At 55.2% G+C, this 56,210-nt stretch carries 55 protein-coding genes, 3 tRNA genes, 1 pseudogene and 1 other annotated feature (2 of these 60 only partly in view); of the genes and pseudogenes, 21 read left to right on the top strand and 38 right to left on the bottom strand.

The features are described 5' to 3' along the window. The 4 genes from nhaR to dnaK all read right to left on the bottom strand — a co-directional run. A protein-coding gene (gene nhaR / locus L2Y28_RS03340; RefSeq protein ID WP_003856462.1) for a transcriptional activator NhaR crosses the window boundary here: on the bottom strand, positions 1-32 show its beginning. Its footprint begins 868 nt before the window's first position; 32 of the gene's 900 nt are visible here — the first part of the coding sequence; its start codon is at positions 30-32; the stop codon falls past the left edge of the window. Between the two features lie 58 nt (positions 33-90). Then, positions 91-1,266, bottom strand: a complete 1,176-nt coding sequence (gene nhaA, locus L2Y28_RS03335; protein ID WP_022647005.1) for a Na+/H+ antiporter NhaA — start codon at positions 1,264-1,266, stop codon at positions 91-93. A gap of 173 nt (positions 1,267-1,439) precedes the next feature. Continuing rightward, the gene (dnaJ, locus tag L2Y28_RS03330; protein ID WP_008502040.1) at positions 1,440-2,585 is read right to left on the bottom strand and encodes a molecular chaperone DnaJ; all 1,146 of its coding nucleotides are present in this window, start codon (positions 2,583-2,585) and stop codon (positions 1,440-1,442) included. Between the two features lie 87 nt (positions 2,586-2,672). Further along, positions 2,673-4,586, bottom strand: a complete 1,914-nt coding sequence (dnaK, locus tag L2Y28_RS03325; protein WP_006810169.1) for a molecular chaperone DnaK — start codon at positions 4,584-4,586, stop codon at positions 2,673-2,675. A 296-nt stretch (positions 4,587-4,882) separates the two neighbouring features. On the opposite strand from dnaK, the gene satP reads away from it, so the two are divergent. Next, positions 4,883-5,449: an acetate uptake transporter gene (gene satP / locus L2Y28_RS03320; RefSeq protein ID WP_022647004.1), complete on the top strand. Its 567-nt coding sequence runs from the start codon at positions 4,883-4,885 to the stop codon at positions 5,447-5,449. Here satP and L2Y28_RS03315 read toward each other — a convergent pair. The 3 genes from L2Y28_RS03315 to tal all read right to left on the bottom strand — a co-directional run bounded on the left by L2Y28_RS03315 (position 5,426) and on the right by tal (position 8,509). Next, complete coding sequence (locus tag L2Y28_RS03315) at positions 5,426-6,748, bottom strand: MFS transporter (protein WP_022647003.1); 1,323 nt, start codon at positions 6,746-6,748, stop codon at positions 5,426-5,428. The genes satP and L2Y28_RS03315 overlap by 24 nt on opposite strands. 122 nt (positions 6,749-6,870) lie before the next feature. Next, positions 6,871-7,458: a molybdopterin adenylyltransferase gene (gene mog, locus L2Y28_RS03310; protein WP_022647002.1), complete on the bottom strand. Its 588-nt coding sequence runs from the start codon at positions 7,456-7,458 to the stop codon at positions 6,871-6,873. 97 nt (positions 7,459-7,555) lie between these two features. Continuing rightward, on the bottom strand, positions 7,556-8,509 hold the full coding sequence (gene tal / locus L2Y28_RS03305) for a transaldolase (RefSeq protein WP_003856481.1): 954 nt from the start codon (positions 8,507-8,509) through the stop codon (positions 7,556-7,558). 262 nt (positions 8,510-8,771) lie between these two features. Between tal and L2Y28_RS03300 the strand changes: the two genes are divergently transcribed. Together L2Y28_RS03300 and yaaA are read left to right on the top strand one after the other, a co-directional pair. Then, positions 8,772-10,205, top strand: coding sequence for a sodium:alanine symporter family protein (locus L2Y28_RS03300; protein WP_236919573.1), 1,434 nt, complete (start codon positions 8,772-8,774; stop codon positions 10,203-10,205). 66 nt (positions 10,206-10,271) lie between these two features. Continuing rightward, positions 10,272-11,045 carry a peroxide stress protein YaaA gene (gene yaaA / locus L2Y28_RS03295; RefSeq protein WP_022647000.1) on the top strand — a complete coding sequence of 258 codons (774 nt, stop codon included), beginning with the start codon at positions 10,272-10,274 and terminating at the stop codon, positions 11,043-11,045. Positions 11,046-11,076: 31 nt separating this feature from the next. Here the strand turns inward: yaaA and L2Y28_RS03290 are convergent, their stop codons facing one another. The 7 genes from L2Y28_RS03290 to yjjY form a co-directional block, all read right to left on the bottom strand. Beyond that, on the bottom strand, positions 11,077-11,364 hold the full coding sequence (locus tag L2Y28_RS03290; RefSeq protein WP_022646999.1) for a DUF2502 domain-containing protein: 288 nt from the start codon (positions 11,362-11,364) through the stop codon (positions 11,077-11,079). A gap of 248 nt (positions 11,365-11,612) precedes the next feature. Beyond that, on the bottom strand, positions 11,613-12,899 hold the full coding sequence (gene thrC / locus L2Y28_RS03285; RefSeq protein ID WP_003856490.1) for a threonine synthase: 1,287 nt from the start codon (positions 12,897-12,899) through the stop codon (positions 11,613-11,615). Positions 12,900-12,902: 3 nt separating this feature from the next. Then, entirely contained in the window at positions 12,903-13,832 is a 930-nt protein-coding gene (thrB, locus tag L2Y28_RS03280) for a homoserine kinase (protein WP_023299286.1), read from the bottom strand. 1 nt (position 13,833) lies between these two features. Further along, entirely contained in the window at positions 13,834-16,296 is a 2,463-nt protein-coding gene (gene thrA, locus L2Y28_RS03275) for a bifunctional aspartate kinase/homoserine dehydrogenase I (RefSeq protein ID WP_022646997.1), read from the bottom strand. A 24-nt stretch (positions 16,297-16,320) separates the two neighbouring features. Then, positions 16,321-16,438, bottom strand: a sequence feature (Thr leader region). Beyond that, entirely contained in the window at positions 16,377-16,445 is a 69-nt protein-coding gene (gene thrL / locus L2Y28_RS03270; protein ID WP_015572623.1) for a thr operon leader peptide, read from the bottom strand. (Overlaps the previous feature by 62 nt.) A gap of 211 nt (positions 16,446-16,656) precedes the next feature. After that, on the bottom strand, positions 16,657-17,343 hold the full coding sequence (locus L2Y28_RS03265; protein WP_022646996.1) for a tRNA/rRNA methyltransferase: 687 nt from the start codon (positions 17,341-17,343) through the stop codon (positions 16,657-16,659). Positions 17,344-17,742: 399 nt separating this feature from the next. Continuing rightward, positions 17,743-17,883: a protein YjjY gene (gene yjjY / locus L2Y28_RS03260; protein WP_001541509.1), complete on the bottom strand. Its 141-nt coding sequence runs from the start codon at positions 17,881-17,883 to the stop codon at positions 17,743-17,745. A 95-nt stretch (positions 17,884-17,978) separates the two neighbouring features. Here yjjY and arcA point away from each other — a divergent pair, with 95 nt between their 5' ends. Further along, on the top strand, positions 17,979-18,695 hold the full coding sequence (gene arcA / locus L2Y28_RS03255) for a two-component system response regulator ArcA (protein ID WP_003856501.1): 717 nt from the start codon (positions 17,979-17,981) through the stop codon (positions 18,693-18,695). A 48-nt stretch (positions 18,696-18,743) separates the two neighbouring features. Here arcA and creA read toward each other — a convergent pair whose 3' ends face one another. Beyond that, positions 18,744-19,214 carry a protein CreA gene (gene creA, locus L2Y28_RS03250; RefSeq protein ID WP_003856503.1) on the bottom strand — a complete coding sequence of 157 codons (471 nt, stop codon included), beginning with the start codon at positions 19,212-19,214 and terminating at the stop codon, positions 18,744-18,746. Positions 19,215-19,428: 214 nt separating this feature from the next. Between creA and robA the strand changes: the two genes are divergently transcribed. Further along, positions 19,429-20,298, top strand: a complete 870-nt coding sequence (gene robA, locus L2Y28_RS03245; protein WP_022646995.1) for an MDR efflux pump AcrAB transcriptional activator RobA — start codon at positions 19,429-19,431, stop codon at positions 20,296-20,298. On the opposite strand, the gene gpmB is transcribed toward robA, so the two are convergent. After that, entirely contained in the window at positions 20,295-20,942 is a 648-nt protein-coding gene (gpmB, locus tag L2Y28_RS03240) for a 2,3-diphosphoglycerate-dependent phosphoglycerate mutase GpmB (RefSeq protein WP_006810187.1), read from the bottom strand. The two genes, robA and gpmB, sit on opposite strands and share 4 nt — an antisense overlap. A 48-nt stretch (positions 20,943-20,990) precedes the next feature. Here gpmB and yjjX point away from each other — a divergent pair, with 48 nt between their 5' ends. After that, the gene (gene yjjX / locus L2Y28_RS03235) at positions 20,991-21,506 is read left to right on the top strand and encodes an inosine/xanthosine triphosphatase (protein ID WP_022646994.1); all 516 of its coding nucleotides are present in this window, start codon (positions 20,991-20,993) and stop codon (positions 21,504-21,506) included. A 27-nt stretch (positions 21,507-21,533) separates the two neighbouring features. Here the strand turns inward: yjjX and trpR are convergent, their stop codons facing one another. Further along, complete coding sequence (trpR, locus tag L2Y28_RS03230) at positions 21,534-21,863, bottom strand: trp operon repressor (protein ID WP_003856511.1); 330 nt, start codon at positions 21,861-21,863, stop codon at positions 21,534-21,536. A gap of 55 nt (positions 21,864-21,918) precedes the next feature. Then, complete coding sequence (sltY, locus tag L2Y28_RS03225) at positions 21,919-23,856, bottom strand: murein transglycosylase (protein WP_022646993.1); 1,938 nt, start codon at positions 23,854-23,856, stop codon at positions 21,919-21,921. A gap of 226 nt (positions 23,857-24,082) precedes the next feature. Between sltY and ettA the strand changes: the two genes are divergently transcribed. Then, the gene (gene ettA, locus L2Y28_RS03220) at positions 24,083-25,750 is read left to right on the top strand and encodes an energy-dependent translational throttle protein EttA (RefSeq protein ID WP_014882470.1); all 1,668 of its coding nucleotides are present in this window, start codon (positions 24,083-24,085) and stop codon (positions 25,748-25,750) included. Positions 25,751-25,876: 126 nt separating this feature from the next. Here ettA and L2Y28_RS03215 read toward each other — a convergent pair whose 3' ends face one another. Next, complete coding sequence (locus L2Y28_RS03215; protein WP_022646992.1) at positions 25,877-26,776, bottom strand: LysR family transcriptional regulator; 900 nt, start codon at positions 26,774-26,776, stop codon at positions 25,877-25,879. Between the two features lie 107 nt (positions 26,777-26,883). Here L2Y28_RS03215 and L2Y28_RS03210 point away from each other — a divergent pair, with 107 nt between their 5' ends. Then, entirely contained in the window at positions 26,884-27,885 is a 1,002-nt protein-coding gene (locus L2Y28_RS03210; protein WP_022646991.1) for a zinc-binding alcohol dehydrogenase family protein, read from the top strand. Positions 27,886-27,996: 111 nt separating this feature from the next. Here L2Y28_RS03210 and nadR read toward each other — a convergent pair whose 3' ends face one another. From nadR to serB, 3 genes are all read right to left on the bottom strand, one after another. Further along, positions 27,997-29,229 carry a multifunctional transcriptional regulator/nicotinamide-nucleotide adenylyltransferase/ribosylnicotinamide kinase NadR gene (gene nadR / locus L2Y28_RS03205; RefSeq protein ID WP_015572616.1) on the bottom strand — a complete coding sequence of 411 codons (1,233 nt, stop codon included), beginning with the start codon at positions 29,227-29,229 and terminating at the stop codon, positions 27,997-27,999. Between the two features lie 35 nt (positions 29,230-29,264). After that, the gene (gene radA, locus L2Y28_RS03200; protein ID WP_003856523.1) at positions 29,265-30,650 is read right to left on the bottom strand and encodes a DNA repair protein RadA; all 1,386 of its coding nucleotides are present in this window, start codon (positions 30,648-30,650) and stop codon (positions 29,265-29,267) included. A 75-nt stretch (positions 30,651-30,725) separates the two neighbouring features. Beyond that, positions 30,726-31,694, bottom strand: a complete 969-nt coding sequence (serB, locus tag L2Y28_RS03195; protein ID WP_003856524.1) for a phosphoserine phosphatase — start codon at positions 31,692-31,694, stop codon at positions 30,726-30,728. A gap of 117 nt (positions 31,695-31,811) precedes the next feature. On the opposite strand from serB, the gene L2Y28_RS03190 reads away from it, so the two are divergent. Together L2Y28_RS03190 and lplA are read left to right on the top strand one after the other, a co-directional pair. Then, positions 31,812-32,456: a YtjB family periplasmic protein gene (locus L2Y28_RS03190; protein ID WP_015572615.1), complete on the top strand. Its 645-nt coding sequence runs from the start codon at positions 31,812-31,814 to the stop codon at positions 32,454-32,456. A 39-nt stretch (positions 32,457-32,495) separates the two neighbouring features. After that, positions 32,496-33,512 (top strand): lipoate--protein ligase LplA, encoded by a 1,017-nt coding sequence (gene lplA / locus L2Y28_RS03185; RefSeq protein ID WP_022646990.1) that lies wholly within the window; start codon positions 32,496-32,498, stop codon positions 33,510-33,512. An 85-nt stretch (positions 33,513-33,597) separates the two neighbouring features. Here lplA and deoD read toward each other — a convergent pair whose 3' ends face one another. From deoD to deoC, 4 genes are all read right to left on the bottom strand, one after another. Further along, positions 33,598-34,317 carry a purine-nucleoside phosphorylase gene (gene deoD / locus L2Y28_RS03180; RefSeq protein ID WP_003856538.1) on the bottom strand — a complete coding sequence of 240 codons (720 nt, stop codon included), beginning with the start codon at positions 34,315-34,317 and terminating at the stop codon, positions 33,598-33,600. 125 nt (positions 34,318-34,442) lie between these two features. Continuing rightward, on the bottom strand, positions 34,443-35,666 hold the full coding sequence (deoB, locus tag L2Y28_RS03175) for a phosphopentomutase (RefSeq protein ID WP_022646989.1): 1,224 nt from the start codon (positions 35,664-35,666) through the stop codon (positions 34,443-34,445). A 53-nt stretch (positions 35,667-35,719) separates the two neighbouring features. Beyond that, positions 35,720-37,042, bottom strand: coding sequence for a thymidine phosphorylase (deoA, locus tag L2Y28_RS03170; RefSeq protein ID WP_022646988.1), 1,323 nt, complete (start codon positions 37,040-37,042; stop codon positions 35,720-35,722). A gap of 100 nt (positions 37,043-37,142) precedes the next feature. Beyond that, on the bottom strand, positions 37,143-37,922 hold the full coding sequence (gene deoC / locus L2Y28_RS03165) for a deoxyribose-phosphate aldolase (protein ID WP_022646987.1): 780 nt from the start codon (positions 37,920-37,922) through the stop codon (positions 37,143-37,145). A 263-nt stretch (positions 37,923-38,185) separates the two neighbouring features. On the opposite strand from deoC, the gene L2Y28_RS03160 reads away from it, so the two are divergent. Both L2Y28_RS03160 and L2Y28_RS03155 read left to right on the top strand, forming a co-directional pair. Further along, complete coding sequence (locus tag L2Y28_RS03160) at positions 38,186-39,721, top strand: YjjI family glycine radical enzyme (protein ID WP_022646986.1); 1,536 nt, start codon at positions 38,186-38,188, stop codon at positions 39,719-39,721. Continuing rightward, complete coding sequence (locus L2Y28_RS03155) at positions 39,696-40,556, top strand: YjjW family glycine radical enzyme activase (protein ID WP_022646985.1); 861 nt, start codon at positions 39,696-39,698, stop codon at positions 40,554-40,556. Before L2Y28_RS03160 ends, L2Y28_RS03155 begins: the two co-directional genes overlap by 26 nt. Here L2Y28_RS03155 and L2Y28_RS03150 read toward each other — a convergent pair. The 8 genes from L2Y28_RS03150 to L2Y28_RS03115 form a co-directional block, all read right to left on the bottom strand. Continuing rightward, complete coding sequence (locus L2Y28_RS03150) at positions 40,551-41,333, bottom strand: TatD family hydrolase (RefSeq protein ID WP_022646984.1); 783 nt, start codon at positions 41,331-41,333, stop codon at positions 40,551-40,553. The genes L2Y28_RS03155 and L2Y28_RS03150 overlap by 6 nt on opposite strands. Beyond that, a complete protein-coding gene (locus L2Y28_RS03145; protein ID WP_022646983.1) occupies positions 41,330-42,382 on the bottom strand; it encodes a patatin family protein in 1,053 nt (350 codons plus the stop codon). The genes L2Y28_RS03150 and L2Y28_RS03145 overlap by 4 nt, the downstream gene beginning before the upstream one ends. A gap of 122 nt (positions 42,383-42,504) precedes the next feature. Continuing rightward, a complete protein-coding gene (locus L2Y28_RS03140; RefSeq protein WP_003856556.1) occupies positions 42,505-42,666 on the bottom strand; it encodes a DUF1328 domain-containing protein in 162 nt (53 codons plus the stop codon). Positions 42,667-42,791: 125 nt separating this feature from the next. Continuing rightward, entirely contained in the window at positions 42,792-43,409 is a 618-nt protein-coding gene (gene osmY / locus L2Y28_RS03135; protein ID WP_022646982.1) for a molecular chaperone OsmY, read from the bottom strand. Between the two features lie 304 nt (positions 43,410-43,713). After that, on the bottom strand, positions 43,714-45,303 hold the full coding sequence (gene prfC, locus L2Y28_RS03130; protein WP_022646981.1) for a peptide chain release factor 3: 1,590 nt from the start codon (positions 45,301-45,303) through the stop codon (positions 43,714-43,716). Between the two features lie 92 nt (positions 45,304-45,395). Then, positions 45,396-46,073, bottom strand: coding sequence for a pyrimidine 5'-nucleotidase (yjjG, locus tag L2Y28_RS03125; protein WP_022646980.1), 678 nt, complete (start codon positions 46,071-46,073; stop codon positions 45,396-45,398). Between the two features lie 19 nt (positions 46,074-46,092). Then, positions 46,093-46,536 carry a ribosomal protein S18-alanine N-acetyltransferase gene (rimI, locus tag L2Y28_RS03120; protein ID WP_022646979.1) on the bottom strand — a complete coding sequence of 148 codons (444 nt, stop codon included), beginning with the start codon at positions 46,534-46,536 and terminating at the stop codon, positions 46,093-46,095. Next, positions 46,505-46,918 (bottom strand): DNA polymerase III subunit psi, encoded by a 414-nt coding sequence (locus tag L2Y28_RS03115; RefSeq protein WP_022646978.1) that lies wholly within the window; start codon positions 46,916-46,918, stop codon positions 46,505-46,507. The genes rimI and L2Y28_RS03115 overlap by 32 nt, the downstream gene beginning before the upstream one ends. Positions 46,919-47,020: 102 nt before the next feature. On the opposite strand from L2Y28_RS03115, the gene rsmC reads away from it, so the two are divergent. The 4 genes from rsmC (at position 47,021) to L2Y28_RS03095 (ending at position 48,513) form a co-directional block, all read left to right on the top strand. After that, a complete protein-coding gene (gene rsmC, locus L2Y28_RS03110; protein ID WP_022646977.1) occupies positions 47,021-48,049 on the top strand; it encodes a 16S rRNA (guanine(1207)-N(2))-methyltransferase RsmC in 1,029 nt (342 codons plus the stop codon). Between the two features lie 144 nt (positions 48,050-48,193). Next, positions 48,194-48,280 (top strand) — tRNA-Leu (locus tag L2Y28_RS03105). A gap of 28 nt (positions 48,281-48,308) precedes the next feature. Beyond that, a tRNA-Leu gene (locus tag L2Y28_RS03100) sits at positions 48,309-48,394 on the top strand. A 32-nt stretch (positions 48,395-48,426) separates the two neighbouring features. Beyond that, positions 48,427-48,513 (top strand) — tRNA-Leu (locus tag L2Y28_RS03095). A 41-nt stretch (positions 48,514-48,554) separates the two neighbouring features. Here the strand turns inward: L2Y28_RS03095 and L2Y28_RS03090 are convergent. Continuing rightward, the gene (locus L2Y28_RS03090; RefSeq protein WP_026080652.1) at positions 48,555-48,824 is read right to left on the bottom strand and encodes a DUF1435 domain-containing protein; all 270 of its coding nucleotides are present in this window, start codon (positions 48,822-48,824) and stop codon (positions 48,555-48,557) included. A 216-nt stretch (positions 48,825-49,040) separates the two neighbouring features. On the opposite strand from L2Y28_RS03090, the gene L2Y28_RS03085 reads away from it, so the two are divergent. Further along, positions 49,041-50,105: a GGDEF domain-containing protein gene (locus L2Y28_RS03085; protein ID WP_022646975.1), complete on the top strand. Its 1,065-nt coding sequence runs from the start codon at positions 49,041-49,043 to the stop codon at positions 50,103-50,105. 95 nt (positions 50,106-50,200) lie between these two features. Further along, positions 50,201-50,989, top strand: a complete 789-nt coding sequence (gene fhuF, locus L2Y28_RS03080) for a siderophore-iron reductase FhuF (protein ID WP_022646974.1) — start codon at positions 50,201-50,203, stop codon at positions 50,987-50,989. A 77-nt stretch (positions 50,990-51,066) separates the two neighbouring features. On the opposite strand, the pseudogene L2Y28_RS03075 reads toward fhuF, so the two are convergent. Beyond that, positions 51,067-52,412, bottom strand: a pseudogene (locus L2Y28_RS03075) (PTS sugar transporter subunit IIC). Between the two features lie 328 nt (positions 52,413-52,740). Between L2Y28_RS03075 and L2Y28_RS03070 the strand changes: the two are divergent. Beyond that, the gene (locus L2Y28_RS03070; RefSeq protein ID WP_022646971.1) at positions 52,741-53,199 is read left to right on the top strand and encodes a YbaK/EbsC family protein; all 459 of its coding nucleotides are present in this window, start codon (positions 52,741-52,743) and stop codon (positions 53,197-53,199) included. Positions 53,200-53,236: 37 nt separating this feature from the next. Here the strand turns inward: L2Y28_RS03070 and bglJ are convergent, their stop codons facing one another. Further along, positions 53,237-53,872, bottom strand: a complete 636-nt coding sequence (gene bglJ / locus L2Y28_RS03065; RefSeq protein WP_032623373.1) for a DNA-binding transcriptional activator BglJ — start codon at positions 53,870-53,872, stop codon at positions 53,237-53,239. Continuing rightward, entirely contained in the window at positions 53,869-54,606 is a 738-nt protein-coding gene (locus tag L2Y28_RS03060; RefSeq protein WP_022646969.1) for a response regulator transcription factor, read from the bottom strand. Before L2Y28_RS03060 ends, bglJ begins: the two co-directional genes overlap by 4 nt. A gap of 389 nt (positions 54,607-54,995) precedes the next feature. Between L2Y28_RS03060 and L2Y28_RS03055 the strand changes: the two genes are divergently transcribed. After that, positions 54,996-55,772, top strand: a complete 777-nt coding sequence (locus L2Y28_RS03055) for a threonine/serine exporter ThrE family protein (protein WP_022646968.1) — start codon at positions 54,996-54,998, stop codon at positions 55,770-55,772. Continuing rightward, positions 55,763-56,210 carry the 5' portion of a threonine/serine exporter gene (locus tag L2Y28_RS03050; protein WP_032621429.1) on the top strand. 26 nt of this gene lie beyond the right edge of the window, so 448 of the gene's 474 nt are visible here — the first part of the coding sequence; the start codon lies at positions 55,763-55,765; the stop codon falls past the right edge of the window. Before L2Y28_RS03055 ends, L2Y28_RS03050 begins: the two co-directional genes overlap by 10 nt.

Here is a 56,210-nt window from a genome sequence, read left to right as displayed (position 1 = left end):
TAATAGAGATGGTTATAGTTCAAATGAGACATCACGTTTTCACTCCCTGATAGTTTATCGGGAGAAGGCTTCCCTTCTCCCGGTTTCCTGTTATGCCTGGACAGCCTGTCCGGACAACTTCACCTTCAACAAGGTATAACCAATAACCGCGGCCAGTAACGACCCGATAAGAATGCCGAGTTTCGCCCAGACGATAAGCTCAGGCGCGCTGGTGCCAAACGCCAGCGTCGAGATAAAGATCGACATGGTGAATCCAATACCGCACAGCACGCCGATGGCCATAATCTGACTAAAGGTGGTTCCGTTTGGCAATGACGCTAGCTTCAGCTTCAGCGCCAGCCAGCAGAACAGGCTGATACCCAGCGGCTTACCGATAAACAAACCAGCGATGATACCCAGCGGCAGCACAGAGGTGAGTCCGTCCAGGGTAACACCGGCCAGGGAAACACCCGCGTTGGCAAATGCAAACAGCGGCAGGATCATAAAGCCCACCCACGGATGAAGCACATGCTCCAGCTGTCTGGCAGGCGATTTGCCGTCCTGCTCCTTCAGCGGAATAAAGAAGCCAACGATGACGCCCGCCAGCGTGGCATGCACGCCAGACTTCAGCACCGCCGTCCACAGCACCATCCCCACCAGAATATAAATACCCGTGCGTCGGACGTTGAAGACGTTCAGCAACGCCAGCACCGCAATAGCCACGGCCGCCACGCTCAGCGACAGAACCGACAGATCGCTGGTGTAGAACAGCGCGATAATCACGATAGCGCCCAGGTCATCGATAATCGCCAGCGCCATCAGGAAAATTTTCAGTGCTACCGGGACGCGGCTACCGAGCAAGGCTAAGACCCCGAGCGCAAACGCGATATCCGTTGCGGCCGGGATCGCCCAGCCGTCACGCGCAATCGGATCCTGCCACGCAAACGCGAGAAAGAGCAACGCGGGAACGATCATCCCGCCAATCGCCGCGATCACCGGAAACGCCGCGCGCTGACGGCTGGCAAGAGAACCGATCACCAGCTCACGTTTGACCTCCAGGCCTACCAGCAGGAAGAACACCGCCATCAGCGCATCGTTGATCCACAGCAGCATGTTCTTGTTAATTTCCAGCGCCCCGACCTTCAGCTCGACGGGGGTTTCCAGAAATGCGTGATAGAGATCGCGCGTCATGCCCATATTGGCGAGCAGCATGGCGGCTGCAGCAGCAATAATCAGGATGACGCCGCCGGATGCCTCACTGCTAAAGAAACGGTGTAGTAATTTCACGTTTAAACTCTCTTTTACAACAATACCTCGGTAAAACCATAATATCAGCGCAAACAGATCGGTAAAAACAGATTAATATTGGTTATAGATTCAGTTTAACCGAGGAATAACGCTATAAAGCAAAAAGCCCGGAATCGCTTCCGGGCTTTAAAGGATAGTAACCAGCTGGCAGGTTAGCGGGTTAAATCGTCGAAGAATTTTTTGACGCCATCGAAGAAGCTTTTGGAGCGCGGGCTGTTTTTCTCACCCGTCGGGCCACCAAAACTCTCCTGAAGCTCTTTCAGCAGCTGTTTCTGCTTGTCGTTCAGGCCGACCGGCGTTTCAACGACCACGCGGCATAACAGGTCACCCTGCGCGCCACCGCGAACGGATTTAACGCCTTTGCCGCGCATGCGGAACAGCTTCCCGGTCTGGGTTTCGCCAGGGATTTTCAGGTTAACGCGACCGTCCAGCGTCGGCACTTCGATTTCGCCGCCCAGCGCCGCCATCGCAAAGTTGATCGGCACTTCACAGTACAGGTTGTTACCTTCACGCTCGAAGATGGCGTGCTGTTTAACCTGAACCTGAACGTACAGATCCCCTGCCGGTGCGCCGTGCTCGCCAGCTTCACCCTCACCTGCCAGACGGATGCGGTCGCCCGTATCCACGCCTGCCGGGATCTTAACGGACAGCGTTTTGGTTTTCTCCACACGACCGTGACCGTGGCATTTGGTGCACGGATCTTTAATCAGCGTACCGCGACCATGACAATGCGGACAGGCCTGCTGCACCGCGAAGAAGCCCTGGCGCATCTGCACCTGACCGGAACCGTGACAGGTTGGACAGGTCTGTGGCTGAGTCCCCGCTTTCGCGCCGCTGCCGTGGCAAACGTCACACTCTTCCAGCGTCGGGATACGGATCTCTTTGGTTACGCCACGAACCGCTTCTTCCAGCGTCAGGTCCATGTTATAGCGCAGATCTGCGCCGCGCGCCGCGCGCTGACGACCACGACCGCCGCCGAAGATATCGCCAAATACATCGCCAAAGATGTCGCTGAAATCAGCGCCGCCGCCGAAGCCGCCACCACCAAATCCACCGCCGCCCATGCCGCCCTGTTCAAAGGCCGCGTGACCATACTGGTCATAAGCCGCACGTTTTTGTGCATCGGTCAGGACTTCATAGGCTTCTTTAATCTCTTTAAATTTGGCTTCAGCCTCTTTGTCACCCTGATTACGGTCAGGGTGGAATTTCATGGCCAGGCGCTTATATGCCTTTTTGATTTCACGCTCTTCCGCAGTTTTCGGAACGCCTAAAATCTCGTAATAGTCTTGCTTTGCCATTGGTTTTTTTAAGCCCCTTAACATGCGAGCACGGGCGTGGAGAATACTCCTACGCCCGTGCCGATTAATTACCCTGCATCAGGGCGATTATTTTTTATCTTTCACTTCTTCGAACTCAGCGTCGACAACATCGTCGTCTTTCGCGTTGTTCTGGGAAGCATCAGCGCCCGCCTGCTGCTGTGCGTGCTGCTGCTGAGCGATTTCCATCAGCTTCTGAGAAACCTGTGCCAGCTCCTGCATCTTCGCTTCAATGTCCGCTTTGTCTTCGCCTTTCAGAGACGTTTCCAGCGCGCTCAGTGCAGTTTCGATCGCAGTTTTGTCTTCCGCTGGCAGTTTATCGCCCGCTTCTTCAACCTGCTTACGGGTGCTGTGCAGCAGATGGTCACCCTGGTTACGGGTCTGAACCAGCTCTTCGAACTTACGGTCGGATTCCGCGTTAGCTTCGGCATCACGAACCATTTTTTCGATTTCCGCTTCGTTCAAGCCAGAAGATGCCTTGATGGTGATCTTCTGCTCTTTACCGCTGTTTTTGTCTTTCGCAGACACGTGCAGGATACCGTCAGCATCGATGTCGAAGGTGACTTCGATCTGTGGCATGCCGCGTGGTGCCGGGTTAATACCGTCCAGGTTGAACTGACCCAGAGATTTGTTATCCGCCGCACGCTTACGCTCACCCTGAATCACATGGATGGTTACCGCAGACTGGTTGTCTTCAGCGGTGGAGAACACCTGGCTGTGTTTCGTCGGGATAGTAGTGTTTTTGTTGATGAGCGGAGTCATCACGCCACCCATGGTTTCGATACCCAGTGACAGCGGAGTAACGTCCAGCAGCAGTACGTCTTTCACTTCACCCGTCAGAACACCACCCTGAACCGCAGCACCGATAGCAACCGCTTCGTCCGGGTTCACGTCTTTACGTGGCTCTTTACCAAAGAATTCAGCAACTTTCTTCTGAACCATTGGCATACGGGTCTGACCACCTACCAGGATAACGTCCTGAATATCAGACACGGACAGGCCAGCGTCCTGCAATGCAACTTTCAGTGGCTCGATAGAACGGTTCACCAGGTCTTCTACCAGGCTTTCCAGTTTCGCACGGGTCACTTTGATGTTCATGTGTTTTGGACCGGTCGCGTCTGCGGTGATGTACGGCAGGTTCACGTCGGTCTGCTGAGCGGAAGACAGTTCGATCTTCGCTTTCTCAGCGGCTTCTTTCAGGCGCTGCATGGCCAGCGGGTCGTTACGCAGGTCAATGCCCTGATCTTTCTTAAACTCGTCAACGAGGTAGTTGATCAGACGGGTATCGAAGTCTTCACCACCCAGGTGGGTATCACCATTGGTTGCCAGAACTTCGAAGGTTTTTTCGCCGTCAACGTCGTCGATTTCGATAATAGAGATATCGAAGGTACCACCACCCAGGTCGTAAACCGCGATAGTACGGTTGCCAACTTCTTTATCCAGACCGTAAGCCAGTGCTGCTGCGGTTGGTTCGTTGATGATACGTTTTACTTCCAGACCTGCGATACGGCCAGCATCTTTGGTTGCCTGACGCTGAGCATCGTTGAAGTAAGCAGGTACGGTGATAACAGCTTCAGTTACCGGTTCACCCAGGTAATCTTCCGCGGTTTTCTTCATTTTCTTCAGCACTTCAGCAGAGATCTGCGGAGGTGCAGTTTTGGTGCCTTTCACATCAAGCCATGCATCGCCGTTATCGGCTGCGATGATTTTGTAAGGCATGATGGAAACGTCACGCTGAACTTCTTCGTCCTGGAAGCGGCGGCCAATCAGGCGTTTGATCGCAAACAGGGTGTTTTGCGGGTTTGTCACTGCCTGACGTTTAGCCGGCTGACCAACCAGAGTTTCACCATCCTGGGTATAAGCAATGATAGAAGGCGTGGTGCGATCGCCCTCGGCGTTCTCCAGCACACGTGCAGTAGTGCCATCCATAATCGCTACACAAGAGTTGGTAGTACCCAGGTCGATACCAATAATTTTACCCATCTAAACGTCTCCACTAAAAATTCAGTCAACATGTGGTTGTGTACCTGTAATAAGGGCAGAACGTGCTTTTTCAACTGCCCAGATTTGATTTTTTTCAGGTCCACACACTGCGGTTGCTTACAAGATGGGGTCACAACGGCATCCATCAAGGGGGAAGGATAAAAAATTTTTTAATTTCACCCCGATGAGATCATAGACGGCGCCGATGCCGCCCATTATGATGCCGCGCCCCGTCAGGGAGAACTGGCGCGGGTTTAACCATTTCACCATATTAATGATGATTTTTTTGAGGACTTATGGGCAACACTAAGTTGGCTAATCCGGCTCCGCTGGGCCTGATGGGTTTTGGCATGACCACCATTCTGCTGAACCTGCACAACATCGGGATGTTCCCGATGGACGGCGTAATCCTGGCGATGGGCATTTTTTACGGCGGTATCGCGCAAATTTTCGCGGGCCTGCTGGAATATAAGAAAGGCAATACCTTCGGCTTAACCGCCTTTACCTCTTACGGTTCGTTCTGGCTGACGTTGGTCGCCATTCTGCTGATGCCTAAAATGGGCCTGGCAGATGCTTCAAACGCCCATTTCCTGGGCGTATACCTGGGACTGTGGGGCGTGTTCACCCTGTTCATGTTCTTCGGCACCCTGAAGGCGAACCGCGCGCTGCAATTCGTCTTCCTGAGCCTGACCGTGCTGTTCGCTCTGCTTGCCGCGGGTCACCTGGCGGATAACGAAGGCATCGTTCACGTTGCCGGCTGGGTCGGTCTGGTGTGCGGCGCAAGCGCTATCTACCTGGCAATGGGTGAAGTGCTGAACGAGCAGTTCGGCCGCACCGTATTACCGATTGGTGAAAAACACTGATCCCTCTGTCGTGCCCGCGTCGCGGGCACGACATCCCTCTGACTGGCGAAGCCACATCCCCAATACCAGCCCCATCAGCGATAACGCCAGCACGTACCATGCAGGTGCAAGGGGTGACAGCCCCATCAACACCGTGACCACAATCGGGGTCAGCCCACCGAAAATGGCATACGAGACGTTATAAGAGAAAGAGATGCCGGTGAAGCGTACCTCCGGCGGGAAGGCGCGGACCATCACGTACGGTACGGCGCCAACGACGCCCACACACAGCCCGACGACACCGTACAGCAGGAACAGCTGTTCAGGATGGGTGCCCGCAAGATGATAGAATGCCCAGCTCGACGCGGCCAGCAGCAGGCTGCCGACAATAAAGGTCACGCTGGCGCCGAAACGATCCGCCGCCAGCCCGGCGGCCAGACAGCCAAAGCAGAGCATAATTGTCGCGATACTGTTCGCCTGTAACGTCACGGCAGGCGCAAAACCGTACTGTTTTTGCAGCCAGACCGGCGACATCAAAATGACCACCACGATACCCGCAGACAGCAGCCAGGTCAGAAGCATCGACACGACTACCGCTTTTTTATGCCGCACTACTACGGTTTTCACCGGCAGTTCTTGCGCCAGCGCCTTCCGCTGCTGCATTTCCAGAAATATTGGCGTCTCCTGCAACCAGCGTCGCAGGTACATTGCCACCAGCCCAAACGCTCCGCCCAGCAGGAACGGGATACGCCAGCCCCAGTCGTGAACGGCCTGTTGCGTCATGCTGGTATTGATGATGGTTGCAACCACGGAGCCAAGCAGGATCCCAATCGTCAGTCCTGCGGTCAGCGTTCCGCACGCAATGCCGATGCGGCGCACCGGGACGTGCTCAGCGACAAACACCCACGCGCCAGGCACTTCCCCGCCGATGGCCGCGCCCTGGAGAATACGCATCAGCAGCAGCAATAACGGGGCGATAATGCCCATCGACTCATAGGTAGGCAAAAGGCCAATCGCCAGCGTCGGCACGGCCATAAGCAGGATGCTGAGGGTAAACATCTTCTTGCGCCCAACCAGATCGCCAAAGTGCGCCATGACAATGCCGCCCAGCGGACGCGCCAGATAGCCGGCAGCGAAAATGCCGAAGGTTTGTACCTGACGCAGCCATTCAGGAATATCCGCCGGGAAAAACAGCGCCCCCACAACGGCGGCGAAGAAGACAAAGATGATGAAATCGTAAAACTCCAGCGCGCCGCCCAGGGCAGCGAGCGTGAGGGTTTTGTAGTCCTGTCGATTCAGAGGTCGGGTATTATGTGACATAGCGAACCATTGTGCATGTGTTGTTGATTATTTTTTACAGCAATCGTAAAGAAAAAATTACTATATCGTAAATCCATTTACACGCTACTGCGGCTGGCGCTAATGTCACATTTAAAGCATTTTCAGGAGATTGTTTCGCGGCGAGCGCTTTTAGGGCGAAATGCTGCTACCACATTGCCGTCAGTTTCCACGTACGGACCGTCAAGCAGTTGTATACAATACGGTACACTTGCAAAGATACCGTGGACGATAACGCTCCCGTCTTCGGCTTTTACTCCTTCCAGCGTTTCTTTTATCGACTTCGGCTGCCCCGGCAGGTTCAGGATCAGCGCCTGTTTGCGGATCACCCCGACCTGACGGGAAAGAATGGCCGTCGGGACAAAGTGTAGACTGATCTGGCGCATCTGTTCACCGAAGCCCGGCATTTCACGATCGGCGATAGCCAGCGTCGCGTCCGGCGTTACATCGCGGCGCGCCGGGCCGGTTCCGCCCGTCGTCAGCACAAGATGGCAGCTCATCTCATCCACCAGTTCACACAGGGTTTGCTCGATGATCGGCTGCTCGTCCGGGATCAGGCGAGTCTGGATCTCAAACGGGGTAGTGAGCGCGCTGCCCAGCCACGCTTCCAGAGCAGGGATGCCTTTATCCTGATAAACACCGCTGGAGGCGCGGTCAGAAATCGACACTAAGCCGATGCGTAAGGTAGTCATATCCATTCCATTCAAAAAGTACTGATTAAAGGGAATGATACACGCAGAGAGAAAATTCAGACAGAGGCGTGACCGGGAACCCGGTCACGCAGAATGATTACAGCAGGTCGCCGATCATTTTTTCCAGTTTTTCCTGGTCGATAGCAAACTTACGGATACCGTCCGCCAGTTTATCTACAGCCATTGGATCCTGGTTGTGCTGCCACAGGAACTCGGACTCGGTGATGCGCTCTGGGCGCGCTTTCACTTCGCCGGTGTAGGACAGTTTACGCTCGATAGCACCTTCGCTTTCTGCCAGCTCTTTCAGCAGCGCAGGGGCGATGGTCAGGCGGTCACAGCCAGCCAGCTCAATGATTTCACCGACGTTACGGAAGCTTGCGCCCATAACAACGGTCTCATAGCCGTGCTGTTTGTAGTATTCGTAGATTTCCGTCACGGAAATCACGCCTGGATCTTCAGACGCCGCATACTCTTTCTTGTCGGTGTTGGCTTTGTACCAGTCCAGAATACGGCCCACAAACGGAGAAATCAGGTATACGCCAGCTTCGGCACATGCACGCGCCTGTGCGAAGGAGAACAGCAGAGTCAGGTTACAGTTGATCCCTTCTTTTTCCAGCTGTTCAGCGGCGCGAATGCCCTGCCAGGTAGAGGCCAGTTTGATCAGGATACGGTCGTTGCTGATGCCCGCATCGTTGTACAGTTTGATCAGGCGTTTTGCTTTGGCAATAGACGCTTCGGTGTCGTAGGACAGGCGAGCATCAACTTCAGTAGAGATACGGCCAGGAACGAGCTTCAGGATTTCCAGACCGATGTTTACTGCCAGTTTGTCAGTCGCATCCACAACCTGCTGCGCGCGGTCATTGCTCTGTGCTTTTGCCCAAGTCACCGCCTCGTCGATCAGTTTGCGATACTCAGGGATCTGCGCGGCGTTAAGGATCAGAGAAGGGTTGGTTGTAGCATCCTGCGGCTGGTACAGCTTCATTGCCGCAATATCTCCGGTGTCAGCGACGACAGTGGTGAACTGACGAAGGGAGGTCAATTTATCCGTCATGATAGTGTTTCTCTTTTAACGTTCCCTGGATAATTCACACTACCGACAGCCTGCCAGCAGCGGAAAAATGACAGGTTTACTTGTTAGGGGGATGTAACCGGTCTGCCCTGATGATAACACGAGTGAGAGGCAGCGCAACCGCAGACAGTGCGCTTAGGCAGAGTATGATAAACTCAGAATATTAACAGGCTGCTAAGTAACAGCATGCACAATCAGTGGTAGCGCTTACATATTCACGTTGGCATCAACAAGAGGGACGTTAGTGCCTGATTTCTTTTTCTTTATTAACGAAGTTCTCTGGGGTTCAATCATGATATACCTGCTTTCAGGGGCAGGTATCTGGTTTACGTGGCGCAGCGGACTGATTCAGTTTCGCTATATTCGCAAATTTGGCAGAAGTCTGAAAAACAGCGTCACACCACAGCCGGGCGGCCTGACCTCATTTCAGGCGCTCTGTACCAGCCTGGCCGCGCGCGTCGGCAGCGGTAACCTGGCCGGTGTCGCGCTGGCAATCGGCGCGGGCGGTCCGGGCGCGGTATTCTGGATGTGGGTGACGGCGATTATCGGTATGGCCACCTCCTTTGCTGAATGCTCGCTTGCGCAGCTCTACAAAGAAAAAGACGGCAACGGTCAATTTCGCGGCGGCCCCGCCTGGTATATGGCTCGCGGACTGGGAATGCGCTGGATGGGCGTCCTGTTCTCAATCTTTTTACTGATGGCCTATGGTCTTATTTTCAATACCGTTCAGGCTAATTCCGTCGCCCACGCGCTGCGCTTTGCCTTCAATTGTCCGGAGTGGCTGACGGGCGGCGCGCTTGCCCTTCTCACCCTGCTGACCATTGTGACCGGGCTGAGAGGGGTTGCCCGCCTGATGCAGTGGCTGGTTCCGCTGATGGCGCTGCTGTGGGTGTCAACCAGCCTGTTGGTATGCGCGATACATATCGACGAAGTGCCGAACGTCATCGTCACTATTTTCCAAAGCGCGTTCGGCTGGCGCGAAGCGGCTTCCGGCGCGCTGGGTTACACCCTTAGCCAGGCGCTCACTGCGGGTTTTCAGCGAGGCATGTTCTCCAACGAGGCGGGAATGGGCTCCACGCCGAATGCCGCCGCAGCGGCCGCATCCTGGCCCCCGCATCCCGCCGCGCAGGGCATTGTACAGATGATTGGCGTCTTCACAGACACCATTGTTATCTGCTCCGCCAGTGCGATGATAATGTTGCTGTCCGGCGCCGTTGAACATCCATCCGGCAGTACAGCAGGCATTCACTGGGTACAACAGGCGCTGGTCTCCCTCGTCGGCGGTTGGGGCGCAGGCCTTGTCGCCCTTGTCGTGGGGCTTTTTGCCTTCAGTTCTATTGTGGTTAACTATATCTATGCCGAGAACAACCTTATTTTCCTGAAAGTTGACTCGCGTCTGGCCCGCAACCTCCTTCGCGCGGGTGTGCTGGCGATGGTATTTGTCGGTTGCCTGCTTAGCATGCCGATGATCTGGCAACTGGCGGATGTCATTATGGCGCTGGTGGCCATCACCAATTTGACGGCAATTTTGCTTCTTTCACCGGTTGTAGCGCTGATCGCGCGCGATTATCTGCGTCAGCGCAAGCTCGGCGTACAGCCCGTCTTTGACGCCTCACGCTATCCCGAAATCGAATCACAAATTGCTCCTGGCACCTGGGATGATTTGCCGCGGCAATAACAGCTATCGATCAATTCAGGGCGATTTTTTGTTAAAGTCGCTCTAAATTTCCTGCAAGGACTGGATATGCTGATTCTGATTTCACCTGCCAAAACGCTCGACTACCAGAGCCCGCTCGCCACTGAGCGTTATACCCAGCCGGAATTGCTGGACTACTCGCAACAGCTGATCCACGAGGCGCGTAAGCTTTCGGCTCCGCAAATCGCTTCGCTGATGAGCATCAGTGATAAACTCGCCGACCTGAACGCCACCCGTTTTCATGAGTGGCAGCCTGACTTCACGCCCGCCAACGCCCGCCAGGCGCTATTGGCCTTTAAAGGTGATGTCTACACTGGCCTGCAAGCAGAAACGTTTAGCGAAGCCGATTTCGATTTTGCCCAGCAGCATCTGCGCATGTTATCCGGCCTGTACGGGGTGCTGCGCCCGCTGGATCTGATGCAGCCGTATCGTCTGGAGATGGGTATCCGCCTGGAAAATGCTAAAGGCAAAGATCTGTACCAGTTCTGGGGCGATGTCATTACCGATAAGCTTAACGCGGCGCTGCAAGCCCAGGGGGACAACGTGGTGATCAACCTGGCCTCCGATGAGTACTTCAAATCGGTGAAGCCGAAAAAGCTGGATGCGGACATTATCAAGCCGGTGTTCCTCGACGAGAAAAACGGCAAATTTAAAGTGATCAGCTTCTACGCCAAAAAAGCGCGCGGTCTGATGAGCCGTTTCATCATTCAAAACCGCCTGACGAAGCCAGAGCAGCTCACTGGCTTTAACAGTGAAGGGTATTTCTTCGACGAGGCATCGTCAGTAAAAAACGAGCTGGTGTTTAAGCGTCACGAGCAATAAAAGACAACCCCGCCAGCTGGCGGGGTTTGTGTTAATGGTGCTTCCGGTCCGGCCCCGGGCGATGATCGTCATGACGGTGATGATCGTGACGATCGCGATGTTCATCGTGCGGACGCCAGTGGTTATCGCGCCAGTCATAGTGCGCTTTCCACCAGTCATGGTCGCGCCAGCGGCCGCCATCCCAGTAGTGTCCGTTATTATCCCGATCGCCAATTTGCAGTTTTACCGCAGGGACGAGGGTGATCTCAGCTGCCTGCACCGCCATGGGAGCGACCAGCATCAGTGAAAGCGCGATAAGTGCAGGTTTCAGTGTAGACATAGGTGACTCCTTATTCTTCTTGCCCAACGTGGGCCGATGTAAGGAGAGTACGTGATGGGAACGGTGGATGTTATTCTCTGCAATCCTAAACCCTAAGTGACCGCATTTATTGGGAATTTCTGCTTTTTTCCTGCTGTTTTTCTCCTTATTTTCTCCATAAAAAAGCCGGGTGGCGGCTTCGCCTTACCCGGCCTACTTTCTGAAATGTTCCAGGCCCGGTAAGGCGTAGCCGCCACCGGGCAATAAACTCACGCTCGGGTCATCATCAGCTTACGCAGTGCGGCAAAGTCTGCGGGCAGCTCATGGGACAGCAACGGCAGGTCGGCGCGCTCGGCCAGCTCTTTTGGCAGCGGCAGCGTTTCACCCAGGATCGCTTCCACGCTCTCTTTGAACTTGGCCGGATGGGCGGTACCGAGGAACAGGCCATACTCACCCGGTTGAAGCTGATCGCGCAAGGCACGATAGGCAATCGCCGCGTGCGGCTCAGAGGTATAGCCCACCGCTTTCAGCTCGCGCATGGTGGCTTTCGTGGTTTCGTCCGTCACCGCTGCGTAGCCCAGGTCGCCCAGACGCCAGACCTTACGGCGGAACAGCTCTTCCACACGCGGCCAGTTGTTAGGCTGTGACACATCCATCGCATTGGAGAGCGTGGCCTGCGTCGCGTTCGGCGCCCATTTTCCGTCCTTCAGGAAACGCGGCACGGTGTCGTTGGCGTTGGTAGCGGCGATAAAGCGCTTCACCGGCAGGCCGAGTGATTTCGCCAGCAGGCCCGCCGTCAGATCGCCGAAGTTCCCGCTTGGCACAGAAACTACCAGCTGATTGCGCGCGTCCTGCGGCAGCTGGGCCACCGCTTCGAAGTAGTAGCAGATCTGCGCCAGCAGACGGCTGATGTTGATGGAGTTGGCAGAGTTCAGCCCCAGCGCCGCCTTCAGCTCTTCGTCATCAAAGGCCTGCTTCACCAGCGCCTGGCAGGCATCGAAATCGCCGTCGATCGCCACGGTTTCAATGTTGCCCCCAAGAGTGCAGAACAGTTTTTCCTGAAGCGGGCTGATTTTGCCTTTCGGATAGAGGATCACCACGCGGACGTTTTTCAGGCCGTAGAACGCATGAGCCACCGCCGCACCGGTATCACCTGAGGTCGCGGTCAGGATGGTCACCGGTTTGTCGCCGCTGATGTGGGTCAGCATCTGCGCCATGAAGCGACCGCCGAAATCTTTGAACGCCAGCGTCGGGCCGTGGAACAGCTCCAGGCAGCCAACGTCAGGCTCCACCTGCTTCACCGGGGCCGGGAAAGCAAACGCCGCGCGCACGCGCTCTTCGAGCAGCTCCTGCGGGATTTCGTCGCCAATAAACGCAGACAGAATTTTGGTGCTGCGGGTGACAAAGTCCTGCTTAAGCAGTTCATCGATTTCAGTCAGTTGAAATTCCGGCAGGTCGTGGGGGAAGAACAGCCCCTGATTTTTGCCCAAACCCTGCGTTACCGCCTGCGCAAAGCTGACCTGCTCGTTATGATCTTTAAGGTTGTAGAGTTTCATTCGTTATCCCAGTACTCGTGCGCCAGCCGTGTCCAGACGGCAAATATGAACAAAGCCTTCCTGATTTTGCAGGTAGTGTTTAGAGAGCCAGTCCGCCACGCGCTGCGCGGTGTCTGGCTTGTCGCATAAGGCGAACAGCGTTGGGCCGGAGCCGGAGATGCCGCACGCCTGTGCGCCGATATCCATGGATGCCTGTCGCGCTTCGTTAAAGCCCGGCAGCAGCTTCGTGCGATACGGCTCGGCAATAACGTCTTTCATCAGTTTCGCCGCCAGCTGCGGCTGTCGGGTGTAGCAGGCATGAATAAAGCCCGCCAGATGACGCCCGTGGGCGATACAGTCCTGACGACGATACTGCGCCGGCAGGATCGCACGCGCTTCGGCGGTAGAAACCTTAATGCCCGGATAGGCAAGCACCCACAGCCACTCATCAAACCCTGGCACCTGCTGGCTGATGATGCCATTTTCTTCAATCATCAGCTGCATGCCGCCAAGGAAGCACGGCGCCACGTTATCATAATGAATGCTGCCGGAGATGCGCCCTTCCAGCTCGCCCATCAGCGCCAGCAAGCGGCTGTTGTTCAGCGGCTTGCCGCAGTGCTCATTCATCGCCACCAGCGCGGCGACCACCGAGCAGGCGCTGGAGCCGAGTCCCGAACCAATCGGCATGCTCTTTTCCAGCGTCATGGCGACCGGCACGTTTTTACCGATCTCCTGACAGAAGCGTTCCCAGCACTGATAAACGATATTCTCACGCGGTTCAGGCGGCAGCTTGCTGGCAAAACGGCCGACGTTATTCAGGCTGAAGCGCTCTGCCGCCTCAACCGTTACCGTATCGCCCAGCAGCGAACCATCCACCGGCGTAACCGCCGCGCCCAGCACGTCAAATCCGACGCTCATATTGGCGCTGGAAGCCGGGGCATATACTTTAACCATCTTAAACTCCTAACTTCCATGACAGGGTACGCAGCAGATCGGCAAACACGCCCGCCGCCGTCACATCATTCCCTGCGCCATAGCCGCGAAGTACCAGCGGCAGTGGCTGATAATAATGGCTGTAGAACGCCAGGGCGTTCTCGCCGTTTTTCACCTTGTACAGCGGATCGTTGCCATCCACTTCGGCAATCTTCACGCGGCAGACGCCGTCTTCTTCAATATTGCCAACATAGCGCAATACCTTACCTTCATCACGGGCTTTCGCAACGCGGGCGGCAAAGGCGTCGTCAAGCTGCGGCAACCTGGCCATAAAAGCGCTGACGTCGCCGCTGTCATCAAATTCTGCTGGCAGCACCGGCTCAATCACGATATCCGAAAGCTCCAGCTCGCGGCCGGTTTCGCGCACCAGGATCAGCAGCTTACGCGCCACATCCATACCGGAGAGGTCGTCGCGCGGATCCGGCTCGGTGTAGCCCAGCTCGCGCGCGGCGCGGGTGGCTTCCGACAGGCTCATCCCTTCGTCCAGCTTGCCGAAGATAAACGACAGGGAGCCGGAGAGGATGCCGGAGAAACGCTGTAGTTCGTCGCCCGCGTTCAGCAGGTTTTGCAGGTTCTCGATGACCGGCAGGCCCGCGCCCACGTTGGTGTCATACAGAAACTTGCGGCGCGACTTGCTCGCCGCCAGACGCAGCTGGTGATAGTAATCCATCGACGAGGTGTTGGCCTTTTTGTTCGGCGTCACCACATGGAAACCTTCGCGCAGGAAATCCGCGTACTGATCGGCCACAGCCTGGCTGGAGGTACAGTCGACGATCACCGGGTTAAGCAGGTGATACTCTTTCACCAGACGGATCAGACGACCCAGGTTGAACGGCTCTTTCGCCTCTTCCAGTTCCGCCTGCCAGTTTTCCAGGTTCAGACCGTGGACGTTAGTCAGCAACGCTTTCGAGTTCGCAATTCCGCAGACGCGCAAATCGATATGTTTCTTCTTAAGCCACTCCTGCTGGCGCTTTACCTGCTCCAGCAGCGCGCCGCCGACGCCGCCGACGCCCACCAGGAACAGCTCAATCACCTGGTCGGTGTTGAACAGCATCTGATGCACCACGCGCACGCCGGTAGTGGCGTCATCGTTATCCACGACAACGGAAATTGAACGCTCTGATGAGCCCTGGGCAATCGCCACGATATTGATATTGGCCCGCGCCAGGGCGGCAAAGAATTTGGCGGAGATTCCGCGCAGGGTGCGCATGCCGTCGCCTACCACGGAGATCACGGCCAGACGCTCCTGAATAGAGAGCGGCTCCAGCAGCTCTTCTTTCAGCTCCAGGTAGAACTCTTCTTCCAGCGCGCGACGGGCGCGCAGGCAATCGCCCTGCGGGACGCAGAAGCTGATGCTGTATTCGGAAGAAGACTGCGTGATCAGCACCACGGAGATCCCATTACGGGACATGGCCGCAAACACGCGTGCCGCCATGCCAACCATACCTTTCATACCCGGGCCAGAGACGCTGAACATCGCCATGTTATTAAGGTTCGAAATGCCTTTTACCGGCAGGTCATCTTCATCAGCGCTGGCGCCAATCAGCGTACCCGGCGCCTGCGGATTACCGGTATTTTTAATCAGGCAAGGGATCTGGAACTGGGCAATCGGGGAGATGGTACGTGGGTGAAGCACTTTGGCGCCGAAATAGGAAAGCTCCATCGCTTCCTGGTACGACATCGACTTCAACAGCCTGGCGTCCGGCACCTGGCGCGGGTCACAGGTATATACACCATCAACGTCAGTCCAGATCTCACAACAGTCTGCACGTAAACAGGCCGCCAGCACGGCAGCGGAGTAGTCAGAGCCGTTACGCCCCAGCACCACCAGTTCGCCCTTCTCGTTACCGGCGGTGAAGCCTGCCATCAGGATCATGTGGTCAGACGGGATTTTGCTCGCCGCAATGCGGCGTGTCGACTCGGCAATGTCGACGGTGGATTCAAGGTAGTGTCCCACAGCCAGCAGTTTTTCAACCGGATCGATGACCGTCACGTGATGACCGCGCGCTTCCAGCACGCCTGCCATGATGGCGATAGAGAGTTTTTCACCCCGGCAAATTAGCGCCGCGTTGATGCTGTCCGGGCATTGACCCAGCAGGCTGATACCGTGAAGAACGTGTTTAATCTGGGCAAATTCGAGTTCAACGGTGGTTTTCAGCTGCGCCAGCGGGAAGCCAGGCTGGGCGTCTGCCAGCCCCTGAAGCAGTTCAGCGAAGATACGTTCGGCGTCGCTGATGTTCGGAAGTGCATCCTGGCCACCGATGGTTTTTTCAATCATCGCCACCAGGTGATTCGTGATTTTTGCCGGGGCAGAGAGCACGGTAGCAACCTGCCCCTGCCTGGCGTTACTTTCCAGGATATCGGCAACACGCAGAAAACGCTCTGCATTTGCCACTGATGTACCGCCGAACTTCAACACTCGCATGGTTCTACCTCATTTCCTTTAGCCGAAAAAAAAGCCCGCACTGTTCAGGTGCGGGCTTTTTTCTGTTTTTCCTGTACGCGTCAGCCCGCATCGTTACCTGTGGTAATGATGATGGTTGTAGTAATGGTGGTGATGCTGATGCGTTTCATGGATGTTGTGTACTCTGTCATTATTATCTGTCTGTGCTCTATTCTTTTAGGGTTAAAGGATCGGACACCTTAAGTCAATGAATTTTTAATTTGATCACAATTCGGGACATTCTCACGTCCCGCTGCGTGCAGATTTATTTTCATCGGAATACCCCAGATGCAACCCCAGACATCAGCAGGATCGGCCATAATAAAAACCTATGACACTATTTTACTCGGCTAATTTTTTTTCAATATCATGAAGCAATCGGTGCAGCATTGCCGTGTCGCGCTGTTCAAGACGCCCCAGGCGCTGCTGTAACCAGTCCACCATTTTTTGATCGTCAGCGACGCCCAGTTGCTCGAGAAGCTTATCTGCACGAATACGCAGCGCCGCCAGCTGGTTTTCATCCGTTACTGACGCTGGCGGCTGAGAAATTTGTATTAAGGATGCTAATTGATAGCAGTACACCATCACCGCCTGCCCCAGATTGAGTGACGGATAATCCGCCACCATCGGCGCGCCCGTCAGCACGTCAGCCAGTTCCAGTTCTTCGTTAGTTAGCCCGGAATCTTCTCGCCCAAACACCAGCGCGGCTTTCTCCAGCCACTGGCTTTTTTCTTCCAGTATTGGCACCAGTTCAGCAGGCGTGGCGTAATAATGAAACTTCGCCCGGCTGCGCGCGGTCGTCGCGACGGTAAACGAAATATCGTGCAGCGCCTCAGCGAGCGTAGCGTAAGTGGTTATATTATCGAGAATATCACCCGAACCGTGCGCCACCCATCGCGCAGCAGGCTCCAGATGCGCCGTGCTGTCTACGATACGCAAATCGGTAAAACCCATGGTCTTCATGGCACGCGCCGCAGCGCCAATATTTTCAGCTCTTGCTGGTGCCACCAGCACAATCGACAGATGCATTTATGCTCTCTTTTTAATCAGTTAGCAGGTAAAAATGTGATTCACTTCAACATATTACGCAGCACGAATTTACAATTTTGCAACACAAATCACCGAAATAGCGTTTCATAACAATTAAAAAAAGCTAAACTATTTTGTGGCTGAACAATCAGTTAGAATGTTAACAGAAGTCCATTATCCTTATGTTTTGTAATGATAATGACCTTATGAATACTCTTTTCCGATTGGATTCGTACCGTTTATCAATCAATGTCCGCAACTAGTTGGTTTATTGAAAAATTGTGACAAAGGCTAGCATTCAGCTACGATGATTTCATCAAACTGTTAACGTGCTACAATTGAACTTGATATATGTCAACGAAGCGTAGTTTTATTGGGTGTCCGGTGTCACTTAGCCTGTTATGTTGCTGTTAAAATGGTTAGGATGACAGCCGTTTTTGACACTGTCGGGTCCAAAGGGAAAGTACCCACGACCAAGCTAATGATGTTGTTGACGTTGATGGAAAGTGCATCAAGAACGCAATTACGTACTTTAGTCACGTTAAGCCGATCATGTTAATTTGCGACATGCATCAGGCAGGTCAGGGACTTTTGTACTTCCTGTTTCGATTTAGTTGGCAATTTAGGTAGCAAACATGCAGACCCCGCACATTCTTATCGTTGAAGACGAGTTGGTAACACGCAACACGTTAAAGAGCATTTTCGAAGCAGAAGGCTACGATGTCTTTGAAGCGACCGATGGCGCAGAGATGCATCAGATCCTTTCTGAAAATGATATCAACCTGGTGATTATGGATATCAATCTGCCGGGCAAAAACGGGCTTCTTCTGGCGCGCGAACTGCGTGAACAGGCGAACGTCGCGTTGATGTTCCTGACAGGCCGTGACAACGAGGTTGATAAAATTCTTGGTCTGGAAATCGGCGCGGATGACTACATCACCAAGCCGTTCAACCCTCGCGAGTTAACCATTCGTGCACGCAACCTGCTGTCCCGCACCATGAATCTGGGTACGGTCAGTGAAGAGCGTCGTAGCGTCGACAGCTACAAATTCAACGGCTGGGAACTTGATATCAATAGCCGTTCGCTGATTAGCCCGAACGGTGAGCAGTACAAACTGCCGCGCAGTGAATTCCGCGCGATGCTGCACTTCTGCGAAAACCCGGGCAAGATCCAGTCCCGTGCAGAACTGCTGAAGAAAATGACCGGTCGTGAGTTGAAGCCACACGATCGTACCGTTGACGTAACCATCCGTCGTATTCGTAAACATTTCGAATCTACGCCTGATACGCCGGAAATCATCGCCACGATCCATGGTGAAGGCTATCGTTTCTGCGGTGACCTCCAGGAGTAATCCTCCCGTCACGCAGTAAAAAACGGCGCTTTTGCGCCGTTTTTTTTATCAATGCCACGGCATAATCGGCACCGCGCTAATCGCGTTTTTCGGTGAGCCTTCCACGACTTTGTCGGAATAAGCCAGATAAGCCAGTGTGTTACGCTTCGCGTCATAAAAACGGACCACCTGTAGCTTTTTGAACACCAGCGAGGTCCGTTTCTGGAATACAACGTCGCCCTGCGCTTTGCCGTTTTTAATTTTGTCACTCAATTCCACCGGACCAACCTGCTGACAGGAGATGGCCGCGTCAGACGTGTCTTCAGCCAGCCCCAGGCCGCCTTTAATCCCGCCGGTCTTCGCCCGGCTGACATAGCAGGTGACGTTTTTAACGTCCGGATCGTCAAAGGCCTCCACCACAATTTTGTGGTCCGGCCCAAACATTTTAAACACGGTGTCCACGGAGCCAATTTGCTCCGCCTGTGCCACGCGCCCTGCCATCAGCGCCAGTGCTGCAAAGACTAAAACCTTGTATTTCATATTGTTACCATTCATAAAAATTACGCTGAGCGATTATTCAACAGGTTAGATAAAAATGTAGCAAGATCACAGGATTAGAATATATCCGCACTTAAATCACCACAAAAAGCATTTATGCGCAAAAAAAACACTGAATGCTAAAACGTCAAAAAATGCTATTATCCGCTAACCTGTAAACAGGCACCTGCGGCAGTTTTAAGGATGAGGATAGTATATGGATCAGGCTGGAATTATTCGCGACCTGCTCACCTGGCTGGAAGGTCATCTCGACCAGCCTTTGTCACTGGATAATGTGGCGGCAAAAGCAGGCTATTCCAAGTGGCATCTGCAAAGGATGTTCAAGGATGTCACCGGTCATGCTATCGGTGCCTATATTCGCGCACGTCGTTTATCAAAGTCTGCTGTCGCGTTGCGCCTGACCGCGCGACCAATCCTGGATATTGCCCTGCAATATCGCTTCGATTCACAGCAAACCTTCACTCGCGCCTTTAAAAAACAGTTCTCGTTAACGCCAGCGCTTTATCGCCGCTCGCCGGACTGGAGCTCCTTTGGTATGCGTCCGCCGCTGCGTCTGGGCGAGTTTGCGATGCCAAAATATGAAATCATCACCTTGCCGGAAACGCACCTGGTCGGCACCACGCAGAGCTACTCCTGTTCCCTGGAGCAGATCTCCGAGTTCCGCCATCAGATGCGCGTTCAGTTCTGGCGCGAATTTTTAAGCCACGCTCCGGCGATCCCGCCGATTCTGTATGGCCTGAACGAAACGTATCCAAGCCAGGAAAAAGACGACGAGCAGGAAGTGTTCTATACCACGGCGCTGACGCCTGACATGGCGAACGGTTACATTCATGGCTCGAAGCCTGTCGTGCTGGAAGGCGGCGAGTATGTGATGTTCTCATACGAAGGGTTAGGAACGGGCGTTCAGGAGTTCATCCTGACCGTTTACGGGACCTGCATGCCAATGCTGAATCTGAATCGCCGTAAAGGTCAGGACATTGAGCGCTACTATCCGGCGCAAGATGCAAAACCGGAAGAAGGCCCTATCAATCTGCGGATGGAATTCCTGATTCCGGTACGTCGTTAACGCTGCAACTCATCCAGTGCAGGGGCATCAAGATGCGAAATGTCCCCTGCCATCTCAACCACCCACCCCGATGCCAGCCAGGCACTTTCCTGATAGTCGATACGGGAAATGGAACAGTTGCGCAGACGCAAACGGCGCTCGGCGTAAGCTGGCAGCCCCAGAATGGTACTCACCAGGCAACCCAGCGCGATACCGTGGCTCACCAGCAGCGGTCGGCTACCTGCCGGGAGTTTCAGGCACTCGGCCAGCGCGGCATGCATGCGCACGCTCAGCTCCTGCATGGATTCCCCCTCAGGGATGCGACCATCTTCAGTGCCGTTCACCAGCGTGCGACGCCAGCCTTCTTCGGTTTCCGTCAGCGTATCGATAGGGCGTTTTTCCAGCACGCCCATATCCAGCTCGCGCAGGCGCGGTTCAAGGGTCACGTCGCAGCCACAGGCATCGGCGATGATGCGTGCCGTCTGCTGCGTGCGGCCTAAATCACTGGAGATGACGTGAGTGATACCCAGCGTTCTGGCGCGCTCCGCCACCTGCCACGCTTGCTGCACACCTTTGTCGGTGAGAGGACTGTCTGACTGGCCTTGAATACGTCGCTCGGCGTTCCACTGCGTTTCACCGTGGCGAACAAGGTATACCTGTAACATGCTTTTTTTCCGTTATACTGCGATGAATTTTTTAAATCGAGCTTAATTATGCACCATGTTGTCTCTGCTACCACCAATCCTGCCAAAATTCAGGCAATTCTAAGGGCATTTGAAGAGATCTTCGGCGAAGGATCCTGCCATATTGACGCCGTAGGCGTCGAGAGCGGTGTGCCGGAACAGCCGTTTGGCAGCGAGGAAACACGCGCTGGCGCACGAAATCGCGTGGCGAATGCAAAAGCCGCCGCGCCAGATGCTGACTTCTGGGTCGCGATTGAAGCAGGTATCGACGAAGGGGCGACCTTCAGCTGGGTTGTCATCGAAAGCCGCGAGCAGCGCGGCGAAGCGCGTTCAGCCACGCTGCCGCTGCCGGAGGTCATACTGGAGAAAGTCCGCGCGGGTGAGGCGCTGGGGCCGGTAATGTCGCACTACACCGGCATTGATGAGATTGGTCGTAAAGAGGGGGCGATTGGCGTCTTTACCGCGGGCAAGCTCACCCGTTCGAGCGTTTACCACCAGGCCGTTATTCTGGCGTTAAGTCCGTTCCATAACGCGATTTATCGTTAAGTTTGTAGGCCGGATTAGGCGAAGCCGTCATCCGGCGTTTTTAAGCAATACCGCTTCCAGCCACTGACGCAGTTCAACCGGCGCCGACTTCAGGCTGTTTGAACCCCGGGTAATCGTCGCGATGCCCGCGCCCAGCTCGTTTTTCAGTTCACGCTGGCTCATTTCGCCACGCAGCAGTTCCTCAATAATGCGTACCCGTGTACCCAGCGCTTCACGCTCGTCTGGCGTCAGCATCAGCTGTAGCAAGGGTAAATGCAGATCTTTGTCGTAAGACTGGCGGAGCAACTCCACAAAACGAAGCCACTCCTGATGACGCTGTTCGGCCATGGCCGAGGAATACGGGGAATGCTGGGTCATGTTATGCTGCCTCTTGTACTCATTAGCGAGTACAGCATAACACAACCCGCGCCGATCAGTAACGTCTCTGCCACTCGGCATCGCTCATCAGGGCATCTTTCTCCCCCATGAAGTGCCGATAGTAGGCGTCATACGCCAGCACGTTCTTCACATATCCGCGCGTTTCCGAGAACGGAATGCTCTCGACGAACGCCACGGCGTCGAGCCGCCCTGCGCTGTTGCCAAGCCATGTCCGCACGCGGCCTGGCCCGGCGTTGTACGCCGCTGACGCGAAGATGCGGTTATTACCGAACTGCTGATAGACGTACTGCAAGTAGCTGGTACCGATGTTGATGTTGGTCTCCGGATCCAGCAGCTGGGACGGGCTGCTGTAGCCTGGGATATTAAACATCTTCACCGTGTGCGTCGCGGTGCCCGGCATAATTTGCATCAGGCCGCTGGCCCCCACCGGCGAACGCACTTTCGGGTTCCAGGCGCTTTCCTGACGGGCAATGGCCATCGCGTAGCTTTGCGGAATATCTTTGCCGCTGGTGTAGCGATCGAACAGATCCTTATAAGCCAGCGGGAAACGCTCTTCGAGATGATCCCACAGCTTGCCGGCGATCGTCGCCTGCACGCTCAGATCCCACCAGCGATTATCAAACGCATAGCGGGCAAGCTGCGCCTTCTCGTCGGTGGTACGGCTGGTGACCAGGTTGGCCCATTCGCTGCGCGCGGTATTATCCAGATTCCAGTACATCAGCTCGCGCACGCGCGCCATTTCCGGACCCTGCGTCAGCGCCGGGTTCGCGTTGGCTGGCGCTTTGTCGATCTTCAGGGTGTACTCCTCGCCCAGACGTTGCGCCGCCGCCATCGGGTAGAAGCCGCGCTGCTGCATCAGGGAGTGGAGGATCGCTTTGGCTTCGTCTTCACGACCACGCTCCAGCAACAGGTCCGCCTGCCAGTAACGCCATTCATCTTTCTCTTTAGCATCCATCGGCAGGCGCGCCAGCCAGGTATTGAGGCCACGACGATCGCCCGTTCCCAGCGCCATGCGCACGCGACGCTCCACCAGCGAGACAGAGTTTGAACGCATTACAGCGTCGTCACGCCAGCGCGCCTGTTCGTCGGTGACATCTGTTCCCATCAGTCGCCATGCCACAATATCGCGCAGTTCCTGGGTTTGATCGTCATTAAGCTGCTGGGCCTGCACCAGCTGCGGGATCATCAGCCGGGCGTTTTCCACATCCTCACGCGCCACGCTGGCAAAGGCCACCGCCGCCATCTGGCGGGTAAAATCGGTCGCGCCGGTGGTACGCGCAAACGTCAGCACGGTATTGGGATCGTTTGCCAGACTGATAACGGCAGAGGCAATGGTCTGATAATCCGCGGGCATCTGGCCCGCCAGCACGGTAACCAGCCGGGTGTTTCCGGCCTTCATCGCCAGGCGAATACGTTCCAGGTAAGAGAGCGGATCCTGCTTGCCCGAGGCGCGCCAGGCGCTGAACAGCGGGTCACAGGCGTTTGGCTGGCTTTTGCCCGTCAACCACAGCTCTTTCGCGCCGGTCCAGGCTTCCTCCTGCTGACCGGTCGCCCATTTCGCATAATAGTAATTACACTGCGCTTCCGTCGCGCCCGGCTTATCCGGGCTGAAAGCCAGCAGGCCGCGCCAGTCTTCGCGACGGGCCAGCTCGTTCACAAACCGGGACTTCAGGGTACGCGCAGGCGGCAGTGTCGGGTTCGCCTGAATGAAGTTATTTACGGTGACGGTCGGTTGATTCATGAGATCATCAGTGATCTGACGATACTCCAGATACGGATACAGCGGATAATCCTTCAGCGTCGGCATCAGCGCCTGCACGGTATCCATCTGCTTGTTGTCCCATGCCTGCTTAATCTGGGCATAGCGGTTACGTTGTTCATCCAGTGAATCGGCATGCACCGCCTGGCTTACCGCCATTACGCATACGCTGGCAGCCAGCAGACGCCAGACCACCCGTTTGGCTTTTTCCACAAGCTCTTCCTCATTGTTTTTCGTCAGTTGCAGCGTCTTGCCACGTGAAAGTTACCTCAACTTATGCTAACCAGGCATCCCACAACGCGCCACGTCATGGACACTTTTTTACCTTTCTTGCGCGTTTTAACACTCCCGACGTTCCTGGCTGGGATTAGGGCGTGAAAAAGGCTACACTTCGAGGCTGAAATTCATTCTCATCACGATAAAAGAGGCGAAGTCCAACGTGGCTCAATTCGTTTATACCATGCATCGTGTCGGCAAAGTTGTCCCGCCGAAACGTCATATTCTTAAAAATATCTCGCTGAGCTTTTTCCCGGGCGCAAAAATCGGTGTTCTGGGTCTCAACGGTGCCGGTAAGTCCACCCTGCTGCGCATCATGGCCGGCATCGATACAGACATCGAAGGTGAAGCCCGTCCGCAGCCTGGCATCAAGATCGGCTACCTGCCGCAGGAACCTCAGCTGAACCCGGAACACACCGTGCGTGAATCCGTTGAAGAAGCGGTATCCGAAGTGGTTAACGCCCTGAAAGGTCTGGATGAAGTGTATGCCAAATACGCCGAGCCGGATGCGGACTTCGACAAACTGGCCGCTCAGCAGGGCAAATTTGAAGAGATTATCCAGGCGCACGACGGTCACAACCTGAACGTGCAGCTGGAGCGCGCGGCAGATGCCCTGCGTCTGCCGGACTGGGATGCGAAAATCGCGAATCTCTCCGGTGGTGAACGCCGCCGCGTGGCGCTGTGCCGCCTGCTGCTGGAAAAACCAGACATGCTGCTGCTCGACGAACCAACCAACCACCTGGATGCGGAATCCGTGGCGTGGCTGGAACGCTTCCTGCACGACTTCGAAGGCACCGTGGTGGCAATTACCCACGACCGCTACTTCCTCGACAACGTGGCGGGCTGGATCCTGGAGCTGGACCGCGGCGAAGGTATTCCATGGGAAGGTAACTACTCCTCCTGGCTGGAACAGAAAGATCAGCGTCTGGCGCAGGAAGCGTCTCAGGAAGCGGCGCGCCGTAAATCTATTGAGAAAGAGCTGGAGTGGGTGCGTCAGGGCGCGAAAGGCCGTCAGTCCAAGGGCAAAGCCCGTCTGGCACGCTTCGAAGAGCTGAACAACACCGAATACCAGAAGCGTAACGAAACCAACGAACTGTTTATCCCGCCTGGCGCACGTCTGGGGGATAAAGTGGTTGAAGTGACCAACCTGCGTAAGTCATACGGCGACCGCCTGCTGATCGACGATCTGACCTTCTCCGTACCGAAAGGCGCTATCGTCGGCATCATTGGTCCGAACGGCGCGGGTAAATCCACCCTGTTCCGCATGATGTCCGGTCAGGAACAGCCTGACAGCGGCTCTATCACCCTGGGTGAGACCGTGAAGCTGGCCTCCGTTGACCAGTTCCGTGACGCGATGGACAACAGCAAAACCGTGTGGGAAGAAGTCTCCGGCGGTCTGGATATCATGCGTATCGGCAACACCGAGATGCCAAGCCGCGCCTATGTTGGCCGCTTTAACTTCAAGGGCACCGACCAGGGCAAACGCGTGGGCGAGCTGTCTGGCGGTGAGCGTGGTCGTCTGCACCTGGCGAAGCTGCTTCAGGTTGGCGGCAACGTTCTGCTGCTCGATGAACCTACCAACGACCTGGACATCGAAACCCTGCGCGCGCTGGAAAACGCCCTGCTGGAATTCCCGGGCTGCGCCATGGTTATCTCGCACGACCGCTGGTTCCTTGACCGTATCGCGACCCACATTCTGGACTACCAGGACGAAGGTAAAGTGGAGTTCTTCGAAGGTAACTTCACCGAATACGAAGAGTACAAGAAACGCACGCTGGGCGCAGACGCGCTGGAGCCGAAGCGTATTAAGTACAAGCGTATTGCGAAATAAAAGCAAAACGGCAACTTCGGTTGCCGTTTTTTATGTTTGTTCCCTCTCCCCGTGAGGGGGCCAGAGTGAGGGCATCAGGCCGCACAGTGTGTAGGCCGGGTAAGGCGAAGCCGCCACCCGGCTTTTTTATTTGCCCACGTAATACCGCTTCACCTCATCAAACTGCATCGCAAAGTCGATATAGCTCATCAGCGCAGGCGAATTGAGCTTACGGCTCGGATAGGCCAGCCAGAGATCGTTCCCCTCAACGCGCCACTCCGGTAGCACCTTTACCAGCGCGCCCTTTTCAATTTTATCTTCCAGCAGGAATGCGGGTAACAGCGTGATCCCCGCCCCGGCAATGGCGCATTCTCGGGCGTACACCAGGTTATCCGTCATGTGGGCGTTATCCGGCAGGTAGCGGTAATCCTCACTCTCGCTTCGCAGAAGCCACTCCGACCATGCCCGGTGCGTAATGCAGCGGTGATCCACCAGCTGTCGGGGATGGATTAACGGCGCCCGACGCGCCAGATAGTCAGGCGAGGCCAGCATGTAGCGCGGACAGTGCCCAATCATGCGACCAATCAGGGAAGAATCCTGCGGTTTGCCGGTGCGCAGCGCCACGTCAAAGCCCGACTCGACCAGATCCACCACATCGTCTGAAATTGATACATCCAGCGACACGTCAGGGTAGCGAAGCTGGAACTCGGCATTCATATGCGCCAGCAGCGTCGCGCCAATCCCTGCCGGACAGGTGATCCTCAGCCGTCCGCTGGGGTTTTCTCGCAGCCGCTGAATGGCATACTCCGCGCGCTCGCTGGCCGCCAGCATCTCGCGGCAGTGCACCAGATAGTGCTCGCCCGCAAACGTCAGGCTTATTCTGCGCGTCGTGCGGTTAAGCAGGCGGATCCCCACCTGCTGCTCCAGCTGGCTAATGCGTTGGCTGACGCTGGATTTCGGCAGTTCCGCCTTCTGCGCCGCCGCGGTAAAGCTGCCCATCTCAGCCACCAGCGCAAACAGCGCCATATCCTGTAGCTGTTTAAACATGATTGTTCACCCTGTACGAACGCTGAGTTCTTGATTGTCCATCTTATCATGCAGCTGACCACTTAATAGACTAGCCTCAACACAACGCATTCATTGAGGAGAACATCATGTCTGTTAAAGCCATTGCCGTTAACCCAGAAAATCCCTCCACCTTCGTTGAAATTACCCCGCCGATGCCGCAGCCCGGCGAGTACGATCTGCTGGTGGAGGTGAAAGCCGTCTCCGTAAACCCGGTGGATACCAAAGTACATGCAGGCATTGCCAAAAGCGGACTGAAGGAGCCGCGCATTCTCGGGTGGGATGCCAGCGGGATCGTCAAAGCCGTCGGGGCTGGCGTCACCGAATTCAAACCGGGTGACGAAGTATGGTACGCGGGGGATATCACCCGACCGGGCAGCAATACCACGCACCAGCTTATCGATGCGCGCATTGTCGGGCACAAGCCTGCAAACCTTGGCTGGGCCTCTGCGGCAGCACTGCCGCTGACGGCGCTCACCGCGTGGGAAGGCCTGTTTGAACGGCTGAAGATTCAGGATGCCGACGCAGATAAAACGCTGCTGATAATTGGCGGCGCGGGTGGAGTCGGATCGCTGGCGATCCCGTTTGCGAAGCACAACAGCAAGGTGAAGATCGTCGCAACCGCCTCACGAGAAGATTCCGCCCGATGGTGTCGCGATCGCGGGGCTGACGTTGTCGTAGATTACCGCGACCTGAAGGGTGAACTGGCGAAACAGGGGCTCACCTTTGTGGATTACATTTTTATCCTCAACGACACCGACGGGCACTGGGATGCGGTCAGCGATCTGATCGCCCCTCAGGGACACATTTGTTCCATCGTTGAAAATGCGCATCCGCTAAACCAGGACAAGCTGAAGTCCAAATCTGCCGCCCTGCACTGGGAATTTATGTACACCCGCAGCATGTACCAGACCGCGGATATGGCGCGCCAGGGCGAGATTTTAAATGAGGTGGCGAAGCTGGTGGATAACGGCGTGGTGGAAAGCTCGCTCAGCGAAACGCTGCACGGGCTGAGCGTGGAAAGCATTACCGAAGCGCACCGCATGGTGCTGGAGGGGCATATGCGTGGGAAAGTGGTGGTTGAGTATTGAGTGGTTTGTTCCCCCTCACCCTGCCCTCTCCCCACGGGGGAGAGGGTAAAGACAGCTCCGTGCGATCCCCTCTCCCCTTTGGGGAGAGGGTTAGGGTGAGGGGTAAATCTTTTACCCCTGCTCACCCATCATCTCTTTCACCAGCTCGACGCAGCGCAGGAAGCGGGAATCGTAGTCCGACTCTTCCACATGCACAAACTCAACGTTGTTCTCGTTAAGCATCTCCACCAGCATGGTCTGGAACTCCCGCCTGTCCACCGAGCTGCCCAGGCTGCGCATGCCGTCGGCAACCCATGGGGTGTTGTTTTCCAGCAGGATCACCAGGTCAAAGCGGTATTCATCAATCAGCGCCTGCACAAACGGGTGCTCGCGTCCTTCGTACTTTTTACAGAACGCCTGCGTGGTGACGAAATCGGTATCAATAAAGGCGACTTTATTGGCGTATTTCACCGCAAAATCAATGTACTGGGCATGACCGAGCGCGATTTTATCGTAGTCGGAATACTGTAATGCCATCTCGTCACCACCGAGGTGTGAGAAGACGTAATCGCGGCCATACTCCCACGCACTGGTGGTATTGAAGATATTCGCCAGCTTATTCACCAGCGTCGATTTCCCGCTCGACTCGCCGCCGAGGATCGCCACCGTACGCACGAAGAACGGCTTCACCTCGGTCGGAATGTAGTCCCAGTAGCGGAACGGGTTCTCGCGGATCTGCGCCCCGCTGATGTTCATAAAGGTGCGTTTAGGATCGATCAGCACGGTTTCGATACCCAGATGCTCGCGGAACTGTGGCGCGTCGGACTCTTCAGAGGTGTAGATCCAGTTAGGCGCAATGCCCTTCTCTTCCATAAACGCTTTGATGCCGTTGCTCCACACGTCCCAGCCGTGCGGGTACGGCTCCATGCCCTCTTCGTTAAAGGCATGAATACGAATATTTTTCTGATACTTAAAGGTCTGAAGCAGCCAGCGCAGGCGGTCCGGCACGGTGGGCTGCTGCGACATGGCGCTGTCTTCAAACAGCTGGCGATCGCGGGTTTCATCATAACCCATGATGATATGCAGCTCGTCGACCTGGCTACAGGCGCGCTGGATCAGATAGATATGCCCGGTATGCAGCGGGTAGAACTTACCGAACACCACGCCAATGTTCTTTTGCATCCGCGGAAATTCAAGCCCCAGAAAACGGTGCAGCGCTTCCAGCTTCTGCGCGCTGGGGCTTTTGATTTTGGCGTTCAGCAGTTGGCTCAGGTAGCCCTTGGTCATGCCGCTGGCGTCCGCTACCTGCTGTAACGTGCAGCCCTTCTGGCGGATAGCGGTCTTGATGTAGTCAAATGATGACATAAATTACGGTGCCTCCTGCAAAATCGAATACGTAATTATAAGTCGTCAAAGACATTTAACGCATCTGCGAGTTTTTTAACGCCAAAAACCTGCATCCCTTCCGGAATTTTTTTCGGCACGTTGGCGGCCGGAACAATTGCGCGGCGGAAGCCATGTTTTGCCGCTTCGGAGATACGCTCCTGACCGCTCGGCACCGGGCGAATTTCGCCCGCCAGCCCTACTTCGCCAAATACCACCAGATCCTGCGGCAACGGTCTGTCGCGCAGGCTGGAGACCATCGCCAGCAACAGCGCCAGATCCGCGCTGGTTTCCGTAACCTTCACCCCACCAACCACGTTGACGAACACGTCCTGATCCGCCATTTGCAGGCCGCCGTGACGGTGCAACACCGCCAGCAGGATCGCCAGGCGGTTCTGTTCCAGACCGACCGCCACGCGCCGCGGATTACCCATCATCGAGTGATCCACCAGCGCCTGAATTTCAACCAGCAGCGGACGCGTCCCCTCCCACAGCACCATCACCGAACTACCGGACGTAATTTCGTCGCCACGGCTCAGGAAGATGGCCGACGGGTTGCTGACTTCGCGCAGCCCCTGCTCGGTCATGGCAAACACGCCCAGTTCATTCACCGCGCCGAAGCGGTTTTTATGGCTGCGCAGGGTACGAAAACGGGAATCCGCATCGCCGTCGAGCATCACCGAGCAGTCGATACAGTGCTCAAGCACTTTCGGGCCGGCCAGCGAGCCGTCTTTGGTGACGTGGCCCACCATCACTATCGCTACGCCGCGCGTTTTGGCAAAGCGCGTTAAGTACGCAGCCGTTTCACGCACCTGCGCCACGCTCCCCGGTGACGACTGAATGTCCGCCATGTGCATCACCTGGATGGAGTCGATCACCATGAGCTTCGGCTGCTCTTCTTCGGCAATCATGCAGATCTGCTCGATGCTGGTTTCCGAGAGCATATTCAGATTGCCGGTCGGCAGACCGAGGCGGTGCGCGCGCATCGCCACCTGCTGGAGTGACTCTTCGCCCGTGACGTACAGGGTTTTCATCTGTTCGGCGAGCTTGCAGAGCGTTTGCAGCAGCAGGGTGGATTTACCCGCGCCCGGGTTACCGCCGATGAGAATAGCGCTGCCCGGCACTACGCCACCGCCGAGCACGCGGTCAAATTCTTTGAATCCGGTTGAGAAGCGCGGCAGCGCCTCAAGGCTGATATCCGAAAGTTTTTGTACCTTCGACACGCCTGCATTGCCCGCATAGCCGCTCAGGCGTTCATTGCGGGCCACGCTCGGCGAAGCCGCCACACCACGCACTTCGGTGATGGTGTTCCAGGCATGACAGGCGCTGCATTGCCCCTGCCAGCGCGGATAATCCGCACCACATTCATTACAGACAAATGCGCGTTTTGGAGCTTTCGCCACGGTTTACCTCGTTATTTCTGTGCGGTCTGCGCGCCGGATAGCGCTGACGCTTACCCGGCCTACAAAAGCAGGCCGCTATTTTTGATTAATGCTGCCGGAGAGAATGCAGAACACGCCCATCAGGTCAGCATGACGGATAGTGACTTCCGTCTTTTCATTCACTTTCGGCTTGGCGTGGTAGGCAATACCCAGTCCGGCAACTTTGATCATCGGCAGATCGTTCGCGCCATCGCCGATGGCGACGGTCTGTTCGACCGGAATGGCGTATTTCTCCGCCAGACGCGTCAGCGTATTGGCTTTGTACTGCGCATCCACGATGTCGCCAATCACTTGTCCGGTGAGTTTGCCGTCCATGATCTCCAGCTCGTTTGCCACCACGGTGGTCAGACGCAGCTTGTCACGCAGGTAATCGGCAAAGAAGGTGAACCCACCGGAGGCAATCGCCACTTTCCAGCCGAGCGTCTCCAGCTTGAGCACCAGCTGCGTCAGCCCTGGCATCAGGGGCAGTTCATCGCGCACCTGACGCAAAATGTTAGCATCGGCCCCCTTCAGGGTCGCCACGCGCTGTCTCAGGCTGGCGGTGAAATCCAGCTCGCCGCGCATCGCGCGCTCGGTGACTTCCGCCACCAGCTCGCCGCTGCCCGCCAGTTTAGCAATCTCGTCAATACACTCGATCTGAATGGCGGTGGAGTCCATGTCCATCACCAGCAGGCCAGGCGTTTTCAGGTGCGGAATTTTGCCGAGCGGAGCAACGTCCAGCCCGGCGTCGTGCGCCAGACGCGTGGCGCGCTGCGTCAGGGAACCCGCCAGGCGAATAACCTGATAATCTTCCACGCACCAGGCCGCAACGATGACCATCGCTGCGCCCAGTTTAGTTTGATACTGGGTGAGGCGTTGCTTATCCAGGCCGCGTCCGTACAGCAGCCAGCCGCTACGGCCAGCGTGGTAATCGAGAGGCATCACCTCATCGCCACTTAAAGAGAGCGGCAATCCTGGCCATAAAGAGACATCCGTTGGCAGGTCGCACCAGGTAATGTTCGGCATTGAAGCTCCTGTAATTTCGTTCGTGCCGGAAGGTTCCAGAGGGAAAATAACGCATGAGGCTACCCTGTAACCATCACTTCTGGCAACATTAAGCCGTAAATTTTAAGCAGGTGGAATATGGCTCGCGCAAAACTGAAATTCCGGCTTCATCGCGCCGTGATTGTCCTGATCTGTCTCGCACTATTAGTGGCGCTTATGCAGGGGGCATCCTGGTTTAGCCAGAATCACCAACGACAGCGTAACCCACAGTTTGAAGAACTGGCCCGTACGCTGGCGCGCCAGGTGACGCTCAACGTTGCGCCGTCTATGCGCACCGAAACGCCGGATGACAAGCGGATAGCGCAGGTATTGCGCCAGCTTACGGAAAACAGCCGCATTCTGGATGCGGGCGTGTACGATGAACAGGGCGACCTGATTGCCCGCGCGGGTGAGCATGTCGACGTGCGCGACAGGCTGGCGCTGGACGGCAAAAAAGCTGGCGGTTATTTCAATCAACAAATCGTTGAACCCATTCAGGGCAAGAATGGCCCACTCGGCTATTTACGTCTGACACTCGACACCCACACCCTGCCAACCGAAGCCAAACAGGTGGATAACACCACCAATATTTTGCGCCTGATGCTGCTGCTCTCGCTGGCGATTGGCGTGGTACTGGCGCGCACGCTGCTGCAAGGCAAGCGCACCCGCTGGCAGCAGTCGCCGTTCCTGTTAACCGCCAGCAAGTCAGTTCCCGAAGAGGAAGAGAGCGAGAAGAAAGAATAGTGATAAAGTAGGCGGATGATTCGGAAAAGGAACTCTGCCATGTCGACGTTACGCCTGCTTATCTCTGACTCTTACGATCCCTGGTTTAATCTCGCGGTGGAAGAGTGCATCTTCCGCCAGATGCCCGCCACCCAGCGCGTCCTGTTTCTCTGGCGCAACGCTGATACGGTCGTTATTGGCCGCGCGCAAAATCCGTGGAAAGAGTGTAACACCCGCCGTATGGAAGAGGACAACGTCCGCCTGGCGCGCCGCAGCAGCGGCGGCGGTGCGGTATTCCACGATCTCGGCAACACCTGCTTTACCTTTATGGCGGGCAAGCCGGAATACGACAAAACCATCTCGACCTCCATTGTGCTCAACGCGCTCAATTCGCTCGGCGTGACGGCTGAAGCTTCGGGTCGTAACGATCTGGTGGTGAAAACACCTGAAGGCGACCGGAAAGTGTCAGGCTCAGCCTACCGCGAAACGATGGATCGCGGATTCCACCACGGCACATTATTGCTGAATGCCGATCTGAGCCGTCTGGCAAACTATCTAAACCCGGACAAGAAAAAGCTCCAGGCGAAAGGCATTACCTCCGTGCGCGGTCGCGTGGCGAATCTGGTGGATCTGCTGCCGGGGATTACTCATGAGCAGATTTGCGATGCAATCCGTGAAGCCTTTTTCAAGCATTACGGTGAACGCGTAGAAGCCGAGGTGATTTCTCCGGATAAAACCCCGGACCTGCCAAATTTCGCGGAAACCTTTGCGCGCCAGAGCAGCTGGGAGTGGAACTTCGGTCAGGCACCGGCGTTTTCACACCTGCTGGACGAACGGTTTACCTGGGGCGGCGTGGAGCTGCACTTTGACGTGGAGAAGGGCCATATTACCCGCACGCAGGTCTTTACGGATAGTCTCAATCCTGCACCGCTGGAGGCGCTGGCCGCACGTTTACAGGGCTGTCTGTATCGGGCGGATATGCTGCAGCAGGAGTGTGATGCATTAATTGGGGATTTTCCGGAGCAGGAAAAAGAGCTGCGGGATGTATCGGCGTGGATTGCTCAGGCCGTGCGCTAGTAAAAAAGCCCGCTGGCGCTGCGCTTAGCGGGCCTACAAAACCGTAGGCCGGGTCAGGCGAGGCCGCCACCCGGCACAACAGCTCTTACTCTTTATCGCCCAGCAGAACGGATTCCAGCGCGATTTTGATCATGTCGTTGAAGGTGGTCTGACGCTCGGCAGCGGTGGTCTGCTCGTGAGTACGGATATGGTCAGACACGGTGCAGATGGTCAGCGCTTTCGCACCGAATTCAGCCGCCACGCCGTAGATACCGGCCGCTTCCATTTCCACGCCCAGAATGCCGTATTTTTCCATCACGTCGAACATGTCGCCTTCTGGCGAGTAGAACAGATCGGCAGAGAACAGGTTGCCCACGCGCGCGTCAACGCCCAGCGCTTTTGCTGCGTCAACCGCGTTACGCACCATGTCAAAGTCAGCGATGGCCGCAAAGTCATGATCTTTAAAGCGAATGCGGTTGACTTTAGAGTCGGTGCACGCGCCCATGCCGATCACCACGTCACGCAGCTTAACGTCCATGCGCACCGCGCCGCAGGAGCCGACACGGATGATTTTCTTCACGCCGAAATCGGTGATCAGCTCTTTGGTGTAGATGGAGCAGGATGGGATACCCATGCCGTGACCCATCACGGAGATTTTGCGGCCTTTATAGGTACCGGTGAAGCCCAGCATGCCACGCACGTTGTTCACTTCACGCACGTCTTCGAGGAAGGTTTCTGCAATGTGTTTCGCGCGCAGCGGGTCGCCCGGCATCAATACGACGTCAGCGAAATCACCCATTTCTGCATTAATGTGAGGAGTTGCCATCTTCAGTTCCTTTTACATTGTTGTTTTTGCCGGGTGGCGGCTGCGCCTTACCCGGCCTACATTCTCTTCTCCCTCTCCCTGTGGGAGAGGGTCGGGGTGAGGGCATCAGGCCTCACCCAATCCGTTTAGAACATAGCCTTGCCATATTCCATGTCAGACGTACCAAAGTATTTCGCAATCGTCTGGCCGATGTCCGCGAAGGTTTCACGATGACCCAGCGAGCCCGGTTTGACTTTCGGGCCGTACACCAGCACCGGGATGTGCTCACGGGTGTGGTCGGTACCGGTCCAGGTCGGGTCACAGCCATGGTCAGCGGTCAGGATCAGAATGTCATCTTCCCCCACCAGCTCCATCAGCTCTGGCAGACGGCGGTCAAACAGCTCCAGACCCGCAGCATACCCGGCGACGTCGCGACGGTGACCCCAGGAGGAGTCGAAGTCCACGAAGTTGGTGAAGACAATGGTCTTGTCGCCCGCTTCTTTCATCTCTTTGATGGTGGCGTCGAACAGCGCATCCAGACCGGTCGCTTTGACCTTTTTGGTGATGCCGCAGTTAGCGTAGATGTCCGCGATTTTACCTACGGAAACGACCTGGCCGTCTTTCTCGTCGACGAGTTTTTGCAGCACGGTCGGCGCCGGTGGCTCCACGGCCAGATCGTGACGGTTGCCGGTACGCTGGAAGTTACCCGCTTTGTCGCCGATAAACGGACGCGCGATAACACGGCCAATGTTGTAGCCGCCTTCGGTCAGCTCTTCACGGGCGATCTCGCACAGCTCGTACAGTTTATCCAGGCCAAACGTCTCTTCGTGGCAGGCGATCTGGAACACAGAGTCAGCAGAGGTATAGAAAATCGGTTTGCCGGTTTTCATGTGCTCTTCGCCGAGCTGATCCAGAATCACGGTACCGGAAGAGTGGCAGTTGCCGAGGTAGCCCGGCAGGTTGGCGCGCTTCACCAGCTTATCGAGCAGCTCCTGCGGGAAGCTGTTCTCGTGATCGGAGAAGTAACCCCAGTCAAACAGCACCGGCACGCCAGCGATTTCCCAGTGACCGGACGGCGTATCTTTACCGGAAGAGAGCTCGTGCGCCCACGCGTAGGCGCCCACCACTTCCGCGTTTCCGTCCATACCGGCTGCGATTTTACCGGTAGAACCTTCATGCGCTTTTACCAGCCCGAGGCGGGTCAGGTTTGGCAGGTTCAGAGGGCCTTTACGACCGTTGTCCGCTTCGCCTTTTGCACAGGCTTCCGCGATGTGACCCAGGGTATCGGAACCCACGTCACCAAAACGTTCTGCATCTTCGGTTGCGCCGATGCCGAATGAGTCCAGCACCATAATAAATGCACGTTTCATAATTGTTCTCCGTACTTAGTGCTTCATAAAAATGCGATCAGATCAGTATACCGCTATTCAGTGATACGACGATAGACCGTCGGTGTGGTTTCCGGTGCTTTATCGTCAAGAGTTATTGCCGCCTTCACCGCTTTCGCCGCGTCCTGCCAGCTGGCTTCGTCTTTCGCGTGGATCACCGCCAGCGGACGTTGGCCGTCAACGCTGTCGCCCAGACGGGCCATATCGGTAAAGCCGACGCTGTAATCAATGGTGTCCGATGCCTGACGACGACCGCCGCCCATAGACACGACCGCCATGCCGAGCGCGCGGGTATCCATAGCCGAGACAAAGCCTTCACTGTCCGCATAGACCGCTTTGCTGAGCATCGCGGTGGGCAGGTATTTCGCGTAGTTTTCCACGAAGTCGGTCGGGCCTTTCTGCGCCGCCACCATCCGACCAAAGATCTCCGCCGCTTTGCCGTTGTCCAGCACAGCCTGAAGCTTCGCGCGGGCTTCCGCGTCGTCTTTGGCCAGCTTGCCGGAGATTAACATCTCAACGCACAGCGCCATGGTGACATCGAACAGGCGCGGGTTACGGTATTCGCCTGTGAGGAACTGCACGGCCTCGCGGACTTCAACGGCGTTACCGGCGCTGGACGCCAGCACCTGGTTCATGTCCGTCAGCAGTGCGGTGGTGCGCACGCCCGCGCCGTTGGAAACGCCAACGATCGCTTCAGCCAGCGCCTCAGAGAGTTCATAGGTCGGCATAAACGCGCCGCTGCCCACTTTCACATCCATCACCAGCGCGTCCAGCCCTTCCGCCAGCTTTTTGGCGAGGATAGAGGCGGTGATCAGCGGGATGGAGTCTACGGTCGCGGTAATGTCACGCGTCGCGTAGAAACGCTTGTCTGCTGGCGCAAGAGAGCTGGTCTGGCCGATAATCGCCACGCCAACGTCTTTAATAATGTCGCGGAAGCGGTTGTCATCCGGGAAGATATCGAAGCCCGGAATGGCTTCCAGTTTGTCGAGCGTACCGCCGGTATGACCCAGGCCGCGCCCGGAAATCATCGGGATGTAACCGCCGCAGGCTGCCACCATCGGGCCAAGCATCAGGGAGGTCACGTCGCCCACACCGCCGGTGGAGTGTTTGTCCACAATCGGGCCGTTGAGGTTAAGGCTTTTCCAGTCCAGAACGGTTCCTGAATCTCGCATCGCCATGGTCAGGGACACGCGCTCAGGCATCGACATATCGTGGAAGAAAATGGTCATCGCCAGAGCCGCAATCTGCCCTTCAGAGATGGTGTTATCACGAATGCCGTTGATAAAGAAGCGGATCTCTTCGTCGCTTAATGCATGACCATCACGTTTTTTACGAATAATTTCTTGTGCGAGAAACACGGTAACCTCCATGCGGAATCGGGTGAATGGCGGCGGGTATGTTGACCCGCCCTACGATCCTGTAGGCCGGGTTAGCGTAGCGCCACCCGGCAATTCAAACTTAGTAGCTGCTTGCGCTCTTACCGTCACCGTGACCCAGCGCTTTCAGCAGGCTGGCCAGCAGGCTGGACGCGCCGAAGCGGTAGTGGCGGGAGTCCGCCCAGTCGGCGCCGAACAGCTCGTCGGCAATCGCCAGAAACTGCTGCGCGTCTTCTGCGGTACGCACGCCGCCTGCCGGTTTGAAGCCAACGGTTTTGGACACGCCCATATCACGGATAACTTCCATCATGATGCGCGCGCTTTCCGGAGTCGCGTTGACCGGCACTTTACCGGTAGAGGTTTTAATGAAATCCGCGCCCGCTTTGATAGCGATTTCAGACGCTTTACGAATCAGCGCCTCTTCTTTCAGCTCGCCGGTTTCGATGATCACTTTAAGCAGCACGTTTGCCGCCGCACATGCGTCTTTACAGGCTTTCACCAGGTCAAAACCGACCTGCTCGTTGCCGGCGATCAGCGCGCGGTACGGGAAAACCACGTCAACTTCGTCTGCGCCGTACGCAATCGCAGCGCGGGTTTCCGCCAGCGCGATCTCGATGTCGTCATTACCGTGCGGGAAGTTAGTCACGGTCGCAATGCGCACGTCCGGCGTGCCCTGTTCTTTCAGCGTTTTGCGGGCAATCGGGATAAAACGCGGGTAGATACAGACGGCGGCGGTATTACCCACTGGCGTTTTTGCCTGATGGCACAGGGCGATGACTTTTTCATTGGTGTCGTCATCATTCAGGGTGGTCAGGTCCATCAGTTTCAACGCGCGCAGGCTGCTTGCAGTTAAATCGGTCATAACATTCTCCAACGGCAGTGCCGTATAAATTTTACCTTGCGGGTCTGTGAGTATTCTAACATTCACCCGCATCCACACTTCGACATTCATCACAGTTAATGAAAACTGTGTGCAAATTTGCATTACTGTAATGAGATCTTCTTCAAACTTTCATGCGTCAACCGCCGACAAAAACAGCGATACCCCCTGTCGGATCAAAAGCCCCGGCAGGCTGGCTTCTTACAATTCGTTCACCATCCGCAGAACCCTCAAGGAAGTTGAACATGCCCGACGCCCTGCAACAACGTTGCCTGCACATTGTGACCAGCCCGGTGTTAACCCCGGAACAAAAACGTCATTTTCTGGCGCTGGAAGCGGAGAACAATCTGTTCTATCCCGCTCTGCCAGAGGCGGCCCGCGCCGCGCTGGACGAGGGATACATCTGCGACATGTTCGAAGGTCATGCGCCTTACAAACCGCGGTACGTGCTGCCGGACTACGCTAAATTTCTGGCTAACGGCTCAGAATGGCTGGAGCTGGAAGGGGCGAAAGATCTGGATGATGCCCTCTCACTGCTCACTATCCTTTATCACCATGTTCCGTCCGTCACATCGATGCCAGTCTATCTGGGTCAGCTCGATGAGATACTCAACCCATATGTTAAAATTCTAACACAGGATGAAATCGATAGCCGAATAAAACGTTTCTGGCGTTACCTGGACAGAACCCTGCCCGATGCCTTTATGCATGCCAATATCGGCCCGGCGGATACGCCCGTCACGCGTGCTATTTTGCGAGCGGACGCAGATCTGAAGCAGGTCGCGCCGAACCTGACCTTTATTTACGACCCGGACGTCACCCCTGACGATCTGCTGCTGAGCGTGGCGAAAAACATTTGTGAGTGCAGTAAGCCGCATATTTCCAATGGCCCGGTGAATGATAAAATTTTCACAAAAGGTCGTTATGGCGTGGTGAGCTGTTACAACTCCCTGCCGCTGGCGGGCGGCGGCAGCACGCTGGTGCGCCTTAACCTGAAAGCGATTGCGGAGCACAGCCGCTCACCGGAAGACTTTTTCACCCGTACCCTTCCCCACTACTGCCAGCAACAAATCGCGATCATTAATGCGCGCTGCGATTTTTTATATGAACAATCCGGCTTCTTTGAGAATAGCTTCCTGGTGAAAGAGGGGCTGATTGATGCCGATCGTTTTGTACCGATGTTTGGCATGTACGGTCTGGCCGAAGCGGTAAACGTGCTGTGCGAGAAAGCAGGCATTACGGGACGGTACGGTAAAAACGAGCAGGCCAATGCGCTGGGTTACCGCATCAGTGAACAGCTGGCGGCGTTCGTTGAAAACACGCCGGTGAAACACGGCTGGCAGCACCACGCGATGCTGCACGCGCAGTCAGGGATCAGTTCTGATTCAGGCACCACGCCGGGGGCGCGTCTGCCGTACGGTGACGAGCCAGATCCCATCAGCCACCTGCTGGCCGTAGCCCCGCACCATAAACACTATCATTCGGGGATCAGCGATATTCTCACCCTGGATGAGACGGTTAAACGCAATCCTCAGGCGGTGGTGCAGCTGTGCCTGGGAGCGTTCAACGCCGGTATGCGTGAGTTCACCGCGAATGTGGCCGGAAACGACCTGGTGCGCGTCACCGGGTATATGGTGCGGCTCTCCGACCTGGAGAAATATCGGGAGGCCGGCTCGCGCACCAACACCACCTGGCTCGGCGAGGAGGCCGCGCGCAATACCCGTATTCTGGAACGTCAGCCACGCGTGATAAGCCATGAACAGCAGATGCGCTTTAGTTAGTCAGGTTATTCCCTTCTCCTGCGTGGACGGGCCGGGCAGCCGCCTGGCGCTGTTCCTCCAGGGCTGTAACCTGCGCTGCAAAACCTGCCACAACCCGTGGACCATCGGGCGCTGCAACGACTGCGGCGACTGTGTTCCCCACTGTCCTCATGATGCGCTGACGATTCAGGCCGGGCGCGTCTGGTGGCAGGAGAGTCACTGTCAGCAGTGCGATACCTGCCTGCACCTGTGTCAGCAGCAGGCGACGCCGATGGCGCAGCGATACAGCGTCGAGGAGATCCTCTCACGGATCCGCACGTCCGCGCCGTTTATTGAGGGCGTGACCGTCAGTGGGGGTGAGGCCACCACGCAGCTGCCGTTTGTGGTTGCGCTGTTCACCGCGATCAAAGCCGATCCGTCCCTGCGCCATCTGACGTGCCTGGTGGACAGCAACGGCCTGTTAAACGAAACCGGCTGGCAAAAGCTGTTACCGGTGTTTGACGGCGCGATGGTGGATCTGAAAGCCTGGGGCAATGAACATCACCGTTTTCTGACCGGGCGTGAAAACACGCTGATCAAGCAGAGCATCCGCTGGCTGGCCGATCGTCATCGCCTGACGGAGCTGCGCCTGCTGGTGATCCCCGATCGGTGTGATTATCTGCAACATTTGTCATCGCTGACCGCTTTTATCCACGCGTTGGGGAACGTTCCGGTGCGGATCAACGCGTTTCATGCCCATGGGGTTTACGGGGAGGCGGCGCGATGGCGGAGCGCCGCGCCGGAGGACATCGAGCCGCTGGCGCAGGCCCTGGAACGGCAGCAGATCACGGTGATCCGCCCGGCCCTTTATCTATAGCGTGATGCCGAAGACTGCGCGAGTATTTTCCAGCAGCGCGCTGGCAATCACATCTTCAGGCTCCTGACGCAGCTCACACAGCACATCAAAAACGCGCGCCGCCTGCTCCGGGCGGTTGGGCTGGCCCTGAAAACCATTGAGCGGCATGTCAGGGGCATCCGTTTCCAGCAGGAGCGAAGACAGGGGGAGCTGCGCCATCACATCCCGGGTTTTGCTGGCACGCGGATAGGTGATAGTGCCACCGACACCAATTTTATAGCCCAGCTCGATAAAACGCTGCGCCTGCTGAAGGCTTCCAGCGAAACCATGGACCACGCCCCTGCGCGGCACGTCGATGCGCTTCAGGTGCATCGCCAGTTTGTCATGGGTGCGCCTGGAGTGGAGGATCACCGGCAGATCGTGGCGCTTTGCCAGCCGGAGCTGCGCATCCAGGATCGTCTGCTGGCGTTCAAACTGCGGATCTTCACGATAGAGATCGAGGCCGATCTCACCGATGGCAACCAGCTTCGTATCCGCGTTTTGCAGCGTGGCATCCAGCCTGTCGAGATGGTCATCAAGATGGTGCTCAATCACGATCGGATGCAGACCCAGCGCGGCATACAGCGCATCGTGACCCTGGGCAAGCGCCAGGACTTTCTCGAATCTCGCCGCTTCAATAGCGGGCACAATAATGGCTCTCACACCGGCCTCAGCCGCACGCGCAATACTTGACGTTTCCTCCCCGCTAAACGGCGGGAAATCAAAGTGGCAATGGGTATCGATAAAAGAGTGCGTCACGCCAGGTCCTCGTTATCGAGTATGCCGTCGTTGGCCTGCGGCGCGTCCACCAACGGCATCGCCACCGCGTCATTGGCCACACTAGCGGGTGGCAATATGATGCTTTTATGCCGATGAAGAGGCGGTTGCTCGGCCAGCATTTTCCCGATGGTCGCCAGGAAGTATCGCCCGCATAGCCGCCCCGTTTTGTAATCCATACGCAACGCAGGCAGCCGACTGCCCAGCGCCATGCTCAGCAGCGGCTTCGGCGGGTAAATTTCAAAGATGCGCAGCTTGCCCGGTGGTTTTTCAATAAAACGCTGCATCGCGCCGTAGGTGGTTTCATGCTGCTTCGCGATATTCACCAGCGGTTGCAGGCTGCTGTCGCCCAGCCAGCGTTCCATCCGCTTAAACCACTGTGGGGTGTAATACATCTGAGAAGGCACCGTGCGGATCACCACAATGGTTTTCGCCCCGCGCCGTGCGGCCTCCTGTACCGGCACCGCGTCGCTGATACCGCCGTCAAGATAGTTTATCCCCTCCAGCAGCGCGCCGGTACGGTAGAAACCCGGGATCGCGCTGGAAGCGCGAATGATATCCAGCCAGTTCTCTTTCTGCGGCGAAAAGTAACCCGGTGAATAGTCATCGCCACGGCTGGCGCACATCCAGAACGCTTTGCCGGTATCGAACAGTCGTGACGCGGTATCCATGGCCAGCGGCATCTGGCTGGAGGTGGCATCCAGTAACCAGTCGAGATCGATCAGGTTCCCGCCGCGCACGAAGCGTACCGGATTGAAGAATTCTTTGGAGGTGGTGTAGCGCATAATCACTTTGCGCGCATAGCCGGGCTGGTTGCAGACATAGGCGGAGAGGTTCTGCGCCCCGGCAGAGGTACCGAAGTAGAGATCGAACGGGTTGAATTGCGCGCGCATAAATTCGTCGAGTACGCCGGCGGTGAAAATACCGCGCTGCCCACCCCCTTCACAGACCAGCGCAAGCTGGCCTGCATGAAACGGTTTTAACGTCAGCGGCGCAATATTGCCGAGCGTCACGGGAATTCGTTGCCCCACCTCTGCCTTCCTGTTTTCATTATTTTGATGAGACACAGTAACGCACATTCCCGATGGTTCTCAAACGAGAAAAAGCCAGTCACGAGGACTGGCTTGAGTTTGTTTAATAACTATTGCGTTTGCTACGGGCGACGTCGACCCGTAAACAGGCTGACCAGGAACAGAATAATACCGACGACGAAAACAATTTTCGCTGCCCATGCCGCGGTACCCGCCAGTCCACCAAAGCCCAATGCGGCGGCAATTAACGCGATAACCAGAAATATAATGCCCCAACGAAACATAAGCCTCTCCTTTACCATAGTTAATGTCGGCCGCTAAACGTGAGCGCTCAGGTCACTCACCGGCTTTTCCAGAGTCGTTTTTATTTCGCCCGCGGTTTTCAGCCAGACGGGCGAGTGGTACTGCTTTACTTCGTTTTCAGATCGTTTTTGACGCTTTTCACACCATCAATAGCTTTCGCAATTGACTCGGCACGATCGCTTTGTGCTTGGTTCTCAACCGTACCGGACAGCTGGACCACGCCATCGGTGGTTTCAACTTTCACCATACGGGATGGCACGATGTCGTCAGCTAACAGTTTAGCTTTGATTTCGCTGGTAGTTGCTGCATCTCCGGCATAGCCCTTCACCGACGATTCTTTGCTGTCACGTACGTGCAGTTTGTCGCTTACAGAGCTTACGCCCTCAACGCCTTTCGCTACTTTAACGGCCTCTTCAGCCTGGGTCTGGCTTTCAACGAAACCGCTCAGAGTGACAACCTTGTTGTCGGTTTTAACAGAAATATCGGTGCTCTTAATGGATTCATGATCCACCAGTGCGGCTTTCACTTTTGCTGTGATAGAGCTGTCATCCATGAAATTACCGACTTTATTCATAGAGCTATCGATTTTTTCCCCTGCGGTATTAGCGGTATTTTGCGCTTTATCCATGGTGCTGGATTCCGCCAGAGCAGAACCGCTTACCAGGACACTACCCAACGTTACGGCCAGCAGAGTTTTAGAAATCTTCAGTCTTGTCATATTCATCGATTTATTCCTGTGTTTTGCCCGTTATTTGGGCGACATACTTCCCTAAATCTTGGTTTTATATATTGCGAATTAACACACGGGCGAAATGGAGAACCAGTGGACATGCATTGAACAGTTAATTCATCCACGCCCGGTGCTAAACACTGAGTTAAATATAGATCACAATCAGAGGGGTGCATTCAGAATTGGGGAAAAAACGAACGAATAGCGAAAAATTACGTTGAATTAAGAACATTCCGCAAGGGTTTAATAACACTGGAATTAAAGAAGAGCACGGCGGCTGCCGTGCTCTGTGAGGGAATTAATGCTCGCGCGTTTTGCGGAACTGAACGTCGGGATAACGTTCCTGCGTCAGGTTCAGGTTAACCATAGTCGGGGCGATATAGGTCAGATTATCGCCACCGTCCAGCGCCAGCTGAACTTCGTTCTTACGCTTAAACTCTTCGAATTTCTTCACGTCTGAACATTCAACCCAGCGCGCGGTCGCCACGTTCACCGATTCGTAAATCGCTTCCACGTTGTACTCGCTCTTAAGACGGGCAACTACCACGTCAAACTGGAGCACACCCACCGCGCCCACGATCAGATCGTTGTTGGCGATAGGGCGGAACACCTGTACAGCCCCCTCTTCCGAAAGCTGGACCAGGCCTTTCAGCAGCTGCTTCTGCTTAAGCGGATCGCGCAGGCGAATGCGACGGAACAGTTCCGGCGCGAAGTTCGGGATACCGGTGAACTTCATCATCTCGCCCTGCGTGAAGGTATCGCCGATCTGAATGGTACCGTGGTTGTGTAAACCAATGATGTCACCCGGATAGGCTTCTTCCACGTGGGAACGGTCGCCCGCCATGAAGGTCAGCGCGTCGGAAATCACTACGTCTTTACCAATACGCACCTGACGCAGCTTCATGCCCTTTTCGTACTTACCGGAAACCACGCGCATAAAGGCGACGCGGTCACGGTGTTTCGGGTCCATGTTGGCCTGAATTTTAAAGACGAAGCCGGAGAACTTCTCTTCCTTCGCTTCTACTTCGCGGGTGTCGGTTTTACGCGGCATCGGCTGCGGGGCCCACTCAACCAGACCGTCGAGCATATGGTCAACGCCGAAGTTGCCGAGTGCGGTACCGAAGAAGACCGGGGTAATGTCACCGCTCAGGAACAGTTCTCTGTCGAACTCGTGAGAGGCGCCTTTGACCAGCTCAAGCTCATCGCGCAGTTGCGCGGCCAGCTCTTCACCGACAGCGGCGTCCAGCTCCGGGTTGTCCAGCCCTTTCACGATGCGGACTTCCTGAATAGTGTGGCCCTTACCGGTCTGATACAGGTAGGTTTCGTCTTTATAGAGGTGGTAAACCCCTTTGAACAGCTTGCCGCAGCCAATCGGCCAGGTGATTGGCGCGCAGGCGATTTTCAGCTCGTTTTCCACTTCATCCATCAGCTCCATCGGATCACGGATGTCACGGTCGAGTTTGTTCATAAAGGTAAGGATCGGCGTATCGCGCAGACGAGTGACTTCCATCAGCTTGCGGGTACGATCTTCAACACCTTTCGCGGCGTCGATCACCATCAGGCAGCAGTCCACGGCCGTCAGGGTACGGTAGGTATCTTCGGAGAAGTCTTCGTGCCCCGGGGTGTCCAGCAGGTTCACCAGGCAGTCATGATACGGGAACTGCATCACGGAGGTGGTAATCGAAATACCACGCTGCTTTTCCATCTCCATCCAGTCGGATTTAGCATGCTGGCTGGAGCCACGGCCTTTAACGGTACCCGCGGTCTGGATCGCCTGTCCGAACAGCAGCACCTTCTCGGTGATGGTCGTTTTACCGGCATCCGGGTGCGAGATAATGGCAAAAGTGCGGCGTTTGGCCACCTCTTGCAGATAAGGAGACAACGTCATAATCAATTCTTCTTAGGTAAGCGCGGCAGCAGGCCGCGCATCATGGAATACGAAAAATGCGGCTATTTTACCCATCAACAGGGGGCAGGCAATCATTGTTTACACAGGAGCTGCTCCAGTTCGTTCAATGACGTTACGGTCCAGGTCGGCTCGATGCCTTCCGGCAGCGTGCGGCCATGCGCATTCAGCCAGACGGTCGACAGGCCCGATCTCATACCTCCCAGAATATCAGATTCTGCCGTATCCCCCACCATCAGCACGCGATCGCGGTCAGGATTGCCCGCTTGCGCCAGCGCATAATCGAAAATACGCGGATCCGGCTTCGGCACGCCTACCTCTTCGGAGATCACCAGCGCGTCGAAATGATCGCGCAAGCCAGTGCGTTCAAGGCGGATCTGCTGAAGCGCGGTAAAGCCGTTGGTAATGATCCCAAGCTTCACCTTCCCTTTCAGCGAATCCAGCAGAGAAACGGCGCCGGGCAGCGGCGCGCAGATATCCGCCATCGCATTCAGGAAGGCCTCGTTCAGCACCCCAGGACTGATGTTTAACCGTTCAGCCCAGACGTCAAAACGCTGATGCTGAAGCTGTAACGCGGTGATGGCTCCGTTCTGGTAATCCACCCACAGCGGCTTGTTCACCGCCTGATAGTCCTGAAAATCTTCCGCGGTGAACGTCACGCTATAGTCGAGAAACATCCGCTGTAGGCCGCCGAACGAGTCAAACGTAAACAGCGTTTCGTCGGCATCAAAGAAAATCCAGTCCCATTTCATCGTTACAACCTTATTTTCGTTATCCAATCGGCAGAGCCATGATAATGGCGTCTTCACGTCCCTCTGCGGTGGGGTAGTAGTTACGGCGGATAGTCGCCTCGTTGAAGCCTAAGCTTTCATAGAGCGCGATGGCGGCGACATTGGACGCGCGCACCTCCAGCCACAGGGTGAAAACGTCACGGGTTTCCAGCTCACGAATGAGGTGCTCAAGCAGATCCCTGCCCAGCCCGCGGCGCTGGTAAGCGGGATCGACCGCGATATTAAACAGCGTCGCCTCGTCCAGAACGACCTGCGTGATGGCGAACGCGGCCATCGCACCGTCAACGTCCAGGCGGAGATTTAAATAGCGTTCGCCCTGATTGCTGGCAAACGTCTTTTCGCTCCACGGAAAGGCATGGGCGCGTGTTTCAATCGCGAACGCGGTGGCCAGGTCAGCCGTCGTGAGGGAAGAAATCGTGTTCATATTCGCAAATTTGTTGCCATAGCGCGCTACGCGCTTTTGGGTTGGCTTTCAGTTCGTCCAGCGCTGGCGAGCTGATCTGGCTTCCTTCAAGAGGTAGCTCATCCACCGCCCCGATTCGCCAGCTGTTACAGCGGCTGTCAGGGGGAAGCATCGCGACGCTTTCGGGCGCCAGCTGTAATACCTGATCGTTTGTCACCTTCAGGGTGCGAAGGACATCCTCAATCAGGGGTTCGTTCAGGGCAGGCGGCGCTTCTGCCACCATCACCAGGCGGACATGCGCAGGGATGGAGATGGCTATTTCGCCCCGCAACGCCGTCGGGCGACGCAAAGCCCACTGGGTGATGCCCAGCTGCTGCAACTGCCAGTCTCGTCGGGATGTCATAGCGAAAACTCCTGTCTCTCAGGCGCGCAAATATAGCAAATGTGTCGAAACTGCGCCATCTACCTACTATAATCCCCGCCTGAGTTTATTGAGGAACAATTCATGTCTGCATTTACCCCGGCAAGTGAAGTCTTGCTGCGTCACAGTGATGATTTCGAAGAAAGCCGTATTCTGTTTGCCGGAGATATGCAGGATGACCTGCCCGCACGTTTCGACTGTGCTGAAAGCCGTGCCCACACCCAATACTACCACCACTGGCAGGTACTGAGCCGCCAAATGGGCGAGCGCGCACGCTTTAGCCTGGTGGCGGAGCAGAGCGATATTGCTGACTGCGATACGCTCATTTACTACTGGCCGAAGAACAAACCGGAAGCCCAGTTCCAGCTGATGAACCTGCTTTCTCTGCTGCCGGTCGGCTGCGATATTTTTGTCGTCGGTGAGAACCGCAGCGGGGTGCGAAGCGCAGAGCAGATGCTCGAAGGCTACGCGCCGTTGACGAAAATCGACAGCGCCCGACGCTGCGGCCTGTATCATGGCCGTCTGGAAAAACAGACCACTTTTGATGCCAACACCTTCTGGGACGAGTACCAGCTTGACGGCCTGACCATTAAAACCCTGCCGGGTGTGTTTAGCCGTGACGCGCTTGATACGGGCAGCAAGCTGCTGCTGTCCACCCTGACGCCGCACACCAAGGGCAAGGTGCTGGATGTCGGCTGTGGCGCGGGCGTGCTGTCAACGGTTCTCGCCAGCCACTCACCAAAAGTGCGTTTAACCCTGTGTGACGTGAGCGCCCCGGCGGTAGAAGCCAGCCGCGCCACGCTTACTGCGAACGGCATTGAAGGCGAAGTGATCGCCAGCAACGTCTTCTCCGACGTGACCGGTCGCTTTGACATGATCATCTCTAACCCGCCGTTCCACGACGGGATGGAAACCAGCCTTGAAGCGGCGCAAACGCTGATCCGTGGCGCAACCCGTCACCTTAACAGCGGCGGTGAGCTACGTATTGTGGCGAATGCCTTCCTGGCGTATCCGAAAGTGCTGGATGAAACCTTCGGCTTCCACGAAGTGATCGCCCAGACAGGCCGCTTTAAGGTGTATCGCACCGTGATGACGCGCCAGGCGAAAAAGTAATTCCCCTGCCCGGCGATGGCTGACGCTGCCATCGCCCATTTTTGCAGCAATCAAAACAACGTGCGCAATTTTCTGTTGACGTAAAGCTGAAAACATCTAGAATGCGCCTCCGTGGTTACGATACTTTTACAGTGTCGATGGTATGCGAAGGTGGCGGAATTGGTAGACGCGCTAGCTTCAGGTGTTAGTGTCCTTACGGACGTGGGGGTTCAAGTCCCCCCCCTCGCACCATAAATCACGTTGATATTGCTCGCACTGGGCGAAGGTGGCGGAATTGGTAGACGCGCTAGCTTCAGGTGTTAGTGTCCTTAGGATGTGGGGGTTCGAGTCCCCCCCCTCGCACCAACGAGGCGATATCAAACCAGTAAGATGACTGTGCGAAGGTGGCGGAATTGGTAGACGCGCTAGCTTCAGGTGTTAGTGTCCTTACGGACGTGGGGGTTCAAGTCCCCCCCCTCGCACCAATTATCTTACATCCCTTCAGCAGTACCTCTTTTTTTCCCTTTTATTTCAAACTCATCAGAATCACCAGCAGTCCACTGATTAGCGCAACGCATGATGGCAACAGCACGTAATGCCGTAACTGTTTGTGCCAGATCATCGCGGATGTCACCAGCAAGCCCGAAACAATCATTGCTTTCCAGACATCAATGGGAAGATCGGCAAACATCAGCCCACCGATAATGGAACCAGGCAGCAATATTCCCCACCCACTTCCCAGCGCTTTGCTCAACATGGTTTCACCTCTCGCACTGATAATGATAACCAGTATCATATGATAGTAATTATCACTTGTCAGCATGCGACGTAAGAAATTGCGCCAGCAATTGCTTTCCCATAATGACAGAGAATGTGTAAGGTGATAAATTGCCCACCTGTTAACTTCCGATAACGTTTTTCTGATAATAAAAATTCAATTTTGTAGCGACCAATAATACATAACAACACCTTGCTCATTGTTTTAATTGAGTTTTAATAAAAACGCACGCATATGACATCACAATCCTGGCTGTCCTTAGTCAACAACAAATATCAGCTTTCTTTACGTTTATTTTTATTTCTGAACGCTGCATCAGCATTGTTCTCGGTAACAAACCCTCTCTATTCCGTTCGTGTGTTATCAGTCCCCCTGTTTGCCGTATTGACTGCCAGCACTGGCTTACTTATCTGGCACTGGAAAAATAGCACGCGAAAAATAAATATCCCTGCTGTTTCAGCTATTTTTGGGTTTTTATGGGCATGGCAGATCGTCTCAAAATTTCTGTTAATAACGCACGATCACGCAACCTATTTAATGATGGCGCTATTAACAGTGCTTTTTATAGGGTCTCTGGCTTTCGCCAGTAATATTAAAGCCTTTACGTTACATTCATTTCCCGCTTTTATATCCTGCCTGTGGCTTAGCCCGTCCGAAAACTGGCTGAGAATGGCCTATTTTTTCGCGCTGCCGGTGGTCGCCATTGGTATCCATCATGTTCTTCAGCGGCGTAATGACCGTTTCGCCCAGGAGCTGCTTTCCGAACTGCTCGAAGAGCGTGAAACCCTGACCGATCTCAGCATGATGGACCCGCTCACCGGCCTATATAACCGTCGCGGGCTGCAAAGCCGGCTTGAGAACCTCCCCAGGCCTGACGCTGGCGAGCACTTTGTGCTGCTGATGGATATCGACCATTTCAAAGCCTACAACGATCATTACGGCCATATGATGGGCGATCAGGCCTTGATCAGGGTCTCGGCTGCGATCCGCGACGCCGTGCGCTCACGCGATGTTGTCGCCCGGTTTGGCGGGGAAGAATTTATGGTGCTGTTAAGTAACATCCCACTGGAGCAAGCGCGCCAGACAGCTGAACGCATACGTCAGAAGGTTTACGATCTCAAAATCCCCCACATGTTTAACGAAAGCGTCGCCACTAACGTGACCATCAGCATTGGCATAGCCATGTTCGAAGGTGAAGACGTTGATGGCGCACTGGCGAAAGCCGATAAAGCCCTCTATGAAGCCAAGCATATGGGACGCAACAGCATTCTGCTGAGCGACGAGCTTCATATCGCCTGAAACCGCCTTCACAGCGCCAGGATAAAACGCTTGCGCTCGGTTTTATCTATAGTTAGGATTGGCAATCATTATCATTTAGATTTGTAATCCACACTATGGCGACTCGTACCGCACACATCGTTGAGCCACTGCTCTGGCGAGCTCCACTCTCCGCCGGAGAAACGACGCTTGCGGATGCCATTCGGGAAAAAATCGCCGTAACACGCGCCCATCTGCTGGATTTCATCAAACTGGATGAAGCACCGCCGCATCATGCTCTGACGCTGACTCAGTGGCAACGACCTGCCGAGCTGCGGTCACTGCTGGCAACCTATTCCGACCATATTTATCGTAACCAACCGACGCTGGCGCGGGAAAATAAACCGCTGCTTTCCCTCTGGGCACAATGGTATATCGGGCTGATGGTGCCGCCTGTCATGCTGGCCCTGTTGACCCAGGAAACGATGCTCGATCTCTCGTCGGAACATTTCCACGTCGAATTCCATGAGACCGGACGCGCCGCCTGTTTCTGGATTGATGTACACGAAGATCCGAGCGCGAGTCACCTGTCAGCGCAGGCGCGTATGGAACGACTGATTACAAGAGCGCTGGTTCCGGTCATTGATGCGCTGGAAGCGACGGGGGAGATCAACGGCAAACTGATCTGGAGTAATACCGGGTATCTTATCCACTGGTATTTAACGGAGATGAAGCCGCTGCTCGGCGACGAGAAAGTGGATGCGCTGCGTCAGAGCTGTTTCTTTGCCAGACAGCTGTCGGATGGGCGGGATAACCCTCTTTACCGCACCGTGGTTCCGCGTGAGGGACTTCTGGTGCGTCGTACCTGCTGTCAGCGCTACCGTCTGCCGGATGTCCAGCAGTGCGGCGATTGCACGCTTAAGTAGTCTGGCCCTGCCTGAAACTCGCAGAGAGAGGGAGCAAACACTAAAAACGGCAACCTGCGTTGCCGTTTTGCTTTTATCTAGGCTACCTGCTGATTTTCCTCTTCCCCATTACGCTGTGCTTCTTCCGCTTCCTGCTGAAGCAACTGTTTCTCGTACACCTTGAAGAACGGGAAATAGATAATGGCGGAAACGCAGGCCAAAACCAGCACCAGAATGGCTGCACGGAAATCCCAGCCCAGCGCCCAGGCGGCACCAACCGGAGCCGGTGCCGTCCACGGCACAACGGAAATCACGCGGCCAATCAGATCAAACTTCATCGCTGCCCATGCCAGTACGGCATTGACCATCGGCGCCAGCAGGAAAGGAATAAAGAACACCGGGTTCATCACAATCGGCGTACCAAAAATCACCGGTTCATTGATATTGAAAATGCTTGGCACCACGCTCAGACGTCCAATGGAGCGCAGGTGCGCGGAGCGGCTACGCAGGTAACAGAACACCACCCCATCGTCGCTCCTGACCCACCGATCACAATAAAGAACGTCCAGAAGGCTTCCATAAAGATGTGTGGTAAAGGCAGGCTCGCCGCCAGCGCGGTCTGGTTCGCCCCCAGGTTCGTCAGCCAGAACATTTGCAGCATACCCGAGACAATCGCTGCACCGTGGATCCCGGCAAACCACAGCAGGTGGCCAATCAGCACCGCCAGCAGGATCGCTGGTAGCGAGTCCGCCGCAGAGACCAGCGGTTTGAATATCGACATGATGGCCTGTGGGATCAGCATACCGAACTGCGACTGGATCAACAGACTCAGCGGATAAAGCGTCAGCACCACCACCAGCACCGGGATCAGCAGGTCAAACGAGTTTTTGATCATCGGCGGAACCTGGTCTGGCAGGCGGATTCCGATATTGTGTGCTTTCAGGAAACGCATCATCTCAACGCAGTAAATCGCCACCAGGATCGCGGTGAAAATCCCGGTCCCTCCAAGGCTATCAACCGGTAAGGCGCCTTTGGTTTTAGGGGCGGCGACCAGCAGGAACGCCATCAGCGACAGCATCGCACACATGAACGGATCCAGCTGATGGGTTTTAACGTAATGTTTGCCCAGGTTGTAGGCGATAGCCGCACAGATATAGAGGGACATCACCCCCATCGTCATATCAAACGGCGTCAGAATTTGACCTTCAAACTGCTTCGCCATATCCAGCCAGGCGCGAGCAAAGCCCCAGGTGGTATCTGGCGAAAAAGGTGGGTAAGCGAACACTAATAAAAACGACCCGACAATCATAAACGGCATTGCCGAGATGAACCCGTCACGAATCGCCATAACGTGACGCTGGGAAGAGATGCGCCCGGCAATAGGGCTGACATAATTTTCAACGAAGCGGAAAATCAGATTAAATGCAGCATGGTTGGCAGACATAGCAGATCTCCTGTCAGACGTTCGTTTCGGACGTTCTCACGTCACACGTTGTTCCATACATCAGCGTCACAACCTTGCCGGATCGTGTACCTGCGGTACTGCTCAAACGGAATGGTTTCATAATTAGCTCTTATTATTAGATACAGGGGAAGTTACACACTCAGTATTAATCTCTGCATCACGCTCTGCAACCGGTTACTGTAACCGGTTTCTGTGAATGTGAAGGCGATCCAGAAATCGCCCCTGACGGATATTTGTTACTTAAGGGATATTTACAGCGACTAAATTCTTATGACAGATTACGGAAGATATTTGTCAGGAGGAATCAATGAGTTTGCAGTCTGTACAGCAGTTTTTCGCCGAACACGCTCCGGATATAGAAATCATCGAGCTTAACCAAAGCACAGCGACTGTTGCCCTTGCTGCTGCCGCGCACAATGTTGAACCCGGCCAAATTGCCAAAACGCTGTCACTGAAAATTAAAAATGATGTGATTCTGGTGGTTGCAAAAGGCGATGCGCGTCTGGATAACAAAAAGCTCAAAGAGACATTCGGCGCAAAAGCCCGCATGCTCAGCTGCGATGAGGTAGTAACCCTGACGGGTCATCCTGTTGGCGGCGTCTGCCCTTTTGGACTGGAAAATCCGCTCTCTGTTTACTGTGACATCACTTTAAAACAGTACGCTGAAGTGTTACCCGCAGCGGGCGCCATCCACAGTGCGGTGCGTATATCGCCCGACAGAATGGCGGAACTGACCGCAGCAAAATGGGTTGATGTCTGTATTTGAACGTTGCGCCAGAAAAATTCTGGCGCATCACTTAACACTACGAGAAAGAAGGAACGGTGAGAGCGGAACGGCGTATTTCCCTGACCGGGAGATGCGCCAGGATATCTGCCGCATCCAGTAATCCCACATCAGAATTGACGCCCAGTTTTACCATTGCGTTAAACTTATGCGCCCGGATGGTTTTGATATTGCGTTCAAGCTGTGCCGCAATTTCAGGGATCGAAAAACCCGATGACATATATCGCAGAATCGCCCTTTCAGTTGGGCTTAGCATACGATGCTGGCTCACACACCAGTGATTGTACACGTAGTCGTTCACGTGATGCGTTTCGCTGAGTAGCGTCTCCAGCCCCTCCATTAACTGCTTCAGCGGAACCGATTTACTGATAATTCCATGTAAGCGAGAAGGCGAAAGATGGCTGACCAGTCTCGCCTCCATTTCATCAGAGGCCAGCACGATACGCTTGACGTCGCTGTGGGTAAAGGTGAGATCCCGCAAACAGGCTAGACAGTTTCGCCGCTCCTCACGCTCATCGGACAATGAATAAATTACGGCAAAGAATGAGATTTCCGAGAGCGCCGCTTTGAAGCTGTCAAATCTGGCAAACAGGTGCACCTGGTAATGGCTCAGGGCGGGCATCGCAAAAAGATGCTTCAGACCCATAGCGCTCATTGAGCAGCTTTCGATGACGGCGATATGTTTTGTTGCAGTGGTCTTTTCCATTCCTCAAACTCTCCATAAGCCGACATTAAACTGAGTTCTCGCATTCCTTGGGTACTGCTTATCCACGCGTACATATCGGCATTACTGCGAAGTGATAAGCGACGCATTGCACTGTTTTTCTGTGCACTGATCGTTTTATTACTTTTATTAAGTAGCGTGGCTATTTGGTTGATTCCCCAACCTTTACCTAACAAACGCAACACCTTGCGTTCAGAGTGGGTAAGCGCAATCATTTGCTCACTCTCCTCTTCAATATCAGGATTTTCCGGTATCAATAACGTCTGGCTTATTCGCTCGGCACGTTCACTCCCCGCGCGAATAGCGTTAATTACGCCTTCAATGGGTTCCATATCCGAAAGCAGCGTGCTTTCCGGACGCATAAGAAGCTCTACTGCAAGTGGATAAAGGGGGCGCGAAACGAGGAATATCCAGTGAATATCCCGGTACTGATTCATTAACCCATAATATTGCTCAAGCGTGCCGCGTGGATTACGATACTCACCCGAAATATCGGCAATAACGACCCCAGCGCGACGCAATTGTAATAACGTCAACTCCTGCATCGAACGGCAGTACGTTATCTCAAAATCGGGAAAATGACGCGACATGACGCCACCTAACCCATTTTGCATAACCGGTACTCTGCTGATCACCACTCCGTGTTTACCATTCAATGGCAACATAGACCCTCCCTGTCATGAATTCTTTATTTAAGAACGAACTAACCCTGCAAGGTTAAACACGTTTGCATTCCGAAGTACAAACGGGTTAATACTCGCAAAATAGAACAAATATCACATGGGTTAAGAAACGCCCAATACAGGCCTAATATCGCATAAAGACCATTTAAATTTAATTCAAATTGCGTGAAAAGATCGAAAATATGAAATTAGAAATACTTAATATATTGTTTTTATAAATCCTAATTTCACATTCATTAAATAAATAACAATGCTGTCTTTCCTCCGCCCCCATCGCGCCACTGATCGCACAAATGTTGATCTGGCCCAGCGCAAAGGGCCCTGCACTTTGTGTTAAAAGTAAGCAATCTCTCTTCTCTTCAGGGCGTTTCATGCAGGCAGATCGGTCTACGCAACGTGCCACCACGCGGCTATGTATTCAGTGCGGGCTTTTTCTCTTACAGCACGGCGCAGAAAGCGCCCTCGTCGAAGAACTCTCCACACGCCTTGGGCTGGCGCTGGGGATGGACAGCGTTGAGAGTTCCATCTCGTCAAATGCCATTGTGCTGACCACCATTAAAGACGGACAGTGCCTGACCTCCACCCGTAAAAATCATGACCGCGGCATTAACATGCACGTCGTGACGGAAGTGCAGCACATCGTGATCCTTGCTGAACACAAGCTGCTCGATCTCCGGGAGATAGAAAAACGTTTCAATCAAATCAAACCCCTCCGGTATCCGCGCTGGCTGGTTGTGCTGATGGTGGGACTGTCCTGCGCCTGCTTCTGCAAGCTCAACGCGGGCGGCTGGGACGGCGCTATCGTGACCTTCTTTGCCAGCAGCATCGCAATGTATGTCCGCCAGCTGTTGACGCACAGACAGCTACATCCGCAAATTAACTTCTGCATCACGGCATTTGTGGCGACAACCGTATCCGGCCTGCTTTTGCGCCAGCCCTACTTCGCCAGCACGCCTACTGTTGCGATGGCCGCCAGCGTATTGCTGCTGGTGCCAGGTTTTCCCTTAATTAATGCCGTCGCTGATATGTTCAAAGGCCATATCAACACCGGTCTGGCACGCTGGGCGATAGCCAGCCTGCTGACGCTGGCGACCTGTATCGGGGTGGTAATGGCCATGACACTCTGGGGGTTACGCGGATGGGCGTGATGGATTTTATGCTCGCACTGGCACAGGACATGCTCTTGTCTGCCCTTCCCGCCGTTGGTTTTGCGATGGTGTTTAACGTCCCACAGCGTGCATTACCCTGGTGTGCGCTGCTGGGTGCCATTGGCCACGGCTCTCGTATGATCATGATGACAGCGGGCTTTAATATTGAATGGTCGACGTTTATCGCCTCCATGCTGGTTGGCAGCATCGGTATTCAGTGGTCCCGCTGGTATCTGGCGCACCCGAAGGTATTCACCGTGGCGGCAGTAATTCCTATGTTCCCGGGCATTTCAGCCTATACGGCGATGATCTCCGCCGTCAAAATCAGCCATTTTGGCTACAGCGAACCCCAGATGATCCTGCTCCTGAGCAACTTCCTTAAAGCCTCGTCGATCGTGGGTGCGCTCTCCATCGGCCTGTCGATCCCCGGCTTATGGC

The sequence above is a fragment of the Enterobacter sp. JH25 genome (assembly GCF_021725435.1).
Classification (GTDB): domain Bacteria; phylum Pseudomonadota; class Gammaproteobacteria; order Enterobacterales; family Enterobacteriaceae; genus Enterobacter; species Enterobacter intestinihominis.
This window is presented reverse-complemented; position numbering and strand designations above follow the sequence as displayed.

What these genes read in the sequence shown, in the direction of transcription:
- yjjX (WP_022646994.1), top strand. Translation starts at nt 20,991, where the DNA reads ATGCACCATGTTGTCTCTGCTACCACCAATCCTGCCAAAATTCAGGCA.
- thrA (WP_022646997.1), bottom strand. Translation starts at nt 16,296, where the DNA reads ATGCGAGTGTTGAAGTTCGGCGGTACATCAGTGGCAAATGCAGAGCGT.
- L2Y28_RS03315 (WP_022647003.1), bottom strand. Translation starts at nt 6,748, where the DNA reads ATGTCACATAATACCCGACCTCTGAATCGACAGGACTACAAAACCCTC.
- satP (WP_022647004.1), top strand. Translation starts at nt 4,883, where the DNA reads ATGGGCAACACTAAGTTGGCTAATCCGGCTCCGCTGGGCCTGATGGGT.
- robA (WP_022646995.1), top strand. Translation starts at nt 19,429, where the DNA reads ATGGATCAGGCTGGAATTATTCGCGACCTGCTCACCTGGCTGGAAGGT.
- L2Y28_RS03070 (WP_022646971.1), top strand. Translation starts at nt 52,741, where the DNA reads ATGAGTTTGCAGTCTGTACAGCAGTTTTTCGCCGAACACGCTCCGGAT.
- deoB (WP_022646989.1), bottom strand. Translation starts at nt 35,666, where the DNA reads ATGAAACGTGCATTTATTATGGTGCTGGACTCATTCGGCATCGGCGCA.
- gpmB (WP_006810187.1), bottom strand. Translation starts at nt 20,942, where the DNA reads ATGTTACAGGTATACCTTGTTCGCCACGGTGAAACGCAGTGGAACGCC.
- osmY (WP_022646982.1), bottom strand. Translation starts at nt 43,409, where the DNA reads ATGAATATGACAAGACTGAAGATTTCTAAAACTCTGCTGGCCGTAACG.
- L2Y28_RS03290 (WP_022646999.1), bottom strand. Translation starts at nt 11,364, where the DNA reads ATGTCTACACTGAAACCTGCACTTATCGCGCTTTCACTGATGCTGGTC.
- L2Y28_RS03085 (WP_022646975.1), top strand. Translation starts at nt 49,041, where the DNA reads ATGACATCACAATCCTGGCTGTCCTTAGTCAACAACAAATATCAGCTT.
- creA (WP_003856503.1), bottom strand. Translation starts at nt 19,214, where the DNA reads ATGAAATACAAGGTTTTAGTCTTTGCAGCACTGGCGCTGATGGCAGGG.
- L2Y28_RS03090 (WP_026080652.1), bottom strand. Translation starts at nt 48,824, where the DNA reads ATGATACTGGTTATCATTATCAGTGCGAGAGGTGAAACCATGTTGAGC.
- mog (WP_022647002.1), bottom strand. Translation starts at nt 7,458, where the DNA reads ATGACTACCTTACGCATCGGCTTAGTGTCGATTTCTGACCGCGCCTCC.
- L2Y28_RS03210 (WP_022646991.1), top strand. Translation starts at nt 26,884, where the DNA reads ATGTCTGTTAAAGCCATTGCCGTTAACCCAGAAAATCCCTCCACCTTC.
- yaaA (WP_022647000.1), top strand. Translation starts at nt 10,272, where the DNA reads ATGCTGATTCTGATTTCACCTGCCAAAACGCTCGACTACCAGAGCCCG.
- bglJ (WP_032623373.1), bottom strand. Translation starts at nt 53,872, where the DNA reads ATGAGCGCTATGGGTCTGAAGCATCTTTTTGCGATGCCCGCCCTGAGC.
- deoD (WP_003856538.1), bottom strand. Translation starts at nt 34,317, where the DNA reads ATGGCAACTCCTCACATTAATGCAGAAATGGGTGATTTCGCTGACGTC.
- fhuF (WP_022646974.1), top strand. Translation starts at nt 50,201, where the DNA reads ATGGCGACTCGTACCGCACACATCGTTGAGCCACTGCTCTGGCGAGCT.
- thrB (WP_023299286.1), bottom strand. Translation starts at nt 13,832, where the DNA reads ATGGTTAAAGTATATGCCCCGGCTTCCAGCGCCAATATGAGCGTCGGA.
- nadR (WP_015572616.1), bottom strand. Translation starts at nt 29,229, where the DNA reads ATGTCATCATTTGACTACATCAAGACCGCTATCCGCCAGAAGGGCTGC.
- rimI (WP_022646979.1), bottom strand. Translation starts at nt 46,536, where the DNA reads ATGAACACGATTTCTTCCCTCACGACGGCTGACCTGGCCACCGCGTTC.
- L2Y28_RS03115 (WP_022646978.1), bottom strand. Translation starts at nt 46,918, where the DNA reads ATGACATCCCGACGAGACTGGCAGTTGCAGCAGCTGGGCATCACCCAG.
- deoC (WP_022646987.1), bottom strand. Translation starts at nt 37,922, where the DNA reads ATGACCGATTTAACTGCAAGCAGCCTGCGCGCGTTGAAACTGATGGAC.
- trpR (WP_003856511.1), bottom strand. Translation starts at nt 21,863, where the DNA reads ATGACCCAGCATTCCCCGTATTCCTCGGCCATGGCCGAACAGCGTCAT.
- arcA (WP_003856501.1), top strand. Translation starts at nt 17,979, where the DNA reads ATGCAGACCCCGCACATTCTTATCGTTGAAGACGAGTTGGTAACACGC.
- L2Y28_RS03060 (WP_022646969.1), bottom strand. Translation starts at nt 54,606, where the DNA reads ATGTTGCCATTGAATGGTAAACACGGAGTGGTGATCAGCAGAGTACCG.
- serB (WP_003856524.1), bottom strand. Translation starts at nt 31,694, where the DNA reads ATGCCGAACATTACCTGGTGCGACCTGCCAACGGATGTCTCTTTATGG.
- dnaJ (WP_008502040.1), bottom strand. Translation starts at nt 2,585, where the DNA reads ATGGCAAAGCAAGACTATTACGAGATTTTAGGCGTTCCGAAAACTGCG.
- L2Y28_RS03215 (WP_022646992.1), bottom strand. Translation starts at nt 26,776, where the DNA reads ATGTTTAAACAGCTACAGGATATGGCGCTGTTTGCGCTGGTGGCTGAG.
- L2Y28_RS03155 (WP_022646985.1), top strand. Translation starts at nt 39,696, where the DNA reads ATGAACAGCAGATGCGCTTTAGTTAGTCAGGTTATTCCCTTCTCCTGC.
- tal (WP_003856481.1), bottom strand. Translation starts at nt 8,509, where the DNA reads ATGACGGATAAATTGACCTCCCTTCGTCAGTTCACCACTGTCGTCGCT.
- dnaK (WP_006810169.1), bottom strand. Translation starts at nt 4,586, where the DNA reads ATGGGTAAAATTATTGGTATCGACCTGGGTACTACCAACTCTTGTGTA.
- prfC (WP_022646981.1), bottom strand. Translation starts at nt 45,303, where the DNA reads ATGACGTTGTCTCCTTATCTGCAAGAGGTGGCCAAACGCCGCACTTTT.
- L2Y28_RS03055 (WP_022646968.1), top strand. Translation starts at nt 54,996, where the DNA reads ATGCAGGCAGATCGGTCTACGCAACGTGCCACCACGCGGCTATGTATT.
- rsmC (WP_022646977.1), top strand. Translation starts at nt 47,021, where the DNA reads ATGTCTGCATTTACCCCGGCAAGTGAAGTCTTGCTGCGTCACAGTGAT.
- L2Y28_RS03160 (WP_022646986.1), top strand. Translation starts at nt 38,186, where the DNA reads ATGCCCGACGCCCTGCAACAACGTTGCCTGCACATTGTGACCAGCCCG.
- L2Y28_RS03140 (WP_003856556.1), bottom strand. Translation starts at nt 42,666, where the DNA reads ATGTTTCGTTGGGGCATTATATTTCTGGTTATCGCGTTAATTGCCGCC.
- L2Y28_RS03190 (WP_015572615.1), top strand. Translation starts at nt 31,812, where the DNA reads ATGGCTCGCGCAAAACTGAAATTCCGGCTTCATCGCGCCGTGATTGTC.
- lplA (WP_022646990.1), top strand. Translation starts at nt 32,496, where the DNA reads ATGTCGACGTTACGCCTGCTTATCTCTGACTCTTACGATCCCTGGTTT.
- thrC (WP_003856490.1), bottom strand. Translation starts at nt 12,899, where the DNA reads ATGAAACTCTACAACCTTAAAGATCATAACGAGCAGGTCAGCTTTGCG.
- yjjG (WP_022646980.1), bottom strand. Translation starts at nt 46,073, where the DNA reads ATGAAATGGGACTGGATTTTCTTTGATGCCGACGAAACGCTGTTTACG.
- L2Y28_RS03265 (WP_022646996.1), bottom strand. Translation starts at nt 17,343, where the DNA reads ATGCATCTGTCGATTGTGCTGGTGGCACCAGCAAGAGCTGAAAATATT.